Raw genomic sequence first — 57,671 nt, forward strand, 5'->3', positions numbered from 1 at the left:
GAACAGCAGGCGGCCGCTGGAGCGGGACACGCCTTCCACGGCATCGCTTTGCACGCCCCAGTCCACCAGGTCGGTGCGCGTGCTGACGTCGTACAGCGCAGGCGCTGTGCTGGTGTTAGCTTCAGTCATGGTTAAGCAGTCCATCGAGAATTTTTGCCGCGTCTTGCGGGCCTTTGCGTGATTGCATGTACGCGCTGGTTTGCTTCAGGCGCGCTTGCATGGCGCTGTCGGTGAGGCAGGCGTCGAGCTTGGCGGCCAGGTCGGCCTCGCTCCATTCGTAGCGATCGAGCTTGAAACCGTGGCCGCTTTCTTCGGCGCGCATGGCGTTGTCGTGGCCGTCCCACACGTACGACATGACGATGGCCGGCTTACCGAAAAACAGGCATTCGGTGAAGCTGTTGTTACCGCCGTGGTGGATCACCGCGTCGACCTTTTCGATCACTGACGGCTGCGGGTACCAATTGGAAATCAGCACGTTGTCGGGCAGGTCGGCGTATTCGTCCATGTGCTCGCCGACGTTAAACAGCGCCCGGTACGGCAGCTTGCCGATGGCGACGATCAAGCGTTTGAGCAAGTCGACATCGCCCGAACCCAGGCTGCCAAAGCTGACATACAGCAGCGGCTTGTCGTTGTTGGCTTTGAATTCGGGAATGTCGTACGGCTTGTCGGCGCGCACGCAGCCTTGCAGGTAGTGAAACTGCTCGGCCGGCAGCGCGTGGCGACGTTCAAACTTCACCGGGTCCGGGTAGAGCAACAGGTTCATAAACGGCGACGCTTCGAAGAAGGTGCCGAGCGGGTAGGGTTGTTCGCCGTGGGCGACGAGAAATTCGTTGAAGTCGGCGTGAATGGGCCCGACTTCTTCTTCGAAGCGGCGACGGAATTCGGCGTGCCCGGCTTTGTCGTGCACGCTCATGCCCGACAGATGCGGCGGAATATCCGGGTCTTCGATCTCGTTTTCCGAGCAGGAAATAATCCGCACCCACGGCTTGCCGTATTGCTTGATGGCGGGGAACAGAATCACGTTGTCGACGCAGATCAGGTCTGGCTGCACCTTGGCCAGCACGGCGGGCAAATCTTTCTCGGCCCACTTGGCGGTTTCGACGATGGCGGCCCAGCATTCCTTCACGTAGTTGGGAATTTGCTCGAGCGGCGATTTGCGGAAGTTGGGAATGTGGCCGTTGATGAAGTCGACCCAGTACTTGGCCATTTCTTCGGCCGGCATCGGCGCCGACATATTCACCATGTGCTCTTCAAACCCGTAGCCCGAATACACGCCGCTCATGCCGGGGTCGGTGAGAAACACCGCCTTGTGCCCCAGCGCTTCGCACGCCTGGGCGATGCCCACGGAATTCAATGCCGGGCCGTATGCCGCCTCGGGAAAAAAAAGCGATGACCTTTTGCTTCATGACGCCTACTCCTGCCGAACGTAAAAGGGTGGGGGTGGGGCTAGCGGGTCAGCACGCGGGCATGCCGCGTCTGCCAGCCGAGACGAATGCTGGCGCCCTGTTCAAACCGGGCGTTGTCCACTTGCGAAGAGGGCACGCGCACGATCAGCGGCTTGTCGCTGAGTGCGGGTCTGCACGTGCAGGTTGGTGTCGAGGCCGTGGTAAGCCACTTCCACAATCTGCCCGTCTACCTGATTGACGCAGGCTTGTTCGTCGGCCAGCGGCGTGGTCGAACTGAGCACCTGCAAGCGCTCGGGGCGGATCACCAGCGCCACCGCTTCACCCGTACGCTCGCCCACCGCCGACTCCACCTTGAGGCTGCGGTTACGCACCACCACGCTGCTGTCGGTCTGACGCACGCCTTCGAGGATGCTGCTCACGCCAATGAAGTTGGCGACGAAGCGGCTGTTGGGGTTTTCATACAGCTCGGCCGGCGAGCCGCATTGGCAGACCTTGCCGCCATTGAGCACGGCCATGCGGTCGGACATCACCAACGCTTCTTCCTGGTCGTGGGTGACGATGATGAAGGTGATGCCGCTCTCGTGTTGCAGGCGCTTGAGTTCGAGCTGCATCTTTTCCCGCAGCTTTTTATCCAGCGCGCCAAGCGGTTCATCGAGCAGCAGCACGCGCGGGCGTTTCACCAGCGCACGGGCCAGGGCCACGCGCTGACGTTGGCCGCCAGAAAGTTGATCGGGCTTGCGCTCGGCCAACTCGCCCAGTTGCGCGGTGGCGAGCACGGCGTCCACACGCTGGCGAATTTCAGCGGCGGGCAACTTTTCCATCTCCAGGCCGTAGGCGATGTTCTTGCGCACGGTCATGTTCGGGAACAGCGCGTAGCTCTGGAACATCAGGTTCAGCGGACGCTTGTTGGCCGGCAGCGGCGAGATGTCGGTGCCGTCCAGGTAAATGCAGCCGCCGCTTGGTGTTTCGAAGCCGGCGAGCATGCGCAACAAGGTGGTTTTGCCGCAGCCGGACGGCCCAAGCAGGGCGAAAAATTCGTTCTCGCGGATGCTCAGCGACACTTGGTCGACGGCCACCAACTGCTCGCCGTACGACTTGCTGACCTTGTCCAGAACCAGCACGTTTTTCACATCATCGGCCGCGCGTTCGCGAAGGGCCGGTTCATTCATGGCGATCTTATTCATGGTGAGACGGGCCTTGTTCAAGCGCTGCGACGCCAGCAGTGCGGTGATGCTGACGAGCATCACCAGCGTTGCCAGGGCATTGATTTCGGGGGTCACACCGAAGCGGATCATGGCGTAGATCTGCATCGGCAACGTGGTGGAAGCCTGGCCGGAGCCGGAGTTGAAAAAGGCGATGATGAATTCGTCCACCGACAGGGTGAACGCCAGTAATCCGCCCGCCATCACGCCGGGAAAAATCGCCGGCAGCAGCACGCGGCGCAGCGTGGTGAACCAGCTGGCGCCCAGATCAATCGAGGCTTCGAGAATCGAATAGTCGAAGTGCTTGAGGCGTGTGCGCACCACGGCGCAGACAAAGGCGATGTTGAACACTGCGTGGCTGATGACGATGGAATGCAGACCCAGGCCCATCTTCACCAAGTTGAAAAAGCTCAACAGGGCGATGGCCAGAACGATGTCCGGGATAATCATCGGTGCCATCAACAGGGTGTCGGCGACGTAGCCTTTGTTGTCGCCTTTGCGGCGCAACTCCACGCCCAACGCCAGCAGCGTGCCGAGCACACAGGCGATAACCGTGGAGCTCAAGGCCACGATCAGCGTATTGAGTGCCGCTGACAGCACCGCACTGTTATTGGCCAGCGCGCTGTACCACTTCAAGGAGAAACCGCTCCACGAAGTGGGCAGGCCGGACTTGTTGAACGACAGCAGAATCAGCACCAGGATCGGCACATAGAGGAAGGCGTACACCAGCCACAAATGCACGCCGAGTACGGTGGAACTGGTCATGGTTTGACGGCTCATGCTTTGCCCTCCGCCGCGCGACGGGCCAGCAGCGCCTGCACGAACAACAGCAGCAACATGATGGCGATGAGGATAAAGCTCAGCGCCGAGCCGAACGGCCAGTCACGCGCCGTGAGGAACTGCGAGTAGATGAGGTTGCCGACCATCTGCACCTGCTTGCCGCCGAGCAGATCAGCAGTGATGAAGTTGCCGATGCTGAGCACAAACACGAACACGGAACCTGCGGCGATGCCCGGCACGCTCAAGGGCAGAATCACGCGGCGAAAGGTCATCCAGCCGGAGGCGCCGAGGTCGCGCGAGGCTTCCCACAGCTCGCCATTGATGCGCGACAGCGACGAGTAAATCGCCAGAATCACGAAGGGGATGTAGTTGTAAACCAGGCCCAGCACCACCGAGCTTTCGGTGTACAGCAGGCTAATGGGGTCGCCGCTGTAACCCAGCAGGCTGAACAGTTTATTCAGCAGGCCTTCGCGGTTGAGCAGCACGATCCAGGCATAGGTGCGGATCAGGTAATTGCTCCAAAACGGCAGCATTACCAGAAACAGATAGATCGGCTGACGGTGGCGCGGCGCGCGGGCAATGGCATACGCCGCCGGGTAGCCGATCAGCACCGCGAACAACGTGGCCAGCGCGGCGATTTTTGCCGACTTGAGCAAGATGCCCAGGTACAGCGGGTCGAACGCGCGCTGGTAATTGTCCCAGGTGAACGTCCACTCAATGCCGCCATAGGCACCGCGTTCGACGAAGCTGTACACCAACACCAGCAGGCACGGCAGCACTAAAAACAGCAGCAACCAGCCAAGCCCGGGCGTCAGTAGCCAGGCCGATAGTTTCCTATCAGCGTGCAATGAACTCATTCAGGATTCTCGAAATGCTGGGTTGAGGCAGCGATAGCTGCCTGAAATCGAGGGCTACTGGGCTAGAGCCAGACAAGGCGAACGTGGGGCGAAAAGCGGCAGCGTACTTAAGTACGTGAGCATTTTCGGCACGCGTTCAACGCCGTATGGCCGACGCCCAGGAGTCCGTCAGTTGGACTCAGAGGCCATGATTTCGGTGACGGCGCGGGTATACGCTTTTTGCGTGCTGCCACCCACATCCCGCAGCTGCTCCATCTTCAGCAGTTCCGCTGGAGCGGTGGTGAGGTTGGGGTATTTCTGCAGCAGCTCGGGCGAGAGCCCTTCCATGGCGGCCTGGTTGGGCACTTTGTAGAGGATGTTTTCGGCGACCCAGGCGTGGTTTTCCTTGGCCAGCATGAAGTTCACGAACTTGAAGGCTTCTTCCGGGTGCTTGGAGCTTTTCAGCACGACCATGGTGTCGACCCACAAATCCGAGCCCTCCTTGGGCACCACGAATTTGATCGCGGCGTTGTCAGTGGTGCCGTAGTTGCACCAGCCGTCCCAGGCATTGGCCATCAGCGCTTCGCCGGAGGCGAGCTTGGAGTAGAAGGTGGTGTCGTCGAAGGACAGGATGCGTTTTTTCGCGGCGATCAGTTCGTCACGCACGGTGGCCAGGTGCTTGGCATCGGCGTCGTTCACCGACCAGCCGTTGGCAAGAAAACCGGCGCCGAGCATCCAGCGGTCGGTGGCAAGCAGGGTGACTTTGCCTTTGAGCGCGTCGCTGGGGTTGAGCAGCTCTTCCAACTGCTGGGCGCGGTGGCGATCTTGTCGGAGCGGTAGCAAATGCCGGTGGTACCCCAGGTGTACGGCACGGAGAATTTATTGCCGATGTCGTACTCGAGCTTGTTGGCTTCGGGGTAGAGGTTCTTCAGGTTGGGCACTTCGGCCGGGTCGATGTCGGCCAGCAAACCTTGCTTGTGCAGCACTTCGGCGAAGGGCGAGGAAACGAAGACCACGTCGTAGCCTTCGCCACCGTTGGCCATCAGCTTGCCCATGATTTCTTCGTTGGTGGCGTGCAGCGCTTTGTCGGTGTCGACGCCGCTGGCGGCCTTGAATTTCTCTAGCGCATCGGGGGCCATGTAGCCGTCCCAGATGGAGATGACCAGGTCTTTGGCGCTGACGGCTTGAGCCGATACGGCCAGCGATACAGCGAAACCCAGAGACAACAGGTTTTTCAGCTTACTCATGTTGCGCGCTCCTAACGACTGTTGTTGTTGGTGTTCGAAGGCAGTGCTGCAAAATCTAGCTAATATGTTTTTTTTCCGAAATTAAGACCGGAAATTTCTGTGTCAACGGTTTTTCTTCCCGGTGCGCTGCTGTTGTTGCCCACCGCTCCTATGGAATAAGGTGCCCAGCACTGATCGACAGGGATAAACAGGCGTGACCACCAGCAGCGAAAAAAACCACGGGGGCAACCACCTGGAATTGGCCCGACGCATTCTTGAACACGTGCAGGAAAGCGGTCTGGTGGTCGGTCAGGCGCTTTCTGAGCAAGCCTTGGCGCGCACCTTTCAGGTGTCGCGCACGCTGGTTCGCGCCGCGCTGAAGCTGCTGCAGGAAGAGCAATTGCTCAGCCACGAGGCCGGCAAGGGCTACAGCTCTGCTGGCGCTGCCCGACCCGGCCATGAGCGCCGCGCTGCCGCAAGCCGAAGAGGAAGCCCTGGCGACGTCCGTGCTGCGCGATCGCATGGCAGGGCGTCCGGGCAGCAGCATCAGCGTCAGCGACTTGATGCGCCGCTACAGCATCGGCCGTCCGGCCGCGCAAAAGGTCATCACCCAGCTCAGTGAAACTCAGGTGGTCGAGCGCGGACCGGGCCAATCATGGTTATTCCGGCCGCTGCTGAACAACCTCGCCGCGCTGGAAGACAGCCTCCATTACCGCCTGTTGATGGAGCCGCAAGCCTTGCTCAGTCCGGGCTTCGAGGCGGACTTGGCGCGCCCGGCGCTGCTGCGCGAAGGCATGGAAGCGCTGTTAAATCAGGGCATCAGCAGTTTCGACACCCAGCAATTTCGCGAACTCGATATCGGCTTTCACGAGTGCATTGCACAGAGCTGTGGCAACCAGTTTCTGCGCGATGCGCTGCTGCATCACCAGGCGCCGCGCCGTTTGCCGAACCTGTTGCCGATGGTCAGCGTGCACCGGCTGCAAGAAGCCTTGCGCGAACATTTACGCATCATCGAGCACATCGAACGGGGTCAGCTAGAGATTGCCGCCGACCTGATGCGCCTGCATTTGCGCCTGTCTTCGGCCCAGCGCCCGCAAACGGCCAACCGTGGCGTGCCGCAAATCGGTCCATTACGCCGGTAAGCAAATTGCCCTACATGCCCGGTTTTTTTGTGCTAAAAAATACCGAGCCTTACCCAGGCGCTTTGAAATCCACCGTCATTCCCGCGTAGGCGGCGGTCCGACGCTTCGGAATCCAGAATTCTGGATGGATCACCGCTAACCCGGCGATCTTGCATCGGTGGATTCAAGCAAATGTTTATGTCCCTGCCGGATACGTGTGAATGCCCAAACATCCCGTGATCGCCTTTTTCCCCGAAGCCAGTTTTGGTGCCGCGCTCAATTGCATCGGCATCGCGCAGGTGCTCAAGGGGCTCGGTGCCAAGCCGGTGTTTATCTGCCACGGCCATTTCCAAGGCATTTTCGCCGAGTACGGATTTCCGGAATTCCTGATTCCCGCGCAAACCAAATTGTCCGCGGCGGAACACCAGCATTACTGGGAAACCTTCATCGAGAAGAACATTCCCTACTTCGACCAGACCCCGCTCGAGCAGATCGACAGCTACGTAGCGCCGGCCTGGGAAGCGATCATCGACACCGCCATCGACGCAGAAAAACCGCTGCAGCAACTGCTCGCCCGCTTGCGCCCCGACGTGATCGTGCTCGACAACGTGGTCACCTTTCCGGCCATCAGCAACGCCGGCTGCCCCTGGTGCGCATGGTGTCGTGTGCCGAAACCGAGTTGCTCGACGCCGCCGTGCCGCCGTATTTGTCGGGCTGCGCGGCAGATGACAAGGCGGGGCGCGAGGCCTTTGTCAGCCGTTACCACAAGGCGGTGGCGCCGGCCCATGCGCGTTTTGCGCGCTTTCTCGACAGCTGCCAGCACCCGCCAAACCTGCCGGGCCAATTTCTCGAAGATTCGCCGTATTTGAACCTGCTGCTGTCGCCCACAATTTGGTTCGTTACAAACGTGAACAGCCGTTGACCCCGGAGCGCTATGTGTACCTGGACGGCTGCGTGCGCTCCGAGGCGCCATACGTGGTGCCCGAGTTTCCGGCGCATAACGAGGCGCCGCTGATCTACGTGAGTTTCGGCAGCCTGGGCGCCGCCGATGTGCAGATGATGAAGCGGCTGATCGCGACCGTCGCCGACCTGCCGTACCGCTTGATCAACGTCGGCGCGTACCGCGAGATGTACGACAGCGTGCCTGACAACGTCTACCTCGACAGCTGGTTCCCGCAGCCAGCCGTGCTGCGCGAATGCAGGCTGTTCGTGCATCACGGCGGCAATAACAGCTTCTGCGAGGCGCTGTATTTCGGCCTGCCGTCGGTGGTGATTCCGTACTGCTGGGACGGCCACGACAACGCCCGTCGTGCCGAAGAAGTGGGTGTAGGCGCTTACCTTCCGCGCTTTGCCGAACCGCTGGCGGCGCTGCCAAACGCGCTGCGCCAATTGCTGGCAGATGAGGCGCTGGTTGCTCGCTTGCAGGGCATCAGTGCCACTATGCAGGCCAATCCGGGCAGTATTGTGGCGGCAAAGGCCATCCTCACGTTGGCGACATAACCTGCTGTTTTTTCTGGAAAACCCAGCTTTCTACGCCATTTGGCGCACTATTTGCCGTCTTGAATGTCAATTTCTTCGATGGACGAAATTGCCATCATTGAGCCATTATCGCCACCTTTCTCGGTTAGCTGATTTCGGCGTAGTACGAGCGCGTAGAGAAACCCGCAATGCCCTCAATTTCTCTGTTAGTCTGCGACGACTCAAGCATGGTGCGAAAGCAGCTCGCTGCTGCGCGCTGCCGCCTGAATGGGCGGTGTCCGTCACGGAGGTGGACAACGGCCTGGCGGGGCTGGAGGCGATTCGCAACGGCTTGGGCCGCGTGGTGCTGCTGGACCTGACCATGCCGGTCATGGACGGCTATCAGGTACTCAACGCCGTGCGTGAAGAGGGTCTGGACGCGCAGATCATCGTCATTTCTGCTGACGTGCAAGAAGAAGCCCGGCGCCGCGTGCTGGAGCTGGGCGCACTGGCCTTTTTGTGCAAACCCTTCGACCCCGCCGAATTTCGCGCCACCCTCAATGCCCACGGCCTGCTCGCCGTGCCGCCGCACGACATTGCCGCCAGCGCGCCGACCAGCGATGCCCCGACCAGTTTTCGCGACGCCCTGCAAGAAACCGTCAACGTCGCCATTGGCCGTGCTGGTGCGTTGCTGGCGCGGGTGCTGGATGTGTTCGTGCAACTGCCGGTGCCCAACGTCAACCTGCTGGAAGTGGGCGAGCTGCACATGGCACTGGCCGATGTGCAGCGCGGCGACGAGCGCCTGACCGCTATCTGCCAGGGCTACATCGGCAGCGGTATCGCCGGTGAAGCGCTGCTGATTTTCCACGACTCCGAAATCGCCGACATGGCGACTCCTGCTGCACCGCGACGGCAACGACGGCGGCGATCTGGAAATGCTCCTGGACCTCTCCACCCTGTTAATCGGCGCATGCCTGGCGGGGATTGCCGAGCAGATCGACGTGGTGTTTTCCCAGAGCCATCCGCAAATTCTGGGCGAGCACCTGGCCATCGATGAGTTGATTCACGTGAACAGCCGGCGCAACAAGAAAACCCTGGCCGTGGAAATCAGCTACAGCCTTGAAGGACACGACATCCACTTCGACTTGCTGATGCTGTTCAGCGAAGATTCCGTGCAGCTGTTGCACAAAAAACTCGCGTATTTGATGAATTAGGCCGCCCCATGAACGAGCCGATCGACCTCAACGAATTCCACTGGCTGCTCGCCATCGTGCAGAGCATCGACGTGGGCGTGGTGGTGTTCGATGCGGATTACCGCGTGCTGGTGTGGAACACGTTTATGGAAAACCGCTCGGGCATTCAGCCAGGCGTGGCCAACGGCAGCTCGTTCTTCGAACTGTTCCCGGAAGTGGACAGCAAGTGGTTTCGCAAGAAAGTCGAAGGCGTCGCCGCCCTCGGCACCCCGGCGTTCACGGTGTGGGAGCAGCGGCCGTACTTGCTGCGGTTCCAGAATTACCAGCCAATCACGGGCCGTGAAGATTTCATGTACCAGAACACCACGCTGTTCCCGCTGCGTTCGGCGAACAGCAAAATCGGCCATATCTGCCTGGTGATCTACGACGTTACCGACGTGGCAAACAACCGCCGCCAGCTGCTATCGGCCAACGCCGAGCTGCAGAAGCTCTCCAGTACCGATCGCCTCACCGGCTTGTACAACCGCGGTCACTGGGAAGAGAGCCTGCAAAAAGAGCACGCCCGCCACCGCCGTTACGACAGCACGGCGACGCTGATCATGCTCGACATTGACCATTTCAAACGCATCAACGACACCTACGGCCATCAGGCCGGCGACAAAGCCATTCAGCGCGTCGCCGATGTGATTCGCGACCTGAGCCGCGACATGGACGTGGCCGGCCGCTACGGCGGTGAGGAGTTTGTGATTCTGCTGCCGGACACCAGCAAGGAAGGCGGCCGCGTGTTTGCCGAGCGCCTGCGCCACAACGTCGCCGCGCTGAAAATTGAACATGCCGGGGAAATTCTGCGCCTGACCATCAGCCTGGGTGTGGCGGATCTGTCCGTGACCTGCGACCACCATGAAGAATGGATTCGCTGGGCGGACGAAGCGCTGTATGCATCAAAGGAAGACGGGCGCAACCGCGTGACGGTTTACGAGTAAGCGATCTCGCAATGCTCCTCGGCCGCGCTCACATGCGCATGGAGGGGGACAGACTCTCAATATGCCGATACTGCGCGCCCAATTGCTCCGCCAATACCTGCGCGCGCCCTAACCTGATCGGCGCGCTTTCGATGTCCACCACTAACGCCGGGCACGCCATCGGCGGCAATGCCGGCCACTCGCGTAAGCGCCCGTCGGTAATCACCAGCACCTTTTGCTGTTCGGCAGGCTTGCTGCGCTGGCGCTGGGTCAGCCAGTCGCCGGTTTGTACCAGCCCTTCAATCAACGGCGTGCCGCCGCCAGCGCCCAAGTCTGACACCCAGGCCAGCATCGCCGCCGAGCGTTTCTGCCCCTGGAACGGCCACTGCGCTTGCATTCCAGTCGCGTGCAATACGGCGATGCGCACGCGCTGTTGATACGCCTGCTCGAGCACCGTGCCCAGCAAGCCTTTGGCCTGTGTCAGCGCGCCATGGCGGCGGGTAGAGGCGGAGGCGTCCACCACCAATACCCACAATTCGCTTGGCCGCTGGCTGCGCGGCTTTCGCACTACCTCGCGGGCCCGTGTCGGACGGCCACGCAGCAAGGTGCTTAGCCAGTCGATGGCGCCGGTCTCGCCGGTTTGCTTGGCGCCATGACGGCCGCCTTGCAGGGCGCCGGGTCTGGGTCTGGCATCCGCGCCAGTGACCTGTCGCGGGCGGATGCTTGGGGCTTTTTTGGCCAGCGCGGCAACTCGCGCGCCGCCCCCGTGGGCACCGCCTGCGCAGGCATTTCGCCCCACTGGCCTTCGCCAGCCGAAGCCCCCGCTGAACTTGTCTGCGGCGTCGGCGGCGCGTGCGGCGGCTGCGCTGCCGGTGGCGGGGTGTGACGGCGACGGTGGGCGAGAGCAAAGGGTTCGACGGCGTCGATGTCTTCAGCGCTGATCGAGTCGGCGCCGCGCCAGGCGGCATGGGCACGGGCGGCGCGCAACCAGACCAAGTCGGCGCGTAAGCCATCGACTCCAGCGGCATAGCAGCGCTCGGCGATTTCGTTGACGCTGACGTCGTCCAGCTCGATGTTCGTAAGGGCGCCGCGCGCTGCCAGACAACGCTCGCGCAACGCCTGCTGCGGCGCCTGCCACTGCTGCATAAAGGCGGCCGGGTCGGCATCAAACGCCAGGCGCCGACGCACGATTTCGGCGCGCGCTTGCGGCTGCGGCTGGGCATCGAGAATGACTTTGAGGCCAAAGCGATCCAGCAGCTGCGGGCGCAGTTGGCCTTCTTCCGGGTTCATGGTGCCGATCAGCACAAAACGCGCCGCGTGCTGGTGCGAGATGCCGTCGCGCTCCACATGGTTGACGCCGCTGGCGGCGACGTCCAACAGCAGGTCCACGAGATGATCCGGCAGTAGGTTCACTTCATCCACGTACAGCACGCCGCCGTCGGCCTTGGCCAACAAGCCGGGGGAGAATTGCGCGCGGCTTTCGGCGAGCGCTGCATCCAGGTCAAGGGTGCCGACAATGCGCTCCTCGCTCGCGCCCAACGGCAGTGTCACGAAATGCCCACCCGGCAACAGCTGCGCCACGCCGCGCGCCAAGGTGGACTTGGCCATGCCGCGCGGGCCTTCGATTAATACGCCCCCAATCGCGGGGTCGATGGCCGCCAGACACAGCGCCAGTTTTAGCGAGTCAGCGGCGACGACAGCGGCAAGGGGAAATTGCGGGGTCATGGTGGGGCTCGGCTGGTGGAGATAGCGCCAAGTGTAACGGCTCACGGGCACTCGAAGCGTATTTGCCGGAAGCGCTAAAGCGTGGGCCCCTGATAGCGGCGAGGCGCAGCTTTGGGTCGCTGCGCAGTCTCGGTGCAACCGGTACGCAAGGCGAAAAAACGCCACATGCGTGGCGCTTTTCAGGTGCGGTGCTGCCGTGATCAATTGCTTAGTCACAGCGCCCGGGAAAGCTTACCAACTGAAACCGGCGCCGATGCCTGTGGTGACTTGCCCTTGAGAAATGCCGACCGATGCTTTAACCGCAACATTGCTATTGATCCGCGCCTGCGCGCCCACCGCAACCGACTGTGCGCCTTTGAAGTTGCCAACGCCCACACCCACGCCAAAATTAGCACCGGCCTGAAGTTCCGGCACACTGGTCATCGCCGCGATGGCGGCTATACCGGCGTAGGCGTCATCAATCTCGCCACTGAGTTTATGCGTAGCGCGGTTAAGTTGGTTCAAGTTAACCGCGTCAGTTCCCTCGACGGCCTCGCCAACATCCTGCAGTCTATTGCCGTTTAAACGAATCATCGAATTACCCGACGTCGAACCGAGAACGACATTAGAGCCGTTTGCCCCGCCTACTGACACTGCTTGTTGAGTCACTGAAAGACTGTTATCACCCGATTGCAATACAACGTTTCCGGCCGACTTCGAAGCATTGCCTATCGAAGTTTGTGCAGTACCGGTTGTATTAATGCTGGTGTTGCCCGTTTGGTTAAGTGCGCCGTTATTAACTACGCCGGCTGCAGTTGTTGTTCCGCCGACGGTCAAGTTGTTATCAATGGTGGTATTTCCGTGAGTCGTCACGTCACCATTGTTGGTAATGGTGGTAGTGGTAATACCGCCGGCTACATTCAGGGAGCCGGTAATAACGCCGTTGCCCGTTGCATTGATGGTATCGGTCTGGATGTTGCCGGTGTTGGTAACGCCGTTGGTGGTCGTTGCGCCTGTCACCCCAAGTGCGCCGCCAACCGTGGTGTCGCCAGTGGAGGTGACGGTGGTGGTTTGAATGGCGCCGGTGTTGGTGATGCCGTTTGTGGTCGTTGCGCCTGTAACGCCAAGTGCGCCGCCAACCGTGGTGTCGCCAGTGGAGGTGACGGTGGTGGTTTGAATGGCGCCGGTGTTGGTGATGCCGTTTGTGGTCGTTGCGCCTGTAACGCCAAGTGCGCCGCCAACCGTGGTGTCGCCAGTGGAGGTGACGGTGGTGGTTTGAATGGCGCCGGTGTTGGTGATGCCGTTTGTGGTCGTTGCGCCTGTAACGCCAAGTGCGCCGCCAACCGTGGTGTCGCCAGTGGAGGTGACGGTGGTGGTTTGAATGGCGCCGGTATTGGTGATGCCGTTTGTGGTCGTTGCGCCTGTAACCCCGAGTGCGCCGCCAACCGTGGTGTCGCCAGTGGAGGTGACGGTGGTGGTCTGAATGGCGCCGGTGTTGGTGATGCCGTTGGTGGTCGTTGCGCCTGTCACGCCAAGTGCACCGCCAACTGTGGTGTCGCCAGTGGAGGTGACGGTAGTGGTTTGAATGGCGCCGGTGTTGGTAATGCCGGTAGTGGTCGTTGCGCCGGTGACGCCGAGTGCGCCGCCAACCGTGGCGTCACCAGTGGAGGTGACGGTAGTGGTTTGAATGGCGCCGGTGTTGGTAATGCCGGTAGTGGTCGTTGCGCCGGTGACGCCGAGTGCGCCGCCAACCGTGGCGTCACCAGTGGAGGTGACGGTAGTGGTTTGAATGGCGCCGGTGTTGGTAATGCCGGTAGTGGTCGTTGCGCCGGTCACCCCGAGCGCGCCGCCAACGTTGGCGTTGCCAGTAGAGGTAACAGTGCCGGTTTGGATGTCGCCGGTGTTGCTAATGCCGTGAGTGGTCGTTCCACTAATTACTTCGAACGTGCCGCCGACAACCGTAATGCTGGCGGGATCACCAATAGTAATGAATGACGCCATGATCGAATCGGCCAGGACGCCGACAGCATCGACGGCAGGCGCAGCATAAGTGTTGCCGGATAACGCCAGGGTGATGGCAATCGTAATCTTGCATAAGCGAAAATTTGACATGATTAAAAGTTCCAAGCGGTCGGTTAAGTTTGCTCGGATATTGTTTGGATATTTCCACAATATTGCTGCGGGCGCTTTTCTACCTAGACGATGCAAAGTGCTGTTGTTTATTAAGATTGTCGTCCGTAATACGTAGGATTGTTCCCGGCAGGAAAAGGGCTTACGCCGTTTAATTGAAGATACTTCGTATAAGGCAAACAGGTCTGCGGTTAAGTGAGCGCGTTATATCAGCGGCACAACGTTGGCATGTATGTAGGAAGTTTAAAGTTTAAGCGTATGAGATCTATACATTGAGCAAGCGTTTCGGATATGAAATACCAGCGAACTAACCCGCCGCCATTCGTTACGCTTCTTCACTGTCGATTAATAAATTTTCCAACGCTGCCCGGTACTCGCCGGGCTCCTGCCAGAGTCCACGTTGCTGGGCTTCGAGCAAGCGTTCGGTGATTTCGCGCAGCGCTCCGGGGTTGTGCTGCTGAATAAAGTCTCGGGTGTCGGGGTCGAGCAGATAGGCGTCGGTGAGCAGTTGGTATTGGTGATCGTCGATCAGCTCGCTGGTGGCGTCGAAGGCGCACAGGTAGTCCACGGTGGCGGCCAGTTCGAAGGCGCCTTTGTAGCCGTGGCGTTTCATGCCGGCGATCCATTTCGGGTTGGCCGCCCGAGCGCGCACCACACGGTTGAGTTCTTCTTTAAGCGTGCGAATTCGCGGGTTGTCGGCCTGGCTGTGATCGCCGTGGTAGCTGGCGACCGAACTGCCGCGCAAGGTTTCCACCGCCGCCAACATGCCGCCCTGGAATTGGTAGTAGTCGTTGGAGTCGAGGATGTCGTGCTCGCGGTTGTCCTGGTTGTGCAGCACCGCCTGCACGCGCTCCAGGCGCTGGATAAATTGTTCCCGCGCCGGCGTGCCCGCATCCCCCGCGCCATAGGCATAGCTGCCCCAGTTCAGGTAGACCTCGGCCAGGTCGGCGCGGGTTTGCCATAGACGCTCTTCGATAGCGTTCTGAATGCCGGCGCCGTACGCCCCCGGCTTGCTGCCAAACACCCGCCAGCCCGCTTCGCGGCGCGCCTGCTCGGGCGGCACACCCTGCTCTTGCAGACGCTGGCGCTCTTCACGAACGCGGGCGGCGAGGGGGTTCATGTCGTCCGGTTCGTCCAGCTCGGCGACCGCTTGCACGGCGGCGTCGAACAGGCGAATCAGGTTGCTGAACGCGTCGCGAAAGAAGCCGGACACCCGCAAGGTCACGTCCACGCGCGGCCTGTCGAGTAACGACAACGGCAGGATTTCAAAGTCTTCCACACGCTGGCTGCTCGACTGCCACACCGGGCGCACACCCATCAGCGCCATGGCCTGCGCCATGTCGTCACCGCCGGTGCGCATGGTGGCCGTGCCCCATACCGACAGGCCCAGTTGGCGCAGGTGGTCACCGTGGTCTTGCAGGTGGCGTTCGAGCAACAAGTTTGCGGACTGGAAGCCGATGCGCCAGGCGGTCGGGGTTGGCAGGTTGCGTACGTCTACCGAATAGAAATTGCGCCCGGTGGGCAGCACGTCGAGGCGCCCGCGACTAGGCGCACCGCTCGGCCCGGCGGGCACGAAGGCGCCGCGCAGCGCCGCGAGCAAGCCGTGCATTTCCGCCGGCCCGCAGGCGTCCAGCGTCGGTGCCACGTGCTCGCGCAACGCCGCCAACACGGCGCGGGTGTGTTCGCCGCATTCCGACTGGTCGCCATTCAAGCTGGCGGCAATCAATTGCACGGCGAACAGCTCGAGCCGTTCACGGGTGTCGCCTTCCGTGCGCCAGGTATCGTTGCTAACCGCGTGCAGCGCAGCCGGACGCGGCCCGCTCCACGGCGCGGCCATTTCGCAATTCAGCGGGTTGAAACCCAGCTCGAAATCCTTCGCCAGCGCCTGCAACAGGCTGGCGTTGCGGCCTTTGCCGTCGCCACGGGGAATGCGCAGCAAGGCCAGCAACGTGTCCAGGCGCAAGCGCCCAGCCGGCGATTCGCCGAACACATGCAGGCCGTCGCGAATCTGCGATTCCTTTAAATCGCACAGATAGGCGTCCAACTGGGGCAGCCAGGAATTGGGGTCGTCGTTGATCTGTAGCTGCAACTCGCGGTCGAGCTGGGTCGCGCGCACCAGGGCGAGAATTTCGCCGCGCAGCTCGGTCGCGCGCCGCTCGTCGAGCAGCGAAGCGTCGTAGTACTCGTCGGCCAGGCGCTCAATGTCGCGCAGCGGGCCGTAGCTTTCGGCGCGGGTGAGCGGCGGCATCAGGTGGTCGATGATCACCGCCTGGGTGCGACGCTTGGCCTGCGCGCCTTCGCCGGGGTCGTTGACGATAAACGGGTACACGTTCGGCGTTGGGCCAAGAATTGCGTCCGGCCAGCAATGCTGCGACAAGCCCACGCTTTTGCCCGGCAGCCATTCCAAATTGCCGTGCTTGCCAACATGCACCACGGCGTTCATGGCGAAGGTGTCGCGCAACCAGAAGTAAAACGCCAGGTAACCGTGGGGCGGCACCAGATCGGGGTCGTGGTACACGGCGCTGGCGTCGAGCTGGTAGCCGCGCGCCGGCTGAATACCGACAAACGTCAGGCCGTAGCGCAGCCCGGCGATCATCATGCGACCGCCTCGGAACATGGGGTCTTGTTCGGGCTCGCCCCAGCGTTCACGCACCGCTTGCTGGTTAGCCAGTGGCAGGCGGGCGAACAGGCGGTGATAGTCAGCGAGCGCCAGGCTTTGCGCACAGGGGCGCAGGTCCAGGCCGTCGAGGTCGTTGGTCACGCCACCGAGCAACTCATGAATCAGCGCGGTGCCGGTTTCCGGCAAACGTTCGACCGGGTAGCCCTCGGCTTGCAGGGCGCGAAGAATATTCAGCGCCGCAGCGGGCGTGTCGAGGCCCACGCCGTTGCCGATGCGGCCATCGCGGGTGGGGTAATTGGCGAGCACCAGGGCGATGCGTTTGTCGGCATTGGCCACCCGCCCCAGGTCGACCCAGCGGCGCGCCAGCTCGGCGACAAAGTCCATGCGCTCCAGATCGGCTTCGTAGCACACCACATCGCTCTGGCTGCGCTCGCTGCGCCACGCCAGGCCCTTGAAGCTGATGGGGCGGGTAATCAGCCGGCCATCGAGTTCCGGCAAGGCGATGTGCATGGCCAAATCGCGCGAGCCCAGGCCCTGCGGGTTGGCCTCCCACAGCGGCTGATTATCCAGCGCGCAAATCGCCTGCAGCACCGGCACATTGCGGCGGAACGGGCGCAGGTTGGGTTGCTCGGGGTTGGATTGGGCGAAGCCAGTGGTGTTGATGATCAGGCTGGCGTTGCTTTCGTCGAGCAGGTCTTCGACCACGGCCAGGCACGCCGCTTCTTTCAAACTGGCGACGGCGATGGGCAGCGGGTTCAGCCCTTGCGCGCTCAAGCGCTCGCAGAAGCTGTGGATGAAGGCGGTGTTCGCCGACTGCACGTGGGTGCGATAGAACAGCAGGCCCACCACCGGCTGGCCGGCTGCCCAGGTCGCTTGCCAATCTGCCAGTCCGGCATTGGCCGCGCTGGGGTGATACACGCCCACACGCGGCAACGGCTGCGGCTCGGCCCAGGGGTAATCGCCGTTGAGCCAAGTGGCGGCCAGGTAATGAAACAGCTGACGGGCGTTGTCGACGCCGCCCTGGCGCAGGTACTGCCACAGGCGTTCGGCCTGCTCCGGCGCGACGGTGCCGAGGGCGGTTAGCTCCGGGTCCGGGCTGTCATCGCCTGGCACCAGAATCAACTGCGCGCCGCGTTGCGCCAGTTCCACCAGCCGCTCAATGCCGTAGCGCCAATAACTCAGCCCGCCGTGCACCGATACCAGAATCACCTTGGCGTGTTGCAGCACTTCCTCGACGTAGAGGTCCACCGAGGCGTGATTCTGCAACTGCGCGGGGCTGGCCAGGCGCAGGCTTGGGTAATCGTCCGGCAGGGTTTGGGCAGCGGCGGCGAGCAGCGAAAGGTGCGAGTCTCCGGTGCACAGAATCACCACATCCGCAGGGGTTTGCGCCAGATGGGCAATGCCATCAGCGGGGACGAAACCACCGGGTTGGGTGCGCAGTAAGTGCATAACAGACTCAGATGCTGTGCTTCCCTCTCCCGCTTGCGGGAGAGGGACCGAGGGAGAGGGCCGGGGCTAACGCAAAACCGCTGCCCTCACCCCCAACCCTCTCCCGCGAGCGGGAGAGGGAGCAAAGGCAATTGCCGCGTGTTCACACCAATGCCTGGCGCAATTCGTTACCAATCACCGCTTCATCCAACTCCTGGCCAATGATCACCAAATGACTGCTGCGCGTTTCATCGCTGCGCCACGCGCGGTCGAAGTGTTTGTCGAAACGCTTGCCTACGCCCTGAATCAGCAGGCGCATCGGTTTGCCGGGAATGGCGGCGAAGCCTTTGACGCGCAGCACGCCGTGACGCTCCACCAGGCCGTTGAGCGCAGCCAGCAACTGCGCTTCTTCGACTTCCGGCAGTTCCACGGAGAAGGAGTCGAACTCGTCGTGGTCATGCTCTTCGTGGTCTTCAAGATCGTGGTGGGTTTTGCGGCTGTCGATGTGCAGCTCGGTTTCCGAGTTCAAGCCCAGCAGCACCGACAAAGGCAGCACGCCGCTGCGTGCTTCGATCACTTTCACCGCGGGCGGCAGTTCCTCGGCCACTTCGGCACGCACGGCGGCCAGGGCTTCAGGGCTGAGCAAGTCGGCTTTGTTGAGAATCACCAGGTCGGCGCTGGCCAGTTGGTCGGCGAACAGCTCGTGCAGCGGCGATTCGTGGTCCAGGTTCGGGTCTTCGCGGCGCTGCGCGTCGACCTGGTCTGGGAATGCGGCGAAGGTGCCGGCGGCTACGGCCGGGCTGTCGACCACGGTGATCACCGCATCAACGGTGCAGGCGTTGCGAATTTCCGGCCAGTTGAAGGCCTGCACCAATGGCTTGGGCAGGGCCAGGCCCGAGGTTTCGATAAGAATTTGGTCCAAGTCACCGCGCCGCGCTACCAACTCGCGCATCACCGGGAAGAATTCCTCTTGCACCGTGCAGCACAGGCAGCCGTTGGCCAGCTCGTAAACGCGGCCGTTGGCTTCTTCTTCGGTGCAGCCGATGGTGCATTGCTTGAGGATTTCACCGTCGATACCCAGCTCGCCAAACTCATTGACGATCACCGCAATGCGGCGGCCTTCGGCGTTGTCGAGCATATGGCGCAGCAGCGTGGTTTTGCCGGCGCCGAGGAAGCCGGTGACGATGGTGACGGGGAGTTTGGCCAAGCTTTTCATCGAATGCAGCCCTGTTGGATACGCGCGAAATCGGATCGGCGGGCGGCTGCGACGGCTACAGCGAGCAGAGCGCTCACCGCAGAATTCGCCACCGGATCACCCCGCCCGGTTGTCGTGAATAGGTTCGAGGCAGGTCTCCTGGCTCACGACATGGCCCTTGATGCGGGCCGCTTTCCTCGCCTTCCCGCGCGTGGCAGTGGCACTGGAAGAAAGCCGGTCGTTTACAGTTGCGGGGGCAGCCGCGGCCTGGCTGTTCAGCGCACCGCGTTCCTCTTAGCTCTGGCGCAAATGCGCCGAGACCTCGAAGCGAGCAAGGCTACGCAGTGGTGGGGGATGGGTCAAATTCGATGAGGTCCGATCATCCAGCTTCTGGACATGGAAGCCTGCACGGGCGAGGCACGTCAGCGTTGACCTTTGCCGATGAAAATGGTGTTCTAGCGCGCTGTTTCAGGTGTCTTGCGTCGTCGTGCGCAAGGTGAAACGGGAAGTCGGTGCGCGCTCTGGTCGGTTCTGGAGCAGTTAGTCCGACGCTGCCCCCGCAACGGTAGGCGTGTGTTGAAACCCTTCAGCCATGCGAGCCCGGAGACCGGCCTGAATTCATACCAGTAGGCAAAACCCGCGGTGGGCGGGCGCAAGCCGGAAGTCTGAATGCGCTCGCATTCGGCTCCTCGTGCGTTCCCTTCTGCTACGTTTTCATTTCCAGTTCAGAGGGAACGGTCATGTCCAGTAGCACCCTTACTCATTCTGCCGAGGCCAGTGCCTCGCTTTCTCAGCGTCTCGTGGTCGCCATCGGCGCCGGCCTGTTGGGCGCGTTGCTGGTGTATTTCGCCGGTTTCTCCCATGTCGAGGCGGTACACAACGCTGCTCACGACACCCGCCACAGTGCCGCGTTTCCGTGCCACTAATTTCTGTGCCACCAAGTGTGCGTGCGACTGAAGAGACCGCGAAATGATTAAGCGTATTGCGCAAACCGCCGGGTTTGCCGGGCTACTGGGTGCCCTGTTTCTGACCCTGTTGCAAAGCTTCTGGGTGGCGCCGCTGATTCTTCAGGGCGAAACCTTTGAAAGCGCTGAGCCGGCTATGGCGCAGGCCGCACCTGCCGAGCACAGCCATGAGCCGGGCGCCGCCGCCCATTCCCATGAACACAGCAGCGAAGCGTGGTCGCCGCAAGACGGCTGGCAGCGCGTGGCGTCGACCACGGGCGCCAATCTGGTGGTGGCCGTTGGTTTCGCGCTGATGTTGGCGGGCTTGTTCACCCTGCGCGCGCCGGGTCGTACCCGTGACGGTTTGTTCTGGGGCCTGGCCGGTTTCGCTACCTTTTCGCTGGCGCCCTCGCTCGGTCTGCCGCCTGAATTGCCAGGCACCGCCGCCGCTGATTTGCAGCTGCGTCAGTACTGGTGGATCGGCACCGCAACCGCGACCGCCGTGGGCCTGGCCTTTTTGGTATTCGCCCGCCACTGGGCGGTGAAAGTGATCGGCGCTGTGTTGCTGGTGGTGCCACACGTCATCGGCGCGCCGCAGCCTGAGGTGCATTCGAGCCTGGCACCCGAGGCGCTGGAGCATCAGTTCATCTGGGCCTCGCTGATTACCAACGCGTTGTTCTGGTCGGCCCTGGGCTTGCTGAGCGCCTGGCTGTATCGCCGGTTTGCGGGCAAGAGCGCGGTGTAACCCCCTCGTTCATGCTGCGCAAGAACCCGCTGAAGGGCATGCTCTCAGCGGGTTTTTTCTTACGTATTCAGGCGTTTTTCTCTGTGCCTATCGTTGCGCCTTTTATCGCTGGAATCGGATGCCGCGCGGGTTGTAGCGAGGCTGAACTTCGTCAGTTGCTGGAACACACGCTGAGCGCGCACGGGTTGGGTGTCGCTGACCTCGCCGGCCTCGCCAGCGTTGAACACAAACGTGACGAGGCTGGCCTTCGCGCGCTCGCCGCCACGTTGCGCTTGCCGCTCGCGTGGCTGCCACCGGCTCAGTTGGACGCAGCCAGTGATCGCGTCAGCAGCGTGTCGGCCATTGCCCTGCGCGCAACTGGCGCAGTCAGCGTCGCCGAGGCAAGCGCTCTGACGCAGGTGGAAGCGGTGACGGGAAAAAACGCGCCGGGCTTTTAATCGGTAAACACACCAGTGCGAGCGCCACCGTGGCCATCGCCGGCGTGGAGGAATGCGTATGACGGTGTATTTCATTGGCGCCGGCCCCGGCGACCCCGAGCTAATTACCGTGAAAGGCCAGCGCTTGATACGCAGCTGCCCGGTGTTGCTGTACGCCGGTTCGCTGGTGCCAGAGGCGGTGCTGGAGGGCCATCGCGCAGATACCGTGGTGAACACCGCCGAGCTGCATCTGGATGAAATCATCCGCCTGATCGAGACCGCCCACAGCCAGGGGCAGAACGTTGCCCGCGTGCACTCCGGCGATCCGTCGTTATACGGCGCAATCGGCGAGCAGATTCGCCATTTACGCCGCCTGAATATTCCCTTCGAAATCGTGCCCGGCGTCACCGCAACGGCAGCCTGCGCGGCCTTGCTGGAAAGCGAGCTGACGCTGCCCGGCATCGCGCAAACGGTGATTCTCACCCGCTACGGCAGCCGCTCGAAAATGCCGGAAGGCGAAGCGCTGGCCGACTTGGCGCGCCACGGCACCACCATGGCCATCCATTTGGGCGTGCAGCATTTGGCCAAGATCGTCGAGGCGCTGGTGCCGCATTACGGCGCCGATTGCCCCATCGCCGTGGTCCACCGCGCCAGTTGGCCCGATCAGGACTGGGTGCGAGGCACCCTGGCGGATATCGAAGCGGCGGTGGCGGCCAAAGGCTTTCAGCGCACGGCGTTGATTGTGGTCGGTCGGGTGCTCAGCGCCGACGCCTTCGCTGATTCCAACCTGTACCGCGCTGGGCATGCGCACCTGTTTCGCCCGGCCAGCGACTAAACGCCCGGCGAAACGGCCGCACATCGCCCGCCCGGCAGAGCTGTGCAACTGCGCGTCGCTTGCCTCGGTCAGTAGCTTTGGGCTCGTCAGAGCCACTGCATGACGTCTGTACGGGGGCTTTTTATGCTGGCGCAACTTCCACTGACCCTGCGCAATCTGCAACTGCCGTTGCGCCTGCGCTTATGGAACGGCTACGAACTCGACCTGGGGCCGCAGCCGCAGGTGACCATGGTGATCAAGGACCCTGGCCTGATCAGTCAGCTCAGCCATCCGAGCCTGGATGCACTCGGCGGCGCTTACGTGGAGGGTCGGCTAGAGCTGGAAGGGCCGATTTCGAGGTGATTCGCCTGGGCGACGCCCTGAGCGAAGCGTTAAGCGATGACGAGCAACGGGCGTTGCAGCGCGAAGCGCACGACAAGGCCACCGATGCCGAGGCGATTTCCTACCACTACGACCTGTCGAACCGCTTCTACCAGCTGTGGCTCGACCCGGACATGGTCTATTCCTGCGCCTACTTTCCTACCGGAAAAGAAGACCTGGCCACCGCGCAGCAGGCCAAGCTGCGCCACTTGTGCCGCAAGCTACGGCTGCAACCCGGCGAGCACTTGCTCGACGTCGGCTGTGGTTGGGGCGGCTTGGCGCGCTTCGCCGCCCGAGAGTTCGGCGTGCAGGTCACCGGCATCACCCTGAGCCAGGCGCAACTGGACCTGGCCCGGGAGCGGGTAGCCGCCGGAGGCCTGCAGGAAAACGTGCAGCTCGAGCTAATGGACTACCGCGACGTGCCGCAAGACGGCCGCTTCGACAAAGTGGTCAGCGTGGGCATGTTCGAACATGTCGGTCACGCCAATCTGCCGCTGTACTGCCAGCAGCTATTCGGCGCCGTACGCGAAGGCGGGCTGGTGATGAACCATGGCATCACCTCGCGCTACACCGATGGCCGCCCGGCTGGGCGCGGCGCGGGCGAATTCATTGGCCGTTACGTGTTTCCCCACGGCGAACTGCCGCACGTGAGCCGTATGACGGCGCATCTCAGCGAAGCCGGGCTGGAAGTGGTGGATGTGGAAAGCCTGCGCCTGCACTACGCGCGCACCTTGGACATGTGGAGCGCCAACCTGGAAAGCCGGCTCAGCGAAGCCAAGGCGCTGGTGCCGGAGCAGGCGTTGCGCATCTGGCGTTTGTACCTGGCCGGCTGCGCTTATGGGTTTGCCCGCGGCTGGATGAACCTGCATCAGATTCTCGCGGTAAAACCGCTGGCCGATGGCAGCCATAGCCTGCCGTGGTCGCGCGCCGATCTGTACGGATAAAAAAACCCGTTAGCTGCGTATGCCCCTGAGCGCGCCGGTGCAGTAGCCTCGGCGCACATTTCCTGTTGGGGCCGGCCATGGCAGCCATTGAAAACATTACGTATTACTTGGACATGCACAGCCCCGAGCAGGTGCGCGGCAAACCGCTGCCGGCAGCGCTGAGCATTGTCGAGTGCGTGATCAAGCAGTTCCCGCTAAACCGTTTTCTGTACCAACTGGTGGGCGGGCCGTGGGAGTGGACCGACAAGCTGGTGTGGACCGACGCGCAATGGCGCGAGCTGGTAGAACAAGACAACCACCGCACCTTCGTCGCCTACGAGCAGGGCGCTATCGCCGGCTACTACGAGCTGCAACGCAGCGCCGACGGTGACGTGGAGATTCTGTACTTCGGCCTGGTGCAGGAATTTTTCGGCAAAGGCTTTGGCGGCCTGATGCTGACGCACGCGCTGGAGTCGGCCTGGGCCTGGCCGGGCACCAAGCGGGTGTGGGTGCATACCTGCACGCTGGATCACCCGAGCGCGCTGGGCAATTACCAGGCGCGCGGGTTGCAGGTTTACAAGGAAGAAGCTGAAGCCTGAATCGGCGGTTACAAAATCGGCGAAATCAACCTGGCGATGCGCATGCCCAGCTGGCGCAGGCGGTGAATGTTTTGGTCGTCGCCCGCCGCCAGTTCAATCGCCTGGCCGAAGTCATTGTCGAGCATGCGTTCCACCTCCAGGGCGAACGCTTCATCGACGGTGATCAACATGATTTCGAAGTTCAGGCGAAACGAGCGGTTGTCGAGATTGGCGCTGCCGATGGCAGCGATCTTCTGATCGATCAGCACCACCTTCTGGTGCACAAACCCCGGCTGATAGCGAAACACCCGCACGCCGCTGTGCAACGCCGCGAAGGCGTACAGGCTGGACGCGGCGTACACCGTGCGATGGTCGGGCCGTGACGGCAGCAAGATGCGCACGTCCACGCCGCGCAGCACGGCCAGGCGCAGGGCGGCGGAAACCGATTCATCCGGAATGAAATACGGGCTGGTTATCCACAGGCGCTCGCGGGCGCAGTTGGCCGCTTCGACAAAAAACAGCGAGCAGGTTTCCTGCGCATCGGCCGGGCCGCTGGTGAGCACCTGGCACAGCTTGCCCTCGCCGCCGTATGCCTCGGGCAGCATCAGCGGCGGCAGCTGGCGCGTGGCCCAAAACCAATCTTCAGCAAACGATTCCTGCAAACACGCCACCGCCGGCCCGCGCAGTTCCACGTGGGTGTCGCGCCAGGGCGCCAGCGGTGCTTTCAAACCCAGGTACTCGTCGCCCACATTGAGGCCGCCGACAAAGCCGAAGTCGCCATCGACCACGACGATCTTGCGGTGGTTACGGAAATTCAACTGGAAGCGATTGATCAGCCCACGGCGCGTGCTGAAGGCGCGCACGTTGACGTCGCCGCTGCGCAGGCTCTGCACATAGCGCCGGGGCAGGGCGTGGCTGCCGATGCTGTCGTACAGCAAATAAACCGGCCACGCCGGCCGCTGCGCGCTCCAGCAGCAGGGCGTGTAAACGGCGGCCGAGGTCGTCGTCGTGGATGATGAAAAACTGCACCAGCACCACCTGCCGGGCGCTGGCGACGGCGGCGAAAATGGCTTCGAACGTGGCGTTGCCATCGATCAACAACCGCACCTGATTATTCGCCAGGCACGGCATGTGGCCCAACGAGGGCAGGGCGCCGAGGGTACGGTAAGCGTCGGTGTTCGCGCGGCCAGGGCCTCCTCGGCCCAGGGTCGCCAGTTGAGCGTGCTCATGGCGGTGCGCATTTCTCGGTCGGCGTGGCGGCGCGCTCGGATGTACGCGTCGAACGTGCTGCGGCCAAACACCAGGTAGGGAATCAGCGTCAGGTACGGAATAAACAGCAGCGACAACGCCCAGGCGATGGAACCCTGGGCGGTGCGTACCGTGAGGATGGCGTGCAGCGCGGCGCAGATGCCGAGCAGATGGGTGAGGGCTATCAGGTAGCCGAACAGCGGTGGGATGATCACGTCCATGCCGGGGTCGCTTGGGCAATGCGCTGACACGCAATGTGCCGTGTGCCGGTGCAACTGTCGACTGTAGCTGGCGTCTACATGGCTGGCCGCGCCATAGTTGCGCCGCTTCCCCACCTGCCAGAAGGACCGTGATTTATGAAGATTCGCCTTGTTCTTGCCTGCACTGCCGCGCTCGGAATGTCGTCCTTGGCGCAGGGCTGAGAAGCTGCAACCCGGGCTGTGGGAAATCCAGTCGAAAAACATGCAGGTCAATGGCCAGCAGATGCCCGATCTGCAATTGCTAATGGGTAGCCTGCCGCCTGAGCAACGCAAAATGGCTGAGCAGGCCATGGCCAAACAAGGCGTGGCGATGGCGGGCAACGGCGTGCGCATGTGCATCACCCCGGAGCAGGCGCAAACCGACAACTTCCCAACCCAGGGCGCCCATTCCGGCTGCAAGCAGCAGATCACCGAACGCACTCCGCAAATGATGAAATTCACCGTCAGTTGCCCGCAGGGACAAGGGCAAGGGCAGACGACTTTCCTCAGCTCTCGTGAGTTCGCCACCACCGTTAACGGCACGTTTTTGATGGGCGGACAGAAGCAGCAAGGCCGCCTCGAATCGACGGGTCGTTGGGTGGGTGCCGACTGTTCAGGCCTGCCTGCCAACACGCGTTAACGGCACGGGCTCAGCGCAATTAAACTGCCAGTTCCACGTGAAACTCCTCGGCCCCGCTGGCTTACAGCGCGGCGCAGGGGTTTTTTTATGGCATTCGAAAAATCGGGACGGCCGTTAAAGTCCGACGTTTTGTTATTGTATAACGTGTAATACTATAACAATCGTTGAGCTAAACCGGCTCCTGTTCTGATGAGAATCCGCCATGCAAGCGCCCCGTTTACCCGTCACTGTTTTGTCCGGCTTTCTTGGCGCGGGCAAGAGCACGTTGCTCAATCACATCCTGCGTAACCGCGACAATTTGCGCGTCGCCGTGATCGTCAACGACATGAGTGAAATCAACATCGACGGCAGCGAAGTGCAGCGCGACGTCAGCCTGAACCGCGCCGAAGAAAAGCTCGTGGAAATGAGCAACGGCTGCATCTGCTGCACCCTGCGCGAAGACTTGCTCGAAGAAGTGAACCGGCTGGCCCGCGATGGCCGATTCGACTATCTGCTGATCGAATCCACCGGCATCGCCGAGCCCTTGCCCGTGGCCGAAACGTTCACCTTTCGCGGTGAAGACGGCCAATGCCTCAGCGACGTAGCGCGCCTGGACACCATGGTTACCGTGGTCGACGGCCTGAACTTCCTGCGCGATTACCAACAAGCCGACAGCCTGGCGAGCCGTGGCGAAGTGGTGGACGAGGACGACGAACGCTCCATCACCGACTTGCTGATCGAGCAGGTCGAATTCGCCGATGTCATTCTGGTGAGCAAAATCGACCTGATCTCCCGCGAAGACCGCCGCGAGCTGATGAGCATTCTGGCCAGCCTCAACACCCACGCCGAAATCCTACCGATGGTGATGGGCCAAGTGCCGTTGGGCAAAATTCTCGACACCGGCCGCTTTGATTTCGAGCGCGCCGCACAAGCACCCGGCTGGCTTCAGGAGCTACGCGGCGAGCACCTGCCGGAAAGCGAGGAATACGGCATCGCCTCGTTTGCTTACCGGGCGCGGCGGCCGTTTCATCCGCAGCGTTTCTACGACTTTATCAACCGCGAATGGAGCAACGGCCGGCTGCTGCGCTCCAAAGGTTTTTTCTGGTTGGCGAGCAAACATCAGGACGCCGGCAGTTGGTCGCAAGCCGGCGGGTTGATGCGTTATGGCTTTGCCGGGCGCTGGTGGCGGCACGTGCCGAAAGAGCAATGGCCGCAAGACGACGAGGGCGTCGCCACGGTGATGCGCCACTGGAGCGCGGAGGTGGGCGATTGCCGCCAGGAGCTGGTGTTTATTGGTCAGAACATCGACTTCGCCCAACTCGGGAGCGAGTTGGACGACTGCCTGCTAAGCGACGCCGAAATGGCCTTGGGCAGCGAAGGCTGGGCGCACTACGCCGACCCGTTCGGCGCTTGGCACGAGGCGGCGTGAGGGCGGATCAGCGATCCATCCACACGCCACGGTTCTGCTTTCGCAGGCCGGCTTGAGGTAGGCGGAGTCGCTGGCCACGCCGTAATAGTGAATGTCTTGCTGATACGGCGTGCCCGGCACTTTGGCCGAGCGGCACACGCCAAACGAGCCCTGCGGGCATTGTTCGACGTAGTCGACCGTCACTTGTTGGCCCTTCATCGTCGGTTGGCAAAAGCCGCTGTGAAACAGGTTGGGCGGAATGCTGCGGTTCTGCTGACAGACCTTCACATCCAAGCGTTCAGCCTGGCTGTGCACCACACAGGCCTCGGCCATCACCTGGCCGGATAGAAGAAGCAGCAAAGGCAACAGCAATACGCGCATCGTGGGTCTCCGGCGCCGAAAAAATGTGCCGGCGACTCTAGCACGGCGAGCCCCGCGCTTGTGCCTGTGGCGCTTTTCGCCGAAGGTTATCCACCCTGAAATTACACCCCGAGAACCCACGTGCTCAGCGACATTCCCACGCATTTGATTGCCGGCCCGCTGGGCGCCGGGAAAACCAGCCTGATCCGTCATCTGCTGGCGCAGCGCCCTGCCGATGAGCGCTGGGCCGTGCTGATTAATGAATTCGGCCAGATTGGCATCGACGCTGCGTTGCTGACCACCGGCGACGATGGCATCGCCCTGAGCGAAGTGGCCGGCGGCTGCCTGTGTTGCGTGAATGGCGCGCCGTTCCAAATCGGCCTCGCCCGGCTGCTGCGCAAAGCCAAACCTCATCGCCTGTTTATCGAGCCGTCAGGCCTGGGCCATCCGGCGGCACTGCTGGCGCAGTTGCGTGATCCGCCCTGGGAAGGCGTGCTGGCCGTGCAGCCAAGCGTGCTGGTGCTTGACGCCCAAGCGCTGGCCGCCGGCTTGCCGCTGCCGGACAGCCAGCAAGCGGCCCTGGCCGAGGCCGGTTTGCTGGTGCTCAACAAAGCCGAACACCTCGACGCCGACGCCCGCGCCGCCATCGTCAACCGCCTGCCAGCGCGCCCGATTTTCTGGACCAGCCAGGGCGCCGTGCCGCTGGCCGAACTCCCCGGCGCGACGGCGCAGGCCGCAGACGGCGCGCCCGAATTACCAAGCCCCGACGCCGCCAACCGCGCCAGCGTCTGGCTCGACCCCACGCAGCCAATCTGCCAGAGCGGCGGCCAAGCCGAAGGCTGGAGCATCGGCTGGCGCTGGCATCCCAGCCAGCAATTCGAACTTATGCGCCTGCAAACGTGGCTGGCGAGGCTGCCCTGGCGGCGCGCCAAACTGGTGATGCACAGCAACGCCGGCTGGCTATCGGCCAACGCCCTGAACGGCGAGCCGCTGCACTCGGCAAAGCAGCGAATGGCGCAAAGACTCGCGCCTGGAACTGATCTTCAGCGAACCGCAAAACGAGCACCAGCTCAACGCTGGAATGGCAGCCTGTAGGTTGGGTTAAGCGCAGCGAAGCCCAACGCAAAACCATTAAACTTGCGCTCACGTTTCCCTAGAAGTCCGCCCCTTATGACCGCCTTCACCCTGCACCCCTGGTCCCACGCCAGCTCCGCCCACTTCACCCTGCGCGGCTGGCACAGCGAGCCCAGCGGCAAACCGTTGCTGCACTTTATCCACGGCAACGGCTTTTGCGGACGCACGTACGAGCCGATGCTCAAGCACCTCGCCGCTGATTTCGACCTCTGGCTCTGCGACGTTCAAGGCCATGGCGACAGCGACCACGGCGGCCGTTTCCACGGTTGGAATCGCAGCGCCGAACTGGCGGTGGAAGCGTTCGATGCCGGCCGCAGCGTATTCGGTGAAGTGCCGCGTTTCGCCCTCGGCCACAGTTTTGGTGGCGTGCTCAGCAGCTTGATCCTGGCCAAGCACCCAGAGTTGTTTCAACGCGCGGTGCTGCTCGACCCGGTGCTGTTTCCGCCGACGCTGATCGGTGTGATGGCGGTGTCGGAAGTGCTGGGCTTGCAGCGTCAGCACAGCATGGCGCGCAAATCGGCGGCGCGGCGCAAGCACTGGCCAGACCGCGCGGCGGCCTACGCCGGCTTGCATGGCCGAGGCACATTCAAAGGCTGGGAGGACGCGGCGCTGTGGGCGTATGTGGAGCATGCGTTGAAGGACGTGGAAGAGGGCGTCGAGCTGAAATGCCGGCCCAGCCGCGAGGCCGAGATTTTCAGTTCCTACCCGCGCCGGCTCTGGAGTTCGCTAAGCAAAATCGTCACACCGACGCTGATCGTGCACGGCCAGGACAGTTACCCGTTCGTGGCCAAAGCGGTGGCGCGTGTCAGCGCACTTAACAGCCATGTGCGCGGGCAAGTGGTGGCAGGCGGGCATTGTTTTATGCAGCAGACCCCGCTGGACAGCGCCGAGCGGGTTCGCGGTTTTTTGCTGAAGGAGTAAGGCGTGGGGCTTAGTGCAGCTTGTCGTGCTTGCGCCGCCAGTCGCTGAGCTGCACCACGTTGCCGCTGACACGCTCGGGCACCACGTCAATCACGGCATGGGGCGCGGCGTTGTCCATCACCACGCTGTCGCCGACGACATTGGGCTGCGCCACCGGCTGACCGGGTTTTTCCACGAACGGATGAGGGGCGAGTTCGATGTTGCCCACATGCTGGCCGAACATGGTGATAGTGCCGGCGTGACGCTGTTCACTGGTGACGGTGAATTCAAAGCCATACACCCGCGCCAGGCGACGGCGGCCGCGAGCGTCTGGCAGTAGCGCGATGCGGCGCAGGGCGACGTTGTCGTCGAGCAAAATCACTTCCATGCGCTGACAGTGCTGCTTCACCCGCTCCAACGCGCGTTCGCGCAAACCATGGGCATGCCACAGCCAGGCAGCGCCGGCAGCCAGCAACATCAGCACGAACATATTGCCCAGGGTCAACATCGCGACGCACTCCTACAAGAGGGCCAAGCTTACTCGCGTCTTTGTGACCAACTCCAGCGTCGGCTATGACCGTCAGGCGGGTGGCCGGCTCAGCTTGTCGTTGCGCTGTGCAGGCCGAGGCGTTCGAACATGATGCGGGCGATTTCCCGCTCGCCCATCACCACCAGGTCGGCGCCGTGTTGCTGCAGGTAATCCACTTCGTCGTCGAAATGGGCGCGGGCGATGATGTCCAGATTGGCATTGGCGGCGCGCGCATGAATCGCGATGGCCCCCGCCTCCAAGCCATTAGGAATGGCGATCAGCAGCCAGCGCGCATTCGCCACATTGGCCAGTTCCAGCACGCGGGCGCTGGCGGCATTGCCATGCACCACGCTGTGACCGACTTCGCGCAGTTCCTGGGCCTGGGTGCGGTTGTCTTCGATGATCACCAACGGCACGCCTTCCTCGCGTAGCCGCGCGCTGATGCGGCTGCCGACCCGGCCGTGGCCGATCAAAATGGCGTGACCGGTTTCGGTAATTGGCTGGAATTCCTCGGGCGCTTCTTCCTCAATCGTGGCTGCTGGCGCGGTTTTTTCGCGGCCATCGAGCCAGGGCTGAATGCGGTCGATCAGGGTGAACAGCATGGGGTTGATGACGATCGACAAAATCGCGCCGGCCAAAATGTAATCACGCCCGGCTTCGGGCATCAGCCCCAAGCCCACGCCGAGGCCGGCGAGAATGAACGAGAACTCACCAATCTGCGCCAGGCTGGCCGAAATTGTCAGCGCCGTGCTCAGTGGTTTGCCGAAGGCCAGCACGATCAGCAACGCCGCCAGCGACTTGCCGAACACGATGACCAGCAGCGTGGCGAGCACCATCAGCGGCTCGTTAATCAACACCATCGGGTTGAACAGCATGCCCACCGACACGAAGAACAACACCGCAAACGCATCGCGCAGCGGCAGCGAATCGTCGGCGGCTTTGTGGCTGTATTCCGACTCGTTGAGAATCATGCCGGCGAAAAATGCGCCCAGGGCAAACGACACCCCGAACAACACCGCCGAGCCGTACGCCACGCCCATGGCAATCGCCAGCACGGCGAGGGTGAACAATTCACGCGAACCCGTGCCGGCGCTTTTCTCCAGCAGCCAGGGAATCACCTTGCCGCCCACCACAATCATCAGCACCACAAACGCCGCGACTTTCGCCAGGGTAATGCCCAACTGCAGCCAGATACCTTCGTCCGGCGCCGCTTCGCTACCGCCCAGCACACCGGCCAACGCCGGAATCAGCACCAGCGCCAGCACCATTACCAGGTCTTCGACAATCAACCAGCCCACCGCGATTTTGCCGCGTCGGCTGTCGATCAGTTGCCGCGCTTCCAAGGCCCGCAGCAGCACCACGGTACTGGCCACCGAGAGCGCCAGGCCGAAGATCAAACCGGCGCCCCACGACCACCCGGTTAGCCACGACAGGCCCATGCCCATCAGCGTGGCGACGGTTATTTGCACCAAGGCGCCGGGGATAGCGATGTTCTTTACCGACATCAAGTCTTTGAGCGAGAAGTGCAGGCCCACCCCGAACATCAGCAGGATGACGCCGATTTCCGAAAGCTCGTTGGAAAGGTCCTGGTCGGCGACAAAGCCCGGTGTGAAGGGGCCGACCAACACGCCCGCGAGCAGGTAGCCAACCAAGGGCGACAAGCGCAGGCGGTTGGCCAGCGTGCCAAGCGCGAAGGCCAGCACAAAGCCGGTCGCCAGGGCCGCGATAAGAGGGGTGTGATGAACCATGAATTCTCCCGAATTGGTGCGAGGGGCGGGCGCCGTTGCATTGCAGTGTGGGCCAGGCTGAAACATCGCGCCGCCGGCCGGAACTGGAGGGGAGGCAGTTCAGCAAACCGGTAAGTGAAGCGATGCGGGCCTCAGTCTAGCGCAGCGAATATGCCAAGCCGGGCGGCTGTTTCAAGGCATTGTTAAACAAGATGTTTGTGCGCTGCGCAGGATCATCCCGCGCTCGCCGACGCGCTGCCCGCGCCCGCTTCCAGTTTTCGCCAGAGCAAACGAATGGCCGCTTTGCGCACCAGCGCGCAGCGGTACAGGCGAATCTCAAGCGGCAACTGCCAATGCGCGCCGCCGCATTCCACCAACTCGCCACGCGCCAACTCCGGCTCGATGCTCAGGCGCGGCGCCCAGGCCACGCCCAACCCTTGCAGCGCCATGCTTTTCAGGCTGTCGGCCATCGCCGTTTCGTACACCGTGGTGGAGCGCAGGCCGCGTTGGCGCAGCAAAGCGTTTACCGAGCGGCCGAGAAACGCGCCGGCGCTGTAGGCCAGCAGCGGCACGCTTTGGCCGCTTTCCAAATCGAACAGGGCCCTGCCGTCGGCGTTTACACCACACACCGGCAGCATTTCGCTGCGGCCCAACAGCATGGAAGGGAAGATTTCCGGGTCCATTTGCAGCGCCGCGTCGGGGTCGTAGAAGGCCAGAATCAAATCGCAGGCGCCCTCGCGCAGCGCGTGCACCGCCTCGCCGACGTTGGTGGCCACCAGCCGACTGGCAATGTTCAAACCGTCCTGACGCAGGCGCGCAATCCACGCCGGGAAGTAACTCAGCGCCAGGGAATGCGCCGCCGCAAATTGCAGCACTTCGCCTTGTTGACCTTCCAAGTGATGCAGGTGGCGCACCACTTCACCGAGCTGCTCGATCACGCTGCGGGCGGTCACCAAAAACAGTTGGCCGGCCTCTGTCAGTTCCACAGGCGTGCGCGAGCGGTTCACCAACGTCAGGCCCAACGACTCTTCCAAACTGCGAATCCGTCGGCTGAAGGCCGGCTGGGTGACGAAGCGCTTCTGCGCCGCCTGGGAAAAACTGCGGGTGCCGGCCAGGGTGACGAAGTCTTCCAGCCATTTGCTTTCGAGGTTCATGTGGGCTCCGTTGCGATACCGCTTATTACGCTCGCCGACAAGCGGCAGTCACACCAACATTATGCCGTTTGTGCATACCCCAGCGTTTAACAGCATTGGCCTTAGAAACTGCTCAGCCCTAGTCTAGCCTGCATCGCGGCCAAGCCCGTGCCTACCCTGAGATGAACCTCATCATGTCCCCTGTTGCATCATCGCGCATCGAAAAAGATCTGCTCGGCACCCTCGAAGTTTCTTCCGACGCTTACTACGGCATCCAGACCCTACGGGCTGTGCACAACTTCCGCCTGTCCGGCGTGACGCTGTCGCACTACCCGAAACTGGTGGTTGCCCTGGCGATGGTGAAGCAAGCGGCGGCCGACGCAAACCGCGAGCTGGGCCACCTAAGCCCCGCCAAACATGCGGCGATTAGCGAAGCCTGTGCCCGTCTGGTGCGCGGCGAGTTCCATGACCAGTTTGTAGTCGACATGATTCAGGGCGGCGCCGGCACCTCCACCAACATGAACGCCAACGAGGTGATCGCCAACATCGCCCTCGAAGCCATGGGCCACCAAAAAGGCGACTACCAGTACCTGCACCCCAACAACGACGTGAACATGGCGCAGTCCACCAACGACGCCTACCCCACCGCCATTCGCCTGGGGCTGTTGTTGGGCCACGACACGTTGCTCGCCAGCCTCGACAGCCTGATTCAGGCATTCGCCGCTAAAGGTGAAGAGTTCGGCCACGTGCTGAAGATGGGTCGCACCCAATTGCAAGACGCCGTGCCGATGACCCTCGGCCAGGAGTTTCGCGCCTTCGCCACGACCCTGGGCGAAGACCTGGCGCGCCTGAAAAGCCTGGCGCCCGAGCTGCTCACCGAAGTAAACCTGGGCGGCACCGCGATTGGCACCGGCATCAACGCCGACCCGCGCTACCAGGCGCTGGCTGTCGAGCGTTTGGCATTGATCAGCGGCCAACCGCTGGTGCCGGCGGCCGACCTGATTGAAGCGACCTCGGACATGGGCGCCTTCGTACTGTTCTCCGGCATGCTCAAACGCACCGCCGTGAAACTGTCGAAAATCTGCAACGACCTGCGCCTGCTTTCGAGCGGCCCGCGCACCGGCATCAACGAAATCAACCTGCCAGCGCGTCAGCCCGGCAGCTCGATCATGCCCGGCAAGGTCAACCCGGTGATTCCGGAAGCGGTCAACCAAGTGGCCTTCGAAGTGATCGGCAACGACCTGGCCCTGACCATGGCCGCCGAAGGCGGCCAACTGCAACTGAACGTGATGGAGCCGCTGATCGCCTACAAGATTTTCGACTCGATCCGCCTGCTGCAACGGGCCATGGACATGCTGCGCGAGCACTGCATCGTCGGCATCACCGCCAACGAAGCGCGCTGCCGCGAACTGGTGGAAAGCTCTATCGGCCTGATCACCGCGCTGAACCCCTACATCGGCTACGAGAATGCCACGCGCATCGCCAAGCAAGCGCTGGAAAGCGGCCGTGGCGTACTGGAACTGGTGCGTGAAGAGAAGCTGCTGGACGACGCCAGCCTGGCCGAGATTCTGCGCCCGGAAAACATGATCGCCCCGCGTTTGGTGCCGCTCAAAGCAGCGGTGTAACGCGCCACCGTTTCACAGTCACCAGGCTTTGGGGCCACTCTTCCCAAGCCCTTCAGGAGATACAGCGAACGCTGTGTCTCCTTTTTTTTTGCGAGTGGCGCCGACCCTCACCCCCCGCCCTCTCCCGCTCGCGGGCGAGGGGGCCTAACCGAGGTTGAGGCGAGATAGGCGATGGATTCCCCTCTCCCGCTGGCGGGAGAGGGGCTAGGGGTGAGGGCCGCAAACGCCACCAATCCCAGTTAAAACACCGACCACCCAATCCGCTGACTCAACAACTCCAACGCCGCCATGCCCACCAGCGAGTTGCCCGCCGCGTTCAATTCCGGCGACCACACGCACACCGTGAACCGCCCCCGGCACCACCGCAACGATGCCGCCGCCCACGCCGCTCTTGCCCGGCAAGCCCACCCGATAGGCGAAATTCCCGGCTTCGTCATACAGCCCGCTGGTGGCCATGATCGAGTTCACCTGCTGGGTTTGTCGCGCCGTCAGAATCTGCTCACCGCTGTGTTTGCAGAAGCCATCGTTGGCGAGAAAACAAAAGGCGCGGGCCAGGTCGACGCAGCTCATGCGCAGCGCGCAGTAGCTGAAATAACTGCGCAGCACGGCCTCGACATCGTTATGGAAATTGCCGAACGACTGCATCAGGTACGCCATCGCCGCATTGCGCGCGCGGTGCTGGTACTCCGACTCCGCCACATGGCGATCCACCGTGACCTCGGCGTTGCCCGACAGCCGTCGCACAAAATCGCGCATCGACAACACTGGCGCGGCAAAGCGCGACTGGTTGATGTCACAAATCACCAGCGCCCCGGCGTTGATAAACGGATTACGCGGTTTGCCGCGCTCGAACTCCAACTGCACCAGCGAATTAAACGGCTGCCCCGACGGCTCATGGCCAAGGCGCTCCCAAATCGCCTCGCCGGAATGCTCGATGGCCTGCACCAGGCTGAACACCTTGGAAATGCTCTGCACCGAAAACGGCGTGTCGGCATCGCCGGCGCAAAACAGCTCGCCGTCGTTGCCATACACGGCAATGCCCAACTGCGCGGCAGGCACCTCGGCCAACGCGGGGATGTAACTGGCCACTTTGCCCTGGCCAATCAACGGGCGGACTTCATCGAGAATTTCGGTCAACAGCGCTTGCATGGGTTGGGCTCCGTGGCGACCAGTGCTAGACGATGGTTTTCCTGGCGGCATCACCTAAAACGGGCTCATACCTGCCACGCTTTTTTCAGTGCGCTCAACGCTGTGGCGATATGCGCCTCGCTCACCCCCGCGAAGCCCAGCACCAAGCCGGCGCGGTCATCCTCGCTGATCGAAGAATCCGGCAACCAATAGTCGCTGAGGGCATTGAGTTCAACGCCCACGGCGGCCGCTTTTTCCACCAGCTCCTGCTCTCGCGCGCGGCTGCTGACGCGCACGCTCAGGTGCAGGCCGGCGTCGACCTGCGGCATCGGCTGACAGCCCGGCACGTCGCTGGGCCAGCCTTCGATCAAGGCGTCGCGGCGTGCTTGCCCGGCGCGGCGCATACGGCGGATGTGGCGCTGGAAATGGCCGGCAGCGATGAACTCGGCCATCACCGCCTGGGTGCCGATTTCCGAGTGACGAACCGCCAGCGCCCGCGCCTGGCTGAAGGCGTCGGTGAGTGACGGCGGCACGACCAAGTAACCCAGACGCAGGGCCGGAAAGGCGATTTTGGAAAAGGTGCCGACGTACAACACGCGGCCATGCTGATCGAGCGCGGCCAAGGGTGACAACGGCGTGCCGCGATAGCGGTACTCGCCGTCGTAATCGTCTTCGACAATCCAGGCGTTTTCGCGCGCTGCCCATTCCAGCAGTTGCAGGCGGCGCGGCAACGACAGCGTCACGCCGGTGGGGTACTGGTGCGACGGCGTTACATAGGCCAGGCGGCAGGTTTTCAGCGTGGCCAGCGCCGTGGTGTCGAAGCCGTCTTCATCCACCGCCACGCCGTGCAGCTGGGCGCCCGCCAGCGCAAACGCCTTTCCGGCGGCACGGTAGCCGGGGTTTTCAATCGCTACGCCGTCGCCGACGTTGAGCAACACCTGCGCGCACAGGCTGATGGCCTGTTGCGCGCCGCTGGTGATGATCACGTGGGCCGGATCACAGACCAGCCCTCGGCTATTGCGCAAATAGGCAGCAATCAGCTCGCGCAATTGCGGATCGCCCGCCGCCGAGCCATAGCCCAGGGCGGCCATGGGCGGCCGGCGCCAGAAGTTGGCTTGCAGGCGTGCCCACGTGTCGAAAGGGAAGAGGTCGAAGGCCGGAATGCCAACGCGAAAAGCCCGCGGTGCGTCGAGGCGCGCCGCCGGCAAATGCTCGGTTTCCAGGCGCTGCAGCGCGCTGCTGTGCGCGGTTTGTGCGGGCGGGGTGGCAGGCGTTCTGGCAGCTTTGCGCGCCTTGGTCGCCAGTTCCGCCACATAGGTGCCATCGCCCACGCGACCTTCCAGATACCCCTCGGCATACAGCTGGTCATACGCGCGCACCACGGTATTGCGCGACACGCCCAGCGCGTCGGCCAAATCGCGCGTCGCTGGCATACGCACGCGGCTGCCAAGCTGGCCACCGAGAATGCGTTCGCGCAGGGCTTCATACAGCTGGCGCGACAGGCCTTTGCTGCGGTCCAGCTGAATGCCGGACGGGTCGAACGGTAGCGGTGATGGCGACATAACAGACTCGAATGCGCGGAGCGAAGCCCAACCTAACATTGGCCCTATGAGATTTGCCATAAATGGCTCTTACACAAGTCCAATGCCTGCCCTAGGATCAGCCCATCCACAGGGAGATTCACCATGTACACGCCCGCTGCTTTCCGCGAAGAAGACCTGCCCACGCTGCACCAGCAAATGGCCCAGACGCCGCTGGCAATTATCGTCAGCCACGATGAGAACGGCCTGCAAGCCAGCCATTTGCCATTGCTGCTGGTGCCAGGCGAGGGCCGCTTCGGCCTGCTCAAAGGCCACTTCGCGAAAGCCAACCCGCAATGGAAAACCTTGCAAGCCGGCGCCGAGGTGCTGGTGATTTTTTCTGGCGAGCAGGCCTATATCAGCCCCGGTTACTACCCCAGCAAAGCCGAACACGGCAAAGCAGTGCCCACCTGGAACTACATCGCCATTCACGCCTACGGCCGCGCCGAGACGTTCGATGAACCTGAGCGTTTGCGCCAGTTACTCACCGAACTGACCCACCGCCACGAAAACGGCCGCGCCCAACCGTGGACGATTGACGAAGCGCCGCCGGCGTACATCGACAGCATGCTGCGCGCCATCGTCGGCTTCGAGCTGCCCATCGAACGCATCGAAGGCAAATGGAAACTGGGCCAGAACCGCGACAAAACCGACTACGACAGCGTGCGCGCCAACCTGGCCGGCAGCGGCTTGGCCAACGAAGCCGAACTCGCCGCCCGCATGCCGCCCCACGGCTCGCAATAAAGGAGAAGACATGAGCATCATCATCCGCGCCGTCACCGCCGCCGACCACGCCGCCTGGCTGCCGTTGTGGCAGGGCTATCAGCGCTTCTACAACACCGTGATCAGCGAGGAAACGAGCGCCATCACCTGGCAACGTTTCCTCGACCGCAGCGAGCCAATCAACGCCGCCCTGGCCTGGCAAGACGGCGTCGCCGTGGGCCTGGTGCACTTCATCTACCACCGCTCCACCTGGACCGTCGGCAACTACTGTTACCTGCAAGATTTGTATGTGAAGCCGGGCATTCGTGGCGGCGGCATCGGCCGTCAGTTGATCGAACACGTGTACACCTGCGCCGAAAGCCGCAGGCGCCTCGCGCGTGCACTGGCTGACTCACGAAACCAACACCGACGCCATGCACCTGTACGACAAAATCGCCACCCGTTCGGGCTTCGTGCAATACCGCAAACTCTTCAACTAATTCGCCAGGAATCGCCCCATGAGCCTCACCCCGCACCTGAACTGGAAACCGGTCGCCGCCCCGAGTCGCGACACCCTGCAAGGCCGCACCGTGCGCCTGGAAGCCCTCGACCCGACGCGCCACGGCGACGACCTGTGGCTGGCCCTGCAAGGCCCCGACTCCGACCCGCTGCTGTGGGACTACTTGCCCTACGGCCCTTTCCCCGAGCGCGCTGCCTTCGACACCTGGCTGAGCGCCAACGCCGCGAGCAAAGACCCACAGTTCTACGCCGTCATCGAGCAAACCAGCGGCCAGGTCCAGGGCCTGCTCGCCTACCTCAACATCGCCCCCGCCCACGGCAGCATCGAAATCGGCCACATCTGCTACGGCCGAGTGATGCAACGCAGCGTGCAAGCCACCGAAGTGATCCACCTGCTCGCCAAAAACGCCTTCGACCTCGGCTACCGCCGCCTCGAATGGAAATGCAACAACGGCAACGCCCGCTCCAAACGCGCCGCCGAACGCTTCGGCTTCAGCTACGAAGGCCTGTTCCGCCAACACCTCGTCATCAAAGACCGCAACCGCGACACCGCCTGGTACTCCATCATCGACAGCGAATGGGCACCGATTGCCAAGGGGTATGAACGGTGGCTGGAATCGAGCAATTTCGATGGGAATGGGCAGCAGATTCAGGGGTTGGAAGCGTTGCGAAACGGATAAGAGCGGCACCCTGTTCCAGCAACTCAGCGCCGATCCTGTAGGAGCGGCTTTAGCCGCGATGCTTTTCGATCGTGTTCGACGCAAAACTCTGGATCCCCGCGTCCGCGAGGATGACGGCGGTGTGGGCAAAAACTCCGTCATTCCCGCGCAGGCGGCGGTCCGACGATTCGGGATCCAGAGTTTTGCGTCGAAGTGCAGCATTGGCATCGCATCGCCCCACCCTGGGGCCCCGATTCCGTCGTCAACTGTTTGTAACAACCCCAACGCATAGTCCCCCGCACTTCAAATAAGAGCGGTGACCCCCATGCATTCCCACACCCCCAAATTCCGTCTTCTCCCCTGATTCTGGCCGTGCAAGCCATCACCTTGGCCACCGCCCAGGCCGCCGACTTCAGCGTTGGCGCCGGCACCACCGACAACACCGCCAAAACCCTCACCAGCGGCAATACCGGCACCATCGCCAACGGCGGCACGCTGCAACCCAACGTCAACGCGGCGGCTGTGGACATCACCGGCACCAGCGGCACCGTGACCCTTACCAACAACGGAACGCTGGCCAACAGCAATGGCGGCAACGACGCTCGCGCCATCGATAACAACACCAACGGTGTTGCCATCGTCATCAACAACAACGGCACGATTTCTACCATCAAAGCCGACGCTATCCGCGTTAAAAAGGCCAACTCCACGCTGGTGCTGAACAACAACGGCACCATCAAGGTGACGGGCAGCGGAACCGGCGGCGGGCAGGCGATCGACATGCGCGACGCCGATGGCGCCGGCAGCAAAATCATCAACAACGGCTCCGCCACCAACCGCAACGCGCTGATCGAATCCAGCAACGACGACGCCCTGCGCCCCGGCAGCAACACCACCATCAACAACTACGGCACCATCATCAGCACGGGCACGGTCAACACCAAATGCCCGGACTACATCAGCGCCTGCAGCGGCGCTGCCAGCGCCATGGACGCCATCGATTCGAAGCTGGCCGTCACCGTCAACAACTGGGGCACCATTTCCGGGCCGCGCCATGGCGTGACCTCCGATGCTGGCGTCACCGTTACCAACTACCAAGGCGGCCAAATCATCGGTCGCAACGGCTCCGGCGTCGGCAGTGATGGCGTGGGCACGGTGCTTAACTACGGCTTGATCAGCGGCCGCTATGCCGGCGCCGGCAAGGTGTTCGAGCACCTGGGCGGCAACACCGGTTTCAGCACCGCCAACAACGGTGATGGCGACGGCGTAGACATCGATGGCATGGCCAGCATCATCAACTACGGCCGTATCGAAGGCGTGGGCGCCGGCGGTGTGGATTCCAGCGGCTTTCCTAACGGCGCCGATGGCATCGCGGCGGGCGGCGGCACGATCATCAACCACGCGGGCGCTGAAATTTTTGGCCAGTCGAAGGGCATCCTGATCGACGACGGCGCCAATGGTTCTTCCATCCCCGCGCAACGCGGCACGGCGACGGCAGTCGGCGGCGTGGCAACTATCACCAACGGCGGCAGCATCATCGGTGCGGACAGCACGGCCATCGGCCTGGTCGGCGATTTTGCCGACAGCCTGACCAACCTGGCCGGCGGCGTGATTCGCGGCGGCGCCAAGTCGGTGCGCGTTGACCAATTCGAGCAGCACAACGGCAGCCGCCGCGGTGCAAATGGGCGCGGGCAACGACACCCTGAGCAACGCCGGCTCCATCGTTGGCTTGAATGGCCTGGCCGTGGACATGGGCACCGGCGACGACAGCCTCACTGTACTCACCGGCGGCACCTTTGGCGGTCTGGTAGACGGCGGCGCTGGCACTGACACGCTGACCCTCAGCGGCAGCGGTGTCGGTCAGTTTGGCAACAGCCAGAACTTCGAAACCCTGGCCGTCACGGGCGGCAAGTGGACCGTCAGCAGCAACGACTTCAGTGCCGGCGGCAACGTGGCCAGCGGCGCAACGCTGATCAACCAGGGCAGCATCGGCGGTGTGCTAAACGTCGCCAATGGCGCCCATTACGGCGGCACCGGTCGCTTGGGCAGCTTGCAATTGGGCAGCGGCGCCACGTTCGAGTATTCCCTCAACGCCAGCGGCGCACCGGTGCAACTGAGCGGCAGCGCCACGCTGGGCAACGCCGCCCTGAACCTGACCGCCAACGGCAGCGGTTACGCCGAGCGCAGCAGCCTGCTGACGGCAGCCGGTGGCGTTAACGGGCAATTCGGCAGCGTGACCCACAACTTTGCCTTCCTGACCCCAACCGTCACCTACACCGCCAACACGGTCGAGCTGCAACTGACCCGCAACGACACCGCCTTCGCCGCGCTCGCCAGCAGCGAAAGCGCGCGCAACCTGGCAGACAATCTCGCCGCCCAGCGCGACAGCAGCGTGTACAACGCTTTGCTGACCACCGACAAAGCCACCGCCAGCCAGGCGCTTGAGCAGCTGGCCGGCACCAGCAACGCCAGCATGGCGGCCGCCACCATGGCCGGCTCCAGTCAAGTGAGCAGCGTGATGCAAGGCGCCATGAGCCAGCTCGGCGGCTTCGGCAGCAGCTTGCAAGCCTCGGTGTTGCGTGATGACGGTCCGCAACTGGTGGCCGTCGGCGTACCGAATGAAGCACGTGGTCTGCACGACCCCAAAGCCGCTGGCCGCGTGTGGGTGCAGGCCCTCGGCAGCCACGGCACGGTTGATGGCGAGCACGGCAGCAGCGATGTCGACCAGAACACCGGCGGCACGTTGTTTGGTGCGGATTGGGCGCTGAACCCGGACTGGCGTTTGGGTGTGGTCGGCGGTTATTCACGCACCGACATCGACGCCGGGCAGGGCGCCTCGGGTGATGTCGACAGCTACCACGTGGGTGTTTACGCCCTGACCCAACTCGACCAATTGGCCCTGCGCCTTGGCGCGGCCTACAGCCGTCACGACGGCGAAAACAAACGCCGGGTTCGCTTTGCCGGCGTCGACGACAAACTGCACGGCGACTACGACGCCAACAGCCAGCAAGCCTTCGCCGAATTGGCGTACCCCTACGCCAGCGGCCGCCTGCTCGCCGAGCCGTTCGCCGCCGTCGGCTACCAACGCTACGACCGCGACGCCTACAGCGAAAAAGGCGGCGACTCGGCCCTGCGCGTGGAGTCGCAAGATCAAGACAACCTCAGCACCACCTTGGGCCTGCGCCTTGCCGGCCTCAATCACCTGGATAACGGCATGAGCTTCACCCCGCGCATGAGCCTGGGCTGGCGCCACACCTACGGCAACGTCGACAGCGAAACGCGCCAGGCGTTTGTCAGCGGCGGCACCAGCTTCAGCGCCCAGGGTACGGCGCTGGATCGCGATACGTTGCTGGTTGAGGCGGGGTTTGATGTGGGGATTACCGCTAGCCAGAGTTTGGGGCTGGGGTATGTGGGGGAGATGGGGGATAACGCGCGCAATCATGGAGTGGTGGCGCAGTGGCAGATGGGGTTTTGAGGTTAGGTGCATCTCAGGATGGGTGGGGATGACGGAGGTTTTTGCATAGACCACCGTCATCCTCGCGAACGCGGGGATCCAGAGTCTCCCGCCAGAGTGCAATTGGCGGCGCTACGTGGATGTTCGTTCCACGTGAAATTCTGGATTTCGAATCGTCGAACCGCCGCTTTCGCGGGAATGACGGAGGTGTTTGCACAGACTCCCGTCATCCTCGCGAACGCGGGGATCCAGAGTTTCGGACCGGAGTGCAATTGGCGGCGCTACGTGGGTGTTCGTTCCACGTAAAACTTCTGATTCCCGCTTTCGCGGGAATGACGGAGGTTTTTGCACAAACTCCCGTCATCCTCGCGAAGGCGGGGATCCAGAGTCTCGGACCGAAGTACGATTGGCGGCGCTACGGGGATGTTGTTCGGCGATAAATACTGGATTCCCGCCCGCGCGGGAATGACGGAGGTTTTTGTACAGACTCCCGTCATCCTCGCGTAGGCGGGATCCAGAATCACTCCCCGAAGCCCAATGAGCGGCGCGGCAACGGTCGCCCTGCCCCCTACCTCAGTGCCCCTGCACCTGCGCCAATTCCCCGCCTTCCTGCCCCTCGCGATCCAACTTAGCCAACCGCGCCGTCAACTCAGCCAGTTGCCCATCCTTCAACACAATCAAGCGCTGCAATTTATCCAGTTGCGACTGCAAGTCCGCCACGCGGCTGGACAGCTCTTCGCCTTCGCGCCGGGCCTGGGCCAGTTCTTCCTGAGCTAATGCCAAGCGGTTGTCGGCGTCATGCTTGGCGGCGGCCTTGCTGCCTTTGGCGCCGTCTTTGTGTTCGGCGCGACCGCTGCCTTGTTCACCCACCAGGCTCAGGGTGTCGCTGGCCGCCTGGGTAGCAGGCGCACTGCCGGCTTCGGTGCGTTTGCGCGCGTCCAGCTGCGCCACGCCTTCGCCTTTCCAGCTTTGTTGTTGCTGTTGGGTTTGCGCCAGGGCGTCGTTGCGGTCGGTGGCGTGCAGTTGTTCGCGGTTGGGCAGTTGCAGGGCTTGCGCGCTCTTCATGCGGTTGATGTTGCCGTTGCTGAAGGCGTCCGGGTTGAGACGCTGGATGGCCAGCATGGCCTGCTGCGGCGAGGCATCGCCGCGAATGCGTTGGGCGATGTCCCAGAGCCGATCATTCGTCTGCGCGGTATTGGCCGCCAGCAACAGGCGCATCGGCCGTGGCTGAGGTGCTGGTTACGGCAGGCGCGGTGGCAACCGGGGCAACGGCTGGCGCGGCGAGCGGCGCTTTCGGCTTGGTCACGGGCGCGGCAGCTGCTATCGGCGCGCTAATCGGCGCCGGCGCGGCGTAGGCATAGTTTGGCGGATCGATCAGCAGGCTGTATTCGCGCAGCTGCAGACCATCCGGGGAAACCACTTCCACGAGGAAGTTTAAATACGGCTCGTTGATCGGGCGGCTGGTGGTCACGCGGATCATCGCTCTGGCCCTTGGCGTTCAGCGTGGTCTCGAATTTCAGCGCCAGTACGGCGCTGTCACGGTCGATGCCGGCTTTTTTGAACGCCTCGGGGGAGGCTAGGCGCACTTTCAGTTCTTCCGGACCGAGATCACGCACGCCCTGCAATTCGATTTGCGCGCGCAGCGGTTGGCTGAGGCTTGAGAGCACCTGGGCTTCGCCCACGCTCAGGGCCATGGCGGTTGTCGGCAACAGCGATGCCGAGCGCCAGGGCCAGAGCCGTCAGCAGGCGGGGATACTTCTTGAGCATGTCGGCTCTCCTCATCGTTAAGACCACGCAGGGCGCGTGCGGCCGCGCATGATGGCGAGGTTGGCGATGAGCATTTGCGAGGTTCGCCACAGGCTGACGAAGGCGTAGCGAGGGAGAGATTGAAACTGTGCAGCAGGTACGGAAAAACCTCGAGACGGTCGCATTCCTCTAGGGCCAATCGCGGCTAAAGCCGCTCCCACAGGGTGGCGGACTTTCAGGAGGCGATGCTGCTCTGCTCCAGCAACAATTTAACGAAATGCTCCGCCGCCAACGGTCGGCTGATCAGGAAGCCCTGGATCTCGTCGCATTGCTGGGCTTTGAGGAAGTTCATCTGCGCTTGGGTTTCCACGCCTTCGGCCACCACTTTCAATTCCAGGCTGTGGGCCATGGCGATAATGGCGCGGGTGATGGCGGCGTCTTCGCCGTTGGCTGACAGGTCGCGGATGAACGATTGGTCGATCTTCACGTAATCCACCGGGAAGCGCTTGAGGTAGCTCAGCGAGGAATAGCCGGTGCCGAAGTCGTCGATGGCCAGTTTCACGCCCATCTGCCGCAGTTGGTGGAAGGTGCTGATCACGTTCTCGACGTTGTCGAGCAACTGGCTTTCGGTCAGTTCCAGTTCCAGCAGGTGCGGTGCCAGCCCGGTTTCGTCGAGCACCTGGCGCACCAGTGCGGTGAGGTTGCCTTGGCGCAGTTGGTGCACCGAAAGATTCACCGACACGCGAATATCGGCCAGCCCCATGGTTTGCCATTCGCGCGCCTGGCGGCAGGCTTGGCGCAGCACGAATTCGCCGATGGGGGCGATTAAGCCGGTTTCTTCGGCCAGGCCGATAAAGTCGCCGGGCGGCACCAGGCCGTGTTCCGGGTGACGCCAGCGCACCAGCGCTTCGGCGGAACTGAGGGTGTCGGTGGCCATGCACAGTTTCGGTTGGTAGAAGACTTCCAACTGGCCCAGTTCGATGCCTTTGCGCAGTTGGTTTTCCAGTTGCAGCCGTTCCAGCGTGCAGGCTTGCAGGTTGTCGGTGAAGAACTGGAACGTGTTGCCGCCCAGATGTTTGGCGTGCTGCATGGCCATGTTCGCCTGGCTGATCAGCGCGCTCATTTCGCGGGCATTTTCCGGCAGCAGGCTGATGCCGATGGAGGCGCTGACTACCAGTTCCTGGCCACCCACGGTCATGGGCGTGCGTAATTTGGCGAGCAAGCGGCTGGCCAGGCGCGCCAGGTTCGACAGGCTGCCGTAGCTGTCGAGAATGACCGCGAACTCATCGCCCGAAAGCCGCGCCAGGGTGTCGGCTTCCGGCATGGATTGGGTCAGGCGCCGGCTCATTTGCCGCAGCAACTGATCGGCCACTTCGTGGCCCAGGCTGTCGTTGAGCAGTTTGAAACGGCTCAAGGTCGATGTGCAGCAACGCCAAGGTGCGCTCGCCTTGGCGGGCCCGTTCGCTCGCTTCGTGCAGGCGCGCTTTGAACAGCGTGCGGTTGGCTAGGCCGGTGAGTTCGTCGTAGTGCGAGAGGTAACGCAGGCGTTCCTCGGCTTCGCGGCGCGAGGTGAGGTCAGCGAAGAAGCCGACGATGTGGCTGACCCGGCCACGGCTGTCGTGCACCACGTTCATTTGCAGCCATTGCGGGTACAGCTCGCCGTTCTTACGGGTTTCCACCAGCTCGCCCTGCCATTTGCCGTGCTGCTCCAGCTCCTGACGGATCACTTCGTATTGGCCGCGGTTGTCGCGGCTGCCGATCATGCGCGTCACGCTCTGGCCGTGGATCTTCCTCGGCGCCGTAGCCGGTCACGTCGCTGTAGGCCTGGTTAACGGCGAGTACTTTGTAGTCGGGGTCGAGAATGATGATGCCTTCGCTGGCGGCCTCGAACACGATGGCGGCTAGGCGCTGTTCTTCGTCGCGGCTTTTCCAGGCGGTGATGTCGCGGCGGGTGCCGAGCATGCGCGTGACACGGCCACTGGCGTCGCGCTCCACGGCGCGGCCGCGGCCTTCCACCCACAGCCATTGGTTGTCGGCGCGGCGGACGCGGTATTCGATTTCGTAGCCGTCGGTCAGGCCTTTCATGTGCTCGACCAAGGTGCGGCGCAGCAGGGGCAGGTCTTCGGGGTGCAGGCGCGGTTTCAGGTCGCGCAGCATGGCGGTGACGGCGTTGGGGTCGAGGCCGAACAGTTCCTTGAGGCGCGAATGGTGCACCTCGTCGGTTTCCAGGTTCCAGTCCCACATGCCCAGCTCACTGGCTTCCAGGGCCATGGCCAAGCGCGCTTCGCTTTTGCTCAGGGCATGGCTGGCAGCATCCAGCTGCAGCGTGCGCTGGGCCACGCGTATTTCCAGCTCATTGTGGGCGTCGCGCAATTCGCGCTCGGCGCGGCGGCGCTGTTCTATTTCCCGCGCCAGCTCGCTGCTCAGGCCTTCGGCCTGGCCTTTGGCATGTTCCAGGCGGCTGATCAGCGCCTGGTTATGGAAGCGCTGCACCAGGCTGCGCTGCACCAGCCGGTTGATTGGCCAGGCCACCACCAGCAGGGCGCCGAACAAGATCAGGCCGAGCAAACCCCAGCCTTGTTGCGTGTCGTCGCCGGACAGCAGCAGATAGCCCACCGCGGGCACCAGGCAGGGCAGGGCGAAGGTCAGAAAAGCGGTGAGGCTAACGGCGTAGGCGACGCTGGCGGACAAAATGGCCGCGCTGATCAGCCCGAACATCAGCACTTCGCTGGAAGAAGGCGTTCGGCGGCACCAGCGCGATGGCGCCAATGGCCAGGGCCACGCCCGAGGCGAAGGCGCCGAGCAAAAACATCTGCCGCCAATGGGGTTTGGCTTGGCGCGACGGCAGCGCGGCATTGAACGCGGCCACCTGAATCAGGCGCAGCACCGCCAGCGTCACCACGCCCACCAGCCAGCCGGCGAGCAGCAGGTCGCCGCGCGGCTCCCATAACAGGTAGGCGCAGGCCAGGCCGCAAAGAAAGCATGAACAGGGTGGGAATGCGTGAGCCCTCGTACAACAAACGAGTGCGCTCAACGGCGATGTCGGTAGCGAACAGCTGGCGAATGTCTCGATCGGTCTCTGCCAGTGGCAGTTCGAGAGGACGCCTGGAATGTGCGGTCATAGGCCCTTTTCTTGTAATGGTTATGCCTAGTCGTGGCCGGAGCATACACAACCGAAGCCGTTGGCCCAAGGCTCAATCTCGGCATTTTCACCGTGAATACCCCTTACTTTCGATAGCGCGCCCAGCGCCGCTGCGTTGACCTGCCGGTCGTCGGCGTAGCGTTGCGGCGCGCATCGGTCGTGCGGCGTTTGCCCTCACTACCCCGGCCCCCTAGAATGCCGCGATGCGCGACGATCTCTCCCTTCTGCTTAATTCCCTCAACGACGCCTCAACGCCAGGCCGTAGCGGCCCCGGTGGGGCGTCAGTTGGTTCTGGCCGGCGCTGGTTCCGGCAAAACCCGCGTGCTGGTGCACCGCATCGCCTGGTTGATCCAGGTTGAAGGCGCCTCGCCGCACTCGATTCTGTCGGTGACGTTCACCAACAAAGCCGCCGCCGAAATGCGTCACCGCATTCAGCAACTGCTCGGGCTCAACCCGGCCGGCATGTGGGTGGGCACGTTCCACGGCCTGGCCCATCGCCTGTTGCGGGCGCATTGGCAGGAAGCGGGGCTGAACCAGAATTTCCAGATTCTCGACAGCGACGACCAGCAGCGCCTGGTCAAGCGCGTGATGCGTGAGCTGGGCCTGGATGAACAACGCTGGCCGGCGCGTCAGGCGCAGTGGTTTATCAATGGTCAGAAAGACGAAGGCCTGCGGCCCAAGCATATCTCAGCCGGGCGGCGACATGTTCCTCGCCACCATGCGCTCTGTTTATGAAGCCTACGAAGCGGCGTGCCTGCGCGCCGGGGTGATCGATTTCTCCGAACTGCTGCTGCGTGCCCTCGACCTGTGGCGCGACAACCCGGGCCTGCTGGAGCATTACCAGCGCCGCTTCCGCCACATTCTGGTCGACGAATTCCAAGACACCAACGCCGTGCAGTACGCCTGGCTGCGTCTGCTCGGCAAAGGCGGCGACAGCCTGATGGTGGTGGGCGATGACGACCAGTCGATCTATGGCTGGCGCGGCGCCAAAATTGAGAACATTCACCAGTACTCCAGCGATTTCCCGGATGCCGAGACCATTCGCCTGGAGCAGAACTACCGCTCCACGGCCAGCATTCTCAAGGCCGCCAACGCGCTGATCGTCAACAACAGCGGGCGCCTGGGCAAAGAGCTGTGGACCGACGGCGGCGACGGCGACGCCATCAGCCTGTATGCCGCGTTCAACGAACACGACGAAGCGCGTTACGTGGTCGAAACCATCGAAGACGCGCTGCGTAAAAACGGCTTGTTGCGCAGCGAAATTGCCATTCTTTACCGCTCCAACGCCCAGTCGCGGGTGCTGGAAGAGGCGTTGCTGCGCGAGCGCATTCCGTACCGTATTTATGGCGGCCAGCGCTTCTTCGAACGCGCTGAAATCAAGAACGCCATGGCCTACCTGCGCCTGCTCGAAGGGCGCGGCAATGATGCGGCGCTGGAGCGGATTATCAACGTGCCGGCGCGTGGTATTGGCGAGAAAACCGTTGAAGCCATTCGCGAACACGCGCGCCACAGCGATCTGTCGATGTGGGAAGCCATGCGCCAGTTGGTGGCCAATAAAGGTGTGACCGGTCGCGCTGCCAGTGCGCTGGGCGGGTTTATCGAGCTGATCGAAAACCTCGCGGCCAAGGTCATGGAAATGCCGCTGCACCTGATGACCCAAACGGTGATCGAGCAGTCCGGCCTCATCACTTATCACAAAGAAGAAAAAGGCGAGAAAGGCCAGGCTCGGGTGGAAAACCTTGAGGAATTGGTCAGCGCCGCGCGCAATTTCGAAAACAGCGAAGAAGACGACCAGACGCCATTGGCCGCCTTCCTCGGCCACGCTTCGCTGGAAGCGGGCGACGCGCAAGCCGACGAACACGAAGACAGCGTGCAGTTGATGACGCTGCACAGCGCCAAAGGCCTGGAATTCCCGCTGGTGTTTTTGGTGGGCATGGAAGAGGGGCTGTTCCCGCACAAGATGAGCCTGGAAGAACCGGGTCGCTTGGAAGAAGAGCGGCGCCTGGCTTACGTGGGCATCACCCGCGCCATGCAGAACCTGGTGCTTACTTACGCCGAGACGCGCCGTTTATATGGCAGCGAGACGTACAACAAAGTCTCGCGCTTTGTACGCGAAGTGCCGCCGGCGTTGATTCAGGAAGTGCGCCTGTCCAACAGCGTCAGCCGCCCTTATGGCAACAGCAATCGCGGCGCCAACACCGGCAGCATGTTTGCCAACGCCGAAGTGCCCGACACCGAATTCCGCTTGGGCCAGGCGGTTAAGCACGCCCTGTTTGGCGAAGGGGTGATTCTCAACTTCGAAGGCGCCGGCGCGCAGGCGCGTGTGCAGGTGAACTTCGCGGCTGAGGGCACCAAGTGGTTGATGATGGGTTATGCGAAGTTAGAACCGCTCTGAGGGTTTCGTTTTCTGTTAGAACCAATCGCGGCTAAAGCCGCTCCCGCAGGACTGTGTGTTTCCTGTAGGAGCGGCTTTAGCCGCGATGCATTTCCCGCCCCTATTTTCGGCTGAAAGGATTTCACCGTGCGTCTCTCTCCGCTTGTCGCCTTGCTCACCTCCTTGCTGGTGCCGTTGCATGCCGTCGCCGGCCTGTTTGGCAAAGACGGCCCGCCGCTGAGTGTGGAGCGCGACGTTAGCCAGTACCGCGACTGGAACACCGGCATGCAGCGCGAACGGGTGACGTACGTCCTGCGCATGAATGGCCGCAAGCTCAGTGACGAGACCATCACCAAGGCCGTGGGTGCCAAGGAAGAGAGGCTCTACGCGACCAATATCTTCGCCGCCATCAGCGCCGGGCCTAACGATGCGTTGGTGCTCTATGGTTCAAACGGGCTGTACAACCTGGCCACGCTGCACGTTGAAGGCAAAGCGCTAACGGGCAAAACGCTGCTCAACGAGGTGACGCAAAACTGGTTTACCGATGCGCGCATGGACGGCTGGGTGTCGGTGCAGCAGGAGGGTCATTTGCACTTGGTGCAACTCAGTCCGTTGAAGGTGGTGGATGTTGGTCCGGGCGTGTTGCTCGATGTGCGCGGCGATACCGCGCTGTTGGCCAAAGAGGGTTATCGCGAACCCCAATCGACCATCCGCGCCGTGAGCATCGGCCAGGCCAAGCAAGTGGCCGAGCTGTCGCTGCCCACTGTTTGCTTTGCGCTGCCGCGTTTCGAGTTCACGCACCCGGCGGTCTACGGCGACATGGACACGTCCACGCTGGAAACCCTGCTATTTAAAGATGGCCCGACCTGGTTCGACACCAACTTCACCCTGACCACCGGCGCCACGCCGCAGTTGCAGCTCAAAGCACCCAGCAATTGCCCAAGCCGCCAGTGGAGCGCTGGTCGGTGACGGTTCGCGAGCCGGACCTCGGCCGCCCGCCGCGCAAGCCCGAAGAGCTCGACTACGCGTCTACGCCGTCTTATGAAGAAAATGACGACACCATCGACCCCGAGCCTGTCGCCTGCGCGAGCATCAACCCCAACCCGGGCATCAATGCCGGCAAGGCGCCGTACCCGACGCAGTCGATTATGGCCGAAGACTTGTGCCTGGGCGACGACTTGCCCGGCATCACCGACGCCATGCGCAAACAGCGCTGCGTACTTCCGGCCACCACAAAAGTGATCACCAAAGGGCCGCAGTGGCAGTTGGAAGAGGTGCGCTTCGCCTATCGCCCGCAAGGCGGCAAGGCCCAGGTTGAGCAGGTGGTTTACCAGCTACGCGAGGGCAAGCAGGTGCACCGCGCCATTGCCGGCGCCTTGGGCGAAGGCCTGCGCTTGCGTGAAGTGGCGATAACGGGCGAGGGCCAGGCGCTGATCAAGGGGCGTGGCGAAGGGGCGTATGAGCTGTTCCGCTTGTCTACCAGCGCTGACGGCAAACTGCTGCTGGAGTTTCTCGACACCGTGCCGTACCCGGCCACCCCGTTTGATATCAGCAAGCCCGGTTGGGTGTACCAGCGCAGCGCGGGTTTCCTGATGAGGGCGGAGCCGTTTGGATTCGAGCGCATCGGCAAGGGCTTGCTCGATGTGCGCGGCAATGAGCTGCTTTATTACTACACCGACTACGACAACGACGACCTGGTGCTGCTCGCCAAGAATTTCCAGCCGGAGCCGCAGCAGCGTGAAACCGGCGAAGACGCACCGCGTTTAACCCTGAGCGGCAGCTGCAGGATGGACGACGACCCGTACTGGGAATTTGCCGTTCCGCCTGTCAACGCCACGCTGGCGCAGTCTGCCGCCTGGTTCAGCCGCAATTTCGATTACACGAACGGCAAGGCTGGCAGCATTGTCCTACGTAAAGATCATCAACTGCGCGTCAAACACGGCTGCGCTTCTGATGGCGGACAGAACTAAACGGCATAAATCCGGAAACATTCTGCTGCTGGTCATCACCGGGAAGCGTGTGCAACATGGCGCGCGTTGAGTCTTTTTTAAAGAGAGTTGCGAACCATGAAACGTTTCATCAGCCTGGCCATGATGCTCTGCGTCGCGTTGACGCTCAGCCTCGACGCCAATGCAAAGCGCATGGGCGGCGGTAAATCGTTCGGCTCCGCGCCAACCCATCAAACCCGTCAAGCCACCCCGCCGGCCAACCAGGCCGCCGCACCGGGCAAAGCCGCTCCGGCTGCTGCCGCCACCAGTGGCGCGTCCCGTTGGTTGGGCCCGTTGGCCGGCCTCGCCGCTGGCGGCCTGTTGGCCTCGATGTTTATGGGCGACGGCTTCCAAGGCATGCAGATTTTCGACTTCCTGATCATTGCCCTGATCGCCTTTGTGATCTTCCGCTTCATCGCCGCCCGTCGTCGTCAGCAGAACGCTGGCCAGCCAGCCGCTGCCGGTGGTTACGCGCCAATGCAACGTGAAATGCCGGTGAATCAGCCGGTTGCTCCGGCCAGTAACTCGATTTTCGGCGGTGGCAGCTCGGCTGCAGCAGCGCCGGTCATCAATGCACCGAGCTGGTTTAACGAGCAGCGTTTTGTCGAAGCCGGCAAAGAGCACTTCATGGCCCTGCAGCAACACTGGGACGCGGCGGAGATGGACAAGATCGCCGAATTCGTGACCCCGCAGATGCTCAGCTTCCTGAAGGCCGAGCGCGACGAATTGGGCGAGGGCTTCCAGTCCACTTACGTGGAAGAACTGCAGGCTCAGCTCGACGGTATCGACGAGCTGGCGGACAAAACCGTCGCCACGCTGACCTTCCGCGGCATCGTCAAGACTTCGCGTTTTGACCAGGGCGAAGCGTTCAGCGAAAGCTGGCGCATGGAGCGGGCCAACAGCGAGAACGCTCCTTGGCTGGTGGCGGGTATCCGTCAGAACAGCTAAACCTTCGCGGCGTCGCGACAGTAAAAAACCCGGGCTTGCCCGGGTTTTTTCGATTACGGCCAGATAGTTTTTTTCTACCCGCCAGCTACTGTATAAAGCCCATCCCATTGCCCGAGGAGAGCCCGCCATGGAAGAAGTGATCGACGAGCTGCGTGAGCTCAACGAGAAGGTACCGGTGCCCCTTGAACTGCCGGATGAAGAGCTGCTGGTGGAAATTGAAGAGCAGCTGCTGATCAATATTCCATTCGAATTCCGCGAGTTTCTGCTCAAAGTCAGCGACGTGGTTTACGGACGCCTGGAGCCGGTAACCGTCACCGACCCGCAATCGCACACCTACCTGCCGGAAGTGGCCTCGGTTGCCTGGTCACTCGGCGTGCCGCGCGAACTGATTCCGCTGTGCGAAGACAACGGCAACTACTACTGCGTCGAACTCGACGGCACCGTGCTGCTGTGGATGGCGATGAAGAAGACCTCACCGACGAAAGCTGGGACTCGGTGTGGAAGTGGGCGCGTGAGGTGTGGCTGGAAAGTTGAGTGGTTGTTTGGGATGCGCTGGGCTTCGCTGCGCTCAACCCAACCTACGCCGCAGGTGGGTTGGGGCGGGCGGTGTTCACTAGGATGACAGAGCTTCCGACACAGACACCCGTCATCCTCGCGAAAGCGGCGGTCCGACGATTCGGGATCCAGAATTTCGGACCTGGCGGCTATTTTCGAAGCGCGTCCGAAAATGCCTTCTGACTCAAGATTCTGCATCCCCGCGTGCGCGAGGATGACGGAGTTTTAACCACACATCCGTCATTCCCGCGCAGGCGGCGGATCGCTGGTTTCGCGAGGTTGACGGCGATTCCAACACGTACAGCCGTCATCCTCGCGAAGGCGGGGATCCAGTATTTCGGACCTGGAGGCTATTTTCGTGGCGCGCCCAAGATAGCGCCTGACTAAAGATTCTGGATTCCGCCTTCGCGGGAATGACGGATGTCCCCGCCTGAACCCCCTCCAGCTCCAACAAATTCAGCAAAAAATTCCCGAAATACGTCAGGTCCTGCTCCATCGCCGCCCGCGCGGCCTTGCCGTCGCCAGCCTGTAGCGCTTTCAGCGTGTCGTCGTGAAAGTCGTTCAGGCGCAGCGACAGATCCGCCTCGGTAAACAGCCGGTTAAAGAACGGCCCCACTTGCAGCCACAGGCTCTCGATCTGGCGCAGCAGAATCGGATTGCGGCAGGCGGTGTACAGCGTCAGGTGGAACTGGCTGTTGTCGTTGAGATAACCCTGCACATCGCGCCGTTCCAGCGCTTCTTCCATGCGCTCGACGCAGCCTTGCAGCACGGTCATGTCATTGGCGGTGAGCTGGCTGGCGGCGAGTTCCACGGCCAGGCCTTCGAGGGCCAAACGCACCTGGAAAATATGCAGAAACCGTTCGCGGGTCATGGCCGGAACCCGCAGCGAGCGCTGCGGTTCGCCCTCCAGGGCGCCTTCGGCCACCAATCGCTGTAGCGCGGCGCGCACGGGCATGGGGCTGGTGCCGAGTGCGGCGGCGAGGTCGCGGATTTTCAGGCGTTCGCCGGGTTTGAATTGCCCGGCCAGAAGGCCGGCACGCAGTTGCTGGTAAAGCAGGTCCTGGAGGTTCTCGGCCATGGGTGCGTTACTCGGCCAGAACCGGCGGCGCCGGCAGTTGGTTCAGGGTCAGGCTGCATTCGTGGGTCATGACGGTCGCTCACTGGCTGATGTTTGTGATCACAGACTTTAAGAATTTCGTCCAAAATGCGCAATATGGAGTTCGCTTGACACAACTGTGATCACAAATCAGCATGTGGCAACTTTCTAACGAGACGTTTCCCATGACTGCCAGTGGCATCAGTGACCGCGTAATCGAACAATTTGCCGCCCACGAGCGGGCGCGTTTTCTCGCCGAGAATCCCAAGTCAGTTGCCCTCGCCGAACGGGCACGCGGTTCGTTGTTTGGCGGTGTGCCGATGCACTGGATGAGCGATTGGTCGACACCGTCGCCGCTGTTTGTCAGCCGCGCGCAAGGCGCACGGTTTTACGATGTCGACGGCCATGAGTACGTGGATTTCTGCCTCGGCGATACCGGCAGTATGTTCGGCCATTCCCCCGCGCCGATTGCCCGCGCGCTGGCCGAGCAGGGCGCCAATGGCCTGACCACCATGTTGCCAGGCGAAGACGCCGTGGTGGTGGGCGAATTGCTCGCCGAGCGTTTCGGCTTGCCCTATTGGCAGGTGGCGACCACCGCCACCGACGCCAACCGCTTTGTGGTGCGCTGGGCCCGCGCGATCACCCAGCGCAAAACCCTGCTGGTGTTCGACGGTTGCTACCACGGCACCGTCGATGACGTGATGGTGCGCTGGCAAGACGGCCGCACCGTGCACCGCCCTGGTTTGCTCGGCCAGGCTTACGACCTCACCGAGCACAGCCGCAGCGTGCCGTTCAACGACCTCGCCGCATTGGAAGCAGCGCTGCAAAGCGAAGACGTCGCCGCCGTACTCTGCGAGCCGGCGATGACCAACATCGGCATGGTGCTGCCCGCGCCCGGTTACCTGGCCAAGCTGCGCGAACTCACCCGCCGTTACGGCACGCTGCTGATCATCGACGAAACCCACACCATCTCCACCGGCCCTGGCGGCTGCACCCGCGTGTGGAACCTGGAGCCAGACTTCATCACCCTCGGCAAACCGATTGCCGGCGGCGTGCCGTGTTCGGTGTATGGCTGCACCGCCGCCATGGCCCAGGCCATGATCGAAGCGCGCAGCCGCGCCAGCAGTCACGGGCAAAGCCACGGCCACAGCGGCATGGGCACCACGTTATCGGCCAATGCGCTGGCCATGCACTGCATGCGCGTCAACCTTGAAGAGGTAATGACTGAAAGCGCCTACGCCCACATGTTGCCGCTGGCCGAACGCTTGGCCCAGGGCTTCGCGGCGTTGATCGGCAAGCACCAGTTGGCCTGGTCGGTCACGCACTAAGCGCGCGCTGCGAGTTCCAGTTCTGCACGCGGCTGCCGGCCACCGGGGCCGAAGCCGAAGCGGCGTTCCACGATGCGCTGCAGATGGCTCTGCACCTGTACCTGATCAACCGCGGCATCCTGATCACGCCGTTCCACAACATGACTTTGTGCTGCCCGGACACCACGGCCGCTGACGTCGACCGCCTGCTCGCCACCCTCGACCAGGCCCTTACCGACTTGCTGGCGTTGCCCGGCGCCCGCGAAGAGAGCAGGTAACCCCCATGGACTTTGCCAACATTCAGGAAGCCCACGATTTCCTCGCCGCCAATCCGCAGGTGCGCAGCATCGAAGTGTTCCTTATCGACAGCAACGGCGTGCCGCGCGGCAAGCTGTTGCACCGCGACGAGCTGCTGGCGATGTACGCCAACGGCCGACCGCTGCCGAGCACCATTCTCGGCCTGACCATTAATGGCGACGACGTCGAAGACACCGGTCTGGTCTGGGAAGTGGGCGATGCCGATTGCTGGACCTACCCGCTGCCCGGCAGCCTGACCTTGCAACCGTGGCGCTCGCCGGCGACCGGCCAGGTGCAAGTGAGCATGCATCCGCAACAGGGCATGCCGGCGGCGGTGGCCGATCCGCGTCACGTGTTAGTGAACGTGATCGAACGACTGAAAGCGGACGGCTTTTATCCGGTGATGGCGGTGGAGCTGGAGTTTTATTTGCTCGACCGCGAGCGTGGCGAGAACGGCCGACCGTTGCCGGCGCGCCAGGCCAACGGCGCCCGCCCGCACGCTACCCAGGTGTACGGCGTGTACGAGCTGGAGCAGTTGCAGCCGTTTTTGAACGATCTCTACGACGCCTGCGAAGCCCAGGGCTTGCCGGCGCGCACGGCCATTTCGGAGTACGCGCCCGGGCAGGTGGAAATCACCCTGGAGCACCGCTTCGACGCGTTGCAGGCCATTGATGAGGGCGTGCGCTATAAGCGGCTGGTCAAAGGCGTGGCCAACAAACACGGTTTGCAGGCGTGCTTTATGGCCAAGCCGTTTGGCGATTTGGCCGGCACCGGCATGCACATGCACGTCAGCCTGGCCGATGCCGGGGGCAATAACCTGTTCGCCAGCGAAGACCCGGCTGGCACGCCGCTGTTGCGCCATTCCATCGGCGGCATGATGCACACGCTGCTCGACTCGCTCGCGCTGTTCTGCCCCAACGCCAACTCGTTCCGCCGCTTCCAGGCCAACAGCTATGCGCCGCTGGCGCTGACGTGGGGCATTAACAACCGCACAGTGTCGCTGCGGGTTCCAGGCGGGCCGGCGGTGAGTCGGCATATTGAGCACCGCATTTGCGGCGCCGACGCCAACCCGTATCTGGCGGCAGCGGCGATTCTGGCGGGCATGCAGCACGGCATTCGCCAGCAAATCGACCCTGGCGCGCCGATTACCGGCAACGGTTACGCCCAAGCCACGGAGTTTTTGCCCACCGAC

38 protein-coding genes, 14 pseudogenes and 2 riboswitches (2 of these 54 cut by a window edge) are annotated in these 57,671 nt (G+C 62.6%); of the genes and pseudogenes, 29 read left to right on the top strand and 23 right to left on the bottom strand.

Annotated elements, in window-relative coordinates:
- From ACZZZP_RS23735 to ACZZZP_RS23760, 6 genes and pseudogenes are all read right to left on the bottom strand, one after another.
- Positions 1–129, bottom strand: the 5' portion of a protein-coding gene (locus tag ACZZZP_RS23735) for a hypothetical protein (RefSeq protein ID WP_463537003.1). It extends 132 nt beyond the left edge of the window; 129 of the gene's 261 nt are visible here — the first part of the coding sequence; its start codon is at positions 127–129; the stop codon falls past the left edge of the window.
- Entirely contained in the window at positions 122–1,345 is a 1,224-nt protein-coding gene (locus ACZZZP_RS23740) for a glycosyltransferase (protein ID WP_463384341.1), read from the bottom strand. The genes ACZZZP_RS23735 and ACZZZP_RS23740 overlap by 8 nt, the downstream gene beginning before the upstream one ends.
- Positions 1,346–1,507: 162 nt before the next feature.
- The gene (gene potA / locus ACZZZP_RS23745; protein ID WP_463536892.1) at positions 1,508–3,388 is read right to left on the bottom strand and encodes a polyamine ABC transporter ATP-binding protein; all 1,881 of its coding nucleotides are present in this window, start codon (positions 3,386–3,388) and stop codon (positions 1,508–1,510) included.
- Positions 3,385–4,245: an ABC transporter permease gene (locus ACZZZP_RS23750; protein ID WP_463384343.1), complete on the bottom strand. Its 861-nt coding sequence runs from the start codon at positions 4,243–4,245 to the stop codon at positions 3,385–3,387. The genes potA and ACZZZP_RS23750 overlap by 4 nt, the downstream gene beginning before the upstream one ends.
- 168 nt (positions 4,246–4,413) lie before the next feature.
- A pseudogene (locus tag ACZZZP_RS23755) lies at positions 4,414–5,471 on the bottom strand (polyamine ABC transporter substrate-binding protein).
- A gap of 148 nt (positions 5,472–5,619) precedes the next feature.
- Positions 5,620–5,862 (bottom strand): hypothetical protein, encoded by a 243-nt coding sequence (locus tag ACZZZP_RS23760; RefSeq protein WP_463537004.1) that lies wholly within the window; start codon positions 5,860–5,862, stop codon positions 5,620–5,622.
- Between ACZZZP_RS23760 and ACZZZP_RS23765 the strand changes: the two genes are divergently transcribed.
- The 6 genes and pseudogenes from ACZZZP_RS23765 (at position 5,752) to ACZZZP_RS23790 (ending at position 10,205) form a co-directional block, all read left to right on the top strand.
- Entirely contained in the window at positions 5,752–6,072 is a 321-nt protein-coding gene (locus ACZZZP_RS23765) for a GntR family transcriptional regulator (RefSeq protein ID WP_463536985.1), read from the top strand. The two genes, ACZZZP_RS23760 and ACZZZP_RS23765, sit on opposite strands and share 111 nt — an antisense overlap.
- The gene (locus ACZZZP_RS23770; RefSeq protein ID WP_463536986.1) at positions 6,014–6,592 is read left to right on the top strand and encodes an FCD domain-containing protein; all 579 of its coding nucleotides are present in this window, start codon (positions 6,014–6,016) and stop codon (positions 6,590–6,592) included. Before ACZZZP_RS23765 ends, ACZZZP_RS23770 begins: the two co-directional genes overlap by 59 nt.
- A gap of 200 nt (positions 6,593–6,792) precedes the next feature.
- Complete coding sequence (locus tag ACZZZP_RS23775) at positions 6,793–7,440, top strand: hypothetical protein (protein ID WP_463536893.1); 648 nt, start codon at positions 6,793–6,795, stop codon at positions 7,438–7,440.
- A gap of 22 nt (positions 7,441–7,462) precedes the next feature.
- Complete coding sequence (locus tag ACZZZP_RS23780; protein ID WP_463536894.1) at positions 7,463–8,071, top strand: glycosyltransferase; 609 nt, start codon at positions 7,463–7,465, stop codon at positions 8,069–8,071.
- A gap of 167 nt (positions 8,072–8,238) precedes the next feature.
- Positions 8,239–9,243 (top strand): annotated as a pseudogene (locus ACZZZP_RS23785) (response regulator).
- 8 nt (positions 9,244–9,251) lie between these two features.
- A complete protein-coding gene (locus ACZZZP_RS23790) occupies positions 9,252–10,205 on the top strand; it encodes a sensor domain-containing diguanylate cyclase (RefSeq protein ID WP_463384347.1) in 954 nt (317 codons plus the stop codon).
- 28 nt (positions 10,206–10,233) lie between these two features.
- Here ACZZZP_RS23790 and ACZZZP_RS23795 read toward each other — a convergent pair whose 3' ends face one another.
- From ACZZZP_RS23795 to cobW, 5 genes and pseudogenes are all read right to left on the bottom strand, one after another.
- Entirely contained in the window at positions 10,234–10,926 is a 693-nt protein-coding gene (locus tag ACZZZP_RS23795) for a vWA domain-containing protein (protein ID WP_463536987.1), read from the bottom strand.
- A pseudogene (locus ACZZZP_RS23800) lies at positions 10,911–11,909 on the bottom strand (ATP-binding protein); the annotation flags it as partial. The pseudogene ACZZZP_RS23800 and the gene ACZZZP_RS23795, both read right to left, overlap by 16 nt.
- 231 nt (positions 11,910–12,140) lie before the next feature.
- Entirely contained in the window at positions 12,141–14,000 is a 1,860-nt protein-coding gene (locus ACZZZP_RS23805) for a YadA-like family protein (RefSeq protein ID WP_463384348.1), read from the bottom strand.
- Between the two features lie 343 nt (positions 14,001–14,343).
- Positions 14,344–18,087 (bottom strand): cobaltochelatase subunit CobN, encoded by a 3,744-nt coding sequence (gene cobN / locus ACZZZP_RS23810; protein ID WP_463384349.1) that lies wholly within the window; start codon positions 18,085–18,087, stop codon positions 14,344–14,346.
- A 142-nt stretch (positions 18,088–18,229) separates the two neighbouring features.
- Entirely contained in the window at positions 18,230–19,282 is a 1,053-nt protein-coding gene (gene cobW, locus ACZZZP_RS23815; protein ID WP_463384350.1) for a cobalamin biosynthesis protein CobW, read from the bottom strand.
- A 111-nt stretch (positions 19,283–19,393) separates the two neighbouring features.
- Positions 19,394–19,601: riboswitch (cobalamin riboswitch) on the bottom strand.
- Positions 19,602–19,714: 113 nt separating this feature from the next.
- Positions 19,715–19,891: riboswitch (cobalamin riboswitch) on the top strand.
- Positions 19,892–20,001: 110 nt separating this feature from the next.
- Between cobW and ACZZZP_RS23820 the strand changes: the two genes are divergently transcribed.
- From ACZZZP_RS23820 to ACZZZP_RS23845, 6 genes and pseudogenes are all read left to right on the top strand, one after another.
- Positions 20,002–20,187 (top strand): CbtB domain-containing protein, encoded by a 186-nt coding sequence (locus tag ACZZZP_RS23820; protein ID WP_122492316.1) that lies wholly within the window; start codon positions 20,002–20,004, stop codon positions 20,185–20,187.
- A 43-nt stretch (positions 20,188–20,230) separates the two neighbouring features.
- Positions 20,231–20,950, top strand: coding sequence for a CbtA family protein (locus ACZZZP_RS23825; RefSeq protein WP_463384351.1), 720 nt, complete (start codon positions 20,231–20,233; stop codon positions 20,948–20,950).
- A gap of 83 nt (positions 20,951–21,033) precedes the next feature.
- Positions 21,034–21,387 (top strand): cobalamin biosynthesis protein, encoded by a 354-nt coding sequence (locus ACZZZP_RS23830; RefSeq protein WP_463536895.1) that lies wholly within the window; start codon positions 21,034–21,036, stop codon positions 21,385–21,387.
- Between the two features lie 58 nt (positions 21,388–21,445).
- On the top strand, positions 21,446–22,201 hold the full coding sequence (cobM, locus tag ACZZZP_RS23835) for a precorrin-4 C(11)-methyltransferase (protein WP_463384353.1): 756 nt from the start codon (positions 21,446–21,448) through the stop codon (positions 22,199–22,201).
- A gap of 123 nt (positions 22,202–22,324) precedes the next feature.
- A pseudogene (gene cfaB, locus ACZZZP_RS23840) lies at positions 22,325–23,505 on the top strand (C17 cyclopropane fatty acid synthase CfaB).
- A gap of 77 nt (positions 23,506–23,582) precedes the next feature.
- Positions 23,583–24,083, top strand: a complete 501-nt coding sequence (locus ACZZZP_RS23845) for a GNAT family N-acetyltransferase (RefSeq protein WP_463536896.1) — start codon at positions 23,583–23,585, stop codon at positions 24,081–24,083.
- A gap of 8 nt (positions 24,084–24,091) precedes the next feature.
- On the opposite strand, the pseudogene cls reads toward ACZZZP_RS23845, so the two are convergent.
- A pseudogene (cls, locus tag ACZZZP_RS23850) lies at positions 24,092–25,531 on the bottom strand (cardiolipin synthase).
- Positions 25,532–25,666: 135 nt separating this feature from the next.
- Between cls and ACZZZP_RS23855 the strand changes: the two are divergent.
- Together ACZZZP_RS23855 and zigA are read left to right on the top strand one after the other, a co-directional pair.
- A pseudogene (locus ACZZZP_RS23855) lies at positions 25,667–26,189 on the top strand (DUF3617 domain-containing protein).
- A gap of 202 nt (positions 26,190–26,391) precedes the next feature.
- Positions 26,392–27,597, top strand: a complete 1,206-nt coding sequence (zigA, locus tag ACZZZP_RS23860) for a zinc metallochaperone GTPase ZigA (RefSeq protein WP_463384358.1) — start codon at positions 26,392–26,394, stop codon at positions 27,595–27,597.
- On the opposite strand, the gene ACZZZP_RS23865 is transcribed toward zigA, so the two are convergent.
- A complete protein-coding gene (locus ACZZZP_RS23865; RefSeq protein ID WP_463536897.1) occupies positions 27,514–27,957 on the bottom strand; it encodes an NADH:ubiquinone oxidoreductase in 444 nt (147 codons plus the stop codon). The genes zigA and ACZZZP_RS23865 overlap by 84 nt on opposite strands.
- Before the next feature lie 120 nt (positions 27,958–28,077).
- Here ACZZZP_RS23865 and ACZZZP_RS23870 point away from each other — a divergent pair.
- A pseudogene (locus ACZZZP_RS23870) lies at positions 28,078–29,041 on the top strand (CobW family GTP-binding protein).
- Between the two features lie 65 nt (positions 29,042–29,106).
- Positions 29,107–29,991 (top strand): alpha/beta fold hydrolase, encoded by an 885-nt coding sequence (locus ACZZZP_RS23875; RefSeq protein WP_463384360.1) that lies wholly within the window; start codon positions 29,107–29,109, stop codon positions 29,989–29,991.
- Positions 29,992–30,001: 10 nt separating this feature from the next.
- Here ACZZZP_RS23875 and ACZZZP_RS23880 read toward each other — a convergent pair whose 3' ends face one another.
- From ACZZZP_RS23880 to ACZZZP_RS23890, 3 genes are all read right to left on the bottom strand, one after another.
- Positions 30,002–30,478, bottom strand: coding sequence for a DUF3301 domain-containing protein (locus ACZZZP_RS23880; protein ID WP_463384361.1), 477 nt, complete (start codon positions 30,476–30,478; stop codon positions 30,002–30,004).
- Between the two features lie 89 nt (positions 30,479–30,567).
- A complete protein-coding gene (ybaL, locus tag ACZZZP_RS23885; RefSeq protein ID WP_463536898.1) occupies positions 30,568–32,247 on the bottom strand; it encodes a YbaL family putative K(+) efflux transporter in 1,680 nt (559 codons plus the stop codon).
- 212 nt (positions 32,248–32,459) lie between these two features.
- The gene (locus tag ACZZZP_RS23890; RefSeq protein ID WP_463384363.1) at positions 32,460–33,380 is read right to left on the bottom strand and encodes a LysR substrate-binding domain-containing protein; all 921 of its coding nucleotides are present in this window, start codon (positions 33,378–33,380) and stop codon (positions 32,460–32,462) included.
- Between the two features lie 173 nt (positions 33,381–33,553).
- Between ACZZZP_RS23890 and aspA the strand changes: the two genes are divergently transcribed.
- Positions 33,554–34,984, top strand: coding sequence for an aspartate ammonia-lyase (gene aspA / locus ACZZZP_RS23895; RefSeq protein WP_122492459.1), 1,431 nt, complete (start codon positions 33,554–33,556; stop codon positions 34,982–34,984).
- A 239-nt stretch (positions 34,985–35,223) separates the two neighbouring features.
- Here the strand turns inward: aspA and glsB are convergent.
- Positions 35,224–36,133: pseudogene (glsB, locus tag ACZZZP_RS23900) on the bottom strand (glutaminase B).
- 65 nt (positions 36,134–36,198) lie between these two features.
- On the bottom strand, positions 36,199–37,674 hold the full coding sequence (gene pdxR / locus ACZZZP_RS23905; protein ID WP_463384365.1) for a MocR-like pyridoxine biosynthesis transcription factor PdxR: 1,476 nt from the start codon (positions 37,672–37,674) through the stop codon (positions 36,199–36,201).
- Between the two features lie 123 nt (positions 37,675–37,797).
- Here pdxR and ACZZZP_RS23910 point away from each other — a divergent pair, with 123 nt between their 5' ends.
- The 5 genes and pseudogenes from ACZZZP_RS23910 (at position 37,798) to ACZZZP_RS23930 (ending at position 43,047) form a co-directional block, all read left to right on the top strand.
- Positions 37,798–38,436, top strand: a complete 639-nt coding sequence (locus ACZZZP_RS23910) for an FMN-binding negative transcriptional regulator (protein ID WP_463384366.1) — start codon at positions 37,798–37,800, stop codon at positions 38,434–38,436.
- Between the two features lie 10 nt (positions 38,437–38,446).
- Positions 38,447–38,894: pseudogene (locus tag ACZZZP_RS23915) on the top strand (N-acetyltransferase family protein).
- Positions 38,895–38,912: 18 nt separating this feature from the next.
- Positions 38,913–39,593 carry a GNAT family N-acetyltransferase gene (locus ACZZZP_RS23920; protein WP_463384368.1) on the top strand — a complete coding sequence of 227 codons (681 nt, stop codon included), beginning with the start codon at positions 38,913–38,915 and terminating at the stop codon, positions 39,591–39,593.
- Positions 39,594–39,944: 351 nt separating this feature from the next.
- Positions 39,945–41,402: a hypothetical protein gene (locus tag ACZZZP_RS23925; protein ID WP_463536899.1), complete on the top strand. Its 1,458-nt coding sequence runs from the start codon at positions 39,945–39,947 to the stop codon at positions 41,400–41,402.
- Positions 41,323–43,047, top strand: a complete 1,725-nt coding sequence (locus ACZZZP_RS23930; RefSeq protein ID WP_463536988.1) for an autotransporter family protein — start codon at positions 41,323–41,325, stop codon at positions 43,045–43,047. The genes ACZZZP_RS23925 and ACZZZP_RS23930 overlap by 80 nt, the downstream gene beginning before the upstream one ends.
- Before the next feature lie 552 nt (positions 43,048–43,599).
- Here ACZZZP_RS23930 and ACZZZP_RS23935 read toward each other — a convergent pair.
- The 4 genes and pseudogenes from ACZZZP_RS23935 to ACZZZP_RS23950 form a co-directional block, all read right to left on the bottom strand.
- The gene (locus tag ACZZZP_RS23935) at positions 43,600–44,244 is read right to left on the bottom strand and encodes a FimV/HubP family polar landmark protein (RefSeq protein WP_463536900.1); all 645 of its coding nucleotides are present in this window, start codon (positions 44,242–44,244) and stop codon (positions 43,600–43,602) included.
- Positions 44,204–44,452, bottom strand: a complete 249-nt coding sequence (locus tag ACZZZP_RS23940) for a hypothetical protein (RefSeq protein WP_463536901.1) — start codon at positions 44,450–44,452, stop codon at positions 44,204–44,206. The genes ACZZZP_RS23935 and ACZZZP_RS23940 overlap by 41 nt, the downstream gene beginning before the upstream one ends.
- Positions 44,358–44,735, bottom strand: coding sequence for a type IV pilus assembly protein FimV (locus tag ACZZZP_RS23945; protein WP_463536902.1), 378 nt, complete (start codon positions 44,733–44,735; stop codon positions 44,358–44,360). Before ACZZZP_RS23945 ends, ACZZZP_RS23940 begins: the two co-directional genes overlap by 95 nt.
- 272 nt (positions 44,736–45,007) lie before the next feature.
- Positions 45,008–47,894 (bottom strand): annotated as a pseudogene (locus ACZZZP_RS23950) (EAL domain-containing protein).
- A 223-nt stretch (positions 47,895–48,117) separates the two neighbouring features.
- On the opposite strand from ACZZZP_RS23950, the pseudogene uvrD reads away from it, so the two are divergent.
- From uvrD to ACZZZP_RS23975, 5 genes and pseudogenes are all read left to right on the top strand, one after another.
- A pseudogene (gene uvrD, locus ACZZZP_RS23955) lies at positions 48,118–50,309 on the top strand (DNA helicase II).
- A gap of 126 nt (positions 50,310–50,435) precedes the next feature.
- On the top strand, positions 50,436–51,257 hold the full coding sequence (locus ACZZZP_RS23960) for a hypothetical protein (RefSeq protein ID WP_463536903.1): 822 nt from the start codon (positions 50,436–50,438) through the stop codon (positions 51,255–51,257).
- Positions 51,224–52,258, top strand: a complete 1,035-nt coding sequence (locus ACZZZP_RS23965; protein ID WP_463536904.1) for a hypothetical protein — start codon at positions 51,224–51,226, stop codon at positions 52,256–52,258. The genes ACZZZP_RS23960 and ACZZZP_RS23965 overlap by 34 nt, the downstream gene beginning before the upstream one ends.
- Before the next feature lie 96 nt (positions 52,259–52,354).
- Entirely contained in the window at positions 52,355–53,224 is an 870-nt protein-coding gene (locus ACZZZP_RS23970; RefSeq protein ID WP_463384373.1) for a Tim44 domain-containing protein, read from the top strand.
- Between the two features lie 127 nt (positions 53,225–53,351).
- Positions 53,352–53,758 (top strand): annotated as a pseudogene (locus ACZZZP_RS23975) (SMI1/KNR4 family protein).
- A gap of 460 nt (positions 53,759–54,218) precedes the next feature.
- On the opposite strand, the pseudogene ACZZZP_RS23980 reads toward ACZZZP_RS23975, so the two are convergent.
- Positions 54,219–54,857: pseudogene (locus ACZZZP_RS23980) on the bottom strand (GntR family transcriptional regulator); the annotation flags it as partial.
- Between the two features lie 203 nt (positions 54,858–55,060).
- Here ACZZZP_RS23980 and ACZZZP_RS23985 point away from each other — a divergent pair.
- Together ACZZZP_RS23985 and ACZZZP_RS23990 are read left to right on the top strand one after the other, a co-directional pair.
- Positions 55,061–56,460: pseudogene (locus tag ACZZZP_RS23985) on the top strand (aspartate aminotransferase family protein).
- Positions 56,461–56,465: 5 nt separating this feature from the next.
- Positions 56,466–57,671 carry the 5' portion of a glutamine synthetase family protein gene (locus ACZZZP_RS23990; RefSeq protein WP_463384376.1) on the top strand. 162 nt of this gene lie beyond the right edge of the window, so only the first 1,206 of its 1,368 coding nucleotides appear in the window; its start codon is at positions 56,466–56,468; its stop codon lies off the right edge, out of view.

This window comes from Pseudomonas sp. AC211 (genome assembly GCF_979258055.1).

Coding starts and splice junctions, on each gene's coding strand:
- potA (WP_463536892.1), bottom strand. CDS start 3,388: ATGAGCCGTCAAACCATGACCAGTTCCACCGTACTCGGCGTGCATTTG.
- ACZZZP_RS23750 (WP_463384343.1), bottom strand. CDS start 4,245: ATGAGTTCATTGCACGCTGATAGGAAACTATCGGCCTGGCTACTGACG.
- ACZZZP_RS23770 (WP_463536986.1), top strand. CDS start 6,014: ATGCGCCGCTACAGCATCGGCCGTCCGGCCGCGCAAAAGGTCATCACC.
- ACZZZP_RS23775 (WP_463536893.1), top strand. CDS start 6,793: ATGCCCAAACATCCCGTGATCGCCTTTTTCCCCGAAGCCAGTTTTGGT.
- ACZZZP_RS23790 (WP_463384347.1), top strand. CDS start 9,252: ATGAACGAGCCGATCGACCTCAACGAATTCCACTGGCTGCTCGCCATC.
- ACZZZP_RS23805 (WP_463384348.1), bottom strand. CDS start 14,000: ATGTCAAATTTTCGCTTATGCAAGATTACGATTGCCATCACCCTGGCG.
- cobN (WP_463384349.1), bottom strand. CDS start 18,087: ATGCACTTACTGCGCACCCAACCCGGTGGTTTCGTCCCCGCTGATGGC.
- cobW (WP_463384350.1), bottom strand. CDS start 19,282: ATGAAAAGCTTGGCCAAACTCCCCGTCACCATCGTCACCGGCTTCCTC.
- ACZZZP_RS23820 (WP_122492316.1), top strand. CDS start 20,002: ATGTCCAGTAGCACCCTTACTCATTCTGCCGAGGCCAGTGCCTCGCTT.
- ACZZZP_RS23825 (WP_463384351.1), top strand. CDS start 20,231: ATGATTAAGCGTATTGCGCAAACCGCCGGGTTTGCCGGGCTACTGGGT.
- cobM (WP_463384353.1), top strand. CDS start 21,446: ATGACGGTGTATTTCATTGGCGCCGGCCCCGGCGACCCCGAGCTAATT.
- ACZZZP_RS23845 (WP_463536896.1), top strand. CDS start 23,583: ATGGCAGCCATTGAAAACATTACGTATTACTTGGACATGCACAGCCCC.
- zigA (WP_463384358.1), top strand. CDS start 26,392: ATGCAAGCGCCCCGTTTACCCGTCACTGTTTTGTCCGGCTTTCTTGGC.
- ACZZZP_RS23865 (WP_463536897.1), bottom strand. CDS start 27,957: ATGCGCGTATTGCTGTTGCCTTTGCTGCTTCTTCTATCCGGCCAGGTG.
- ACZZZP_RS23875 (WP_463384360.1), top strand. CDS start 29,107: ATGACCGCCTTCACCCTGCACCCCTGGTCCCACGCCAGCTCCGCCCAC.
- ACZZZP_RS23880 (WP_463384361.1), bottom strand. CDS start 30,478: ATGTTGACCCTGGGCAATATGTTCGTGCTGATGTTGCTGGCTGCCGGC.
- ybaL (WP_463536898.1), bottom strand. CDS start 32,247: ATGGTTCATCACACCCCTCTTATCGCGGCCCTGGCGACCGGCTTTGTG.
- ACZZZP_RS23890 (WP_463384363.1), bottom strand. CDS start 33,380: ATGAACCTCGAAAGCAAATGGCTGGAAGACTTCGTCACCCTGGCCGGC.
- aspA (WP_122492459.1), top strand. CDS start 33,554: ATGTCCCCTGTTGCATCATCGCGCATCGAAAAAGATCTGCTCGGCACC.
- pdxR (WP_463384365.1), bottom strand. CDS start 37,674: ATGTCGCCATCACCGCTACCGTTCGACCCGTCCGGCATTCAGCTGGAC.
- ACZZZP_RS23910 (WP_463384366.1), top strand. CDS start 37,798: ATGTACACGCCCGCTGCTTTCCGCGAAGAAGACCTGCCCACGCTGCAC.
- ACZZZP_RS23920 (WP_463384368.1), top strand. CDS start 38,913: ATGAGCCTCACCCCGCACCTGAACTGGAAACCGGTCGCCGCCCCGAGT.
- ACZZZP_RS23930 (WP_463536988.1), top strand. CDS start 41,323: ATGGGCACCGGCGACGACAGCCTCACTGTACTCACCGGCGGCACCTTT.
- ACZZZP_RS23935 (WP_463536900.1), bottom strand. CDS start 44,244: ATGCGCCTGTTGCTGGCGGCCAATACCGCGCAGACGAATGATCGGCTC.
- ACZZZP_RS23970 (WP_463384373.1), top strand. CDS start 52,355: ATGAAACGTTTCATCAGCCTGGCCATGATGCTCTGCGTCGCGTTGACG.